Below are 55,147 nucleotides of genomic sequence, written 5' to 3'. Positions count from 1 at the left end.
GGCGATACGCGGGCGCTCGCCGAATATCTGAAGTCGCAATTCGCGCCGCTCGGCGCCGAGGTCGACATCTTCGTCGCTCCGAACGGCAAGGCGGCGCATTTCATCGCCCGTCTGCGCGGCGACGGCTCGAAGAAACCGGTGCTGCTCGCCGCACATGCCGACGTCGTTCCGGTCGAGCGCGAAAAATGGACCGTCGAGCCGTTCGCCGGCGTCGAGAAGGACGGTTTCATCTACGGGCGCGGTGCGATGGACTTCAAGGGCGGGCTTGCCGTCTTCGCCAGGGCGGTGATGCGGCTTGCCGAGGAGAAGACGCCGCTGTCGCGCGATGTGATCTTCCTGGCCGAGGCCGACGAGGAGCAGGGGCAGTACAGCACGGTGTGGCTGGCGAAGAACCATTGGGACAAGATCGACGCGGAATTCGCGCTGAACGAAGGCGGCTACGTCCTGCAGGAGCGCGACAGCACGGTTCGTCAGATCAATGTCACGACGGCGGAGAAACTCTCAGCAACGTTTGCGTTGAAAGCGACCGGTCCCTCCGGCCATTCCTCGCGGCCGTTCCCGGCCGGGGCGATGGCCAACGACCGCCTGATTGCGGCACTCGCCAAGCTCGCGCTGCATGACCCGGCCGTCAAGCTGGTGCCGGCGACCGAGGCTTATTTCAAGGCATTGCTTCCGATCAGTTCGGAGCAGACGGCGGCCGATATCAAGCAGTTGCTGGCGGCAAAGGACCAGACCGATCTCGATAAGGCCGGACAGAAGCTGGTCGCCGACAATCCCAAGGACAGCCTGCTGCTGCACGCGCTGCTGCGCGACACCATGGTGGTCACCATGATCGATGCCGGCATCAAGCCCAACGTCATCCCGGGTGACGCCAAGGCGGTCGTGAATACGCGGCTATTGCCGGGCACGACGACGGACCAGATGATTGCCGAGATCAAGCGTGTGATCGGCGATCCTGGCATTGAGGTCAGCATCGTCACCGCGTTGACGCAGCAGGAGGCGCGGGACGCCTATCTGATGCGGAGCAAGATGCCCGGATCGCCGGTCGAGACCGAGCTTTATGCCGCGCTGGAGCGCAACGCAAAGCGGGTCTGGAAGGATGCCGTGCTGGTGCCGACCATGTTCGAGGCCGGGACCGATGCCACCGCCTGGCGCGAGCGCAACGTGCCGGTCTATGGCATCTATCCCTATCCGCTCGACGACGACATCCTGAGCCGGATGCATGGCAACGACGAAAGAATCGGCGTCGAGGCCATCAAGCAGGGTGAGGAATGGATCTACAACACGCTGCGTGAGGTCGCGAAGAAGTAACGATCAGTTCGACAGGTAGTTGCCGAGGAAATCACGCTTGCCGAGCGGCACGCCGCGATGGCGCAGGATCGCGTAGGCCGTCGCGACGTGGAAGAACAGGCTCGGCAGCGCGAAGCCGTAGAGATAGCGCGCCGCCGACATTGGCGGGACACCGAACGGCAAGGTGATGATGCGGTCCGCCGCGCGCGCGAAGGTCTGGACCGGAACAGTGTCGATATAGTCGAGCGTTCGCGAGATGCGGGCGTGGGCCTCGGCCAGGCTTCGTTCGTCGTCGACAAACGTCGGCGGCTCGAGGCCGGCGAGCCGCCCGGCGGCGCCCTTGGCGTGATCGCTTGCCCGTTGCACCTGGCCGACAAGCGTCAGCATGTCGGGCGCCAGCCGGGCCGCGAGCATGGCGTCGGGGTCCAGACCGCGTTCGCGGGCATGGGCCTCGCCCTTGCGCAGCAGATCGGCAAGCGATTCGAGCATCTGGCGAAACACCGGAACGGATGCATCGTAAAACGGTGCGGTCATGGAATCCTCCCCAGTTCAAGCGGCCGGCTCGCGCGGTAGCCACAACGACAGCCAGCCGCCGAGCGCCAGCAGCGCGACGTTGCAGCCGAGTGCGATCGTGAAGGCGTGTGCGTAGTCTCCGGCCTGCGGATGCGGGCCGAGCAGGCTGTAGAACACGCCGCCGATGACGGCGACGCCGAGTGCGGCGCCGATCTGGAAGGTCGAGATCATCATGCCCGATGCCAGCCCGGCATGGCGTGGATCGATGCTGCCGATCACGGCCTTGATCACCGACGGCATCACAGTGCCGAAGCCGAGCCCGCCGCAGATCAGGCCGAACTCGAGGCTTTGCGGCAGCGCGCCGTTGACCGACAGCATCACGACCCCGAAGCCGATCACCTGGAGCGCGAAGCCCAGCGTCAGCGTGCGCGCGCCGAGCCATTGCATCACCAGGGATGACACCAGCGAACTGACGAAGAAGCCGGTGGCAAAGGGCAGGGTGGCGAGGCCGGCCGCGAGCGGCGAAAAATGCAGTCCGCTTTGCAGGTAGACGGCGAAGGTCAAATAGAACGACGACAGCATGTAGAAGGCGAGGGCCATCACCAGCCCGATCACGAAGTCACTGTTGCGCAGCAGATGCAGCGCGACCAGTGGGTCGCCGCCGCGTGCCGACAGGCGGGCCTCGAAGCGGACGAAAGCGGCCAGCATCAGCGGAGACGCCAGCAGCATCGCGATAATCCAGATCGGCCAGCCGGATTCCCGGCCCTCGATCAGCGGATAGACGAGGAAGCCGAGCGTGAGCGACAGCAGGATGACGCCGCCGATGTCGAGCCGCTGGGCATGCTCGGCGCGCGAGTCTGTCAGGAACAGCAGCCCGCCGATGAATGCGGCGAGGCCGATCGGCAGGTTGATCAGGAAGATCGCCTGCCACGCCAGTCCGAACGGATGGGCCGACACCAGGACGCCGCCGAGCACCTGGCCGCAGATGTTCGCCAGACCGAACGTCGCTCCATAAAGGCCGAGCGCGCGGCCTTGTTCGGACGCCGGAAACAGCACGCGGATCGAAGCGAGCACCTGTGGCGCCATCACGGTGGCGGTGAGACCCTGCAGGATTCGTCCGGCGACCAGCATGGCCGGCGACCATGCGATGCCGCACAGCACCGACGCGATCGTGAAGCCGGCAACGCCGGCCAGGAACATCCGGCGGCGGCCGAGCAGATCGCCGAGCCGGCCGCCCGTGATCAGGAACACCGCGTAGGTTGCGGCATAGGCCGAGATCACGAACTGCACCTGGCTCGGGCTCGCGCCGAGACTGTCGCGAATGGCTGGGAGTGCGAGGTTGACGACGTTGAAATCGAGGATCGGCAGGAAGGCGCCGGTAAGCAGCACCGGCAGCGCCAGCCATCGTCGCGGATCGGCTGCCGCCGGCCGCGTGTCGTGGAATCGGAATGTCTCGGTGGTCTCGCTGGTCACCTGCCTGCTCCTCTGGGCAATCGGCGGCGTGTTGCGCCTGTCGATCGAACCCGGAAGATGGCCTGTCTGTTTGTGATAAGGTATTATCCAGATATGCCAAACGAGTTTGCAAAAATGCACAGCCCTCTCGACTGGAATGATCTCCGCCTCGTCCTCGCGGTCGCACGCGAGGGCAGCCTGTCGGGCGCGGCGCGTAGATTGGGCGTCACGCATTCGACGGTGTTTCGTCGCCTCGGCACGATCGAGACCGCGATCGGGACGCGGCTGTTCGAGCGCTTCCGCGATGGTTATGCGCCGACGCCGGCCGGCGAGACCGCAGCGGCGTCGGCGGCCCGGCTCGAGGACGAGGTGCTCGCGCTCGAACGCAAGCTGGCCGGGCAGGATCTCAGGCCATCAGGCACGGTCCGGATCACGACGACCGATACGCTCGGCGCGATGCTGATGCGGCATCTGCCCGCGATGCGCACCGCGCATCCGGAGATCCAGCCGGAGATCATCATCTCGAATGCGATGGCGAACCTGACGCGCCGCGAGGCCGAGATCGCGATCCGACCGACGCCGGCTCCGTCCGAGTTGCTGATCGGACGGCGCGTCGCCGATATCACCCATGCGATCTACGGATCACGCGGCTATCTCGCCCGGCGCAGCGACGAGGATCTGTCTGCGCACGACTGGATCGGGCTCGATGACACGCTGGCGGGAACCGTGATCGCCGGATGGATGCGGGAGAAGCTTCACGCGGTGCGGATCACCTGCCGGGTCGATGCAATACCGGCGCTGCGCGATGCCGCGGCGGCTGGAATGGGGCTTGCCTTGCTGCCCTGCTATGTCGGCGATCTCGCGCCCGCGCTGCGTCGGCTGACACCAAAAGCACTCGCCGAGCCGCACTCGGCGCTGTGGCTATTGACCCATGACGATCTCAGGCACACCGCGCGGATCCGCGCCACGCTCGATTTCCTCGCCAAGGCGCTGGCGTCGGAGCGCGCACTGTTCGAGGGCAAGCGCGCCGACAGCGCGCGGCGCTAGCCGGTCGTGCAGTTGTTCACATCTGAAGAACCTTTGCCGGGACATTGCTGGCTGTCCGATCCGCTGGCGGCCGATGATGGTCCCGAAAGGCACTGACGATCGTTTTCAGTATCCCGCGGGATCTTGCGTCGGACAATGCCGACAGCAGCACGATCTCGGACGGGGCCAGTGCGGGGAGGCCGAATTTCTCGCCGACCTCGATCGTGCCGGGAGGCGCCATCCGGCGCGAGAACACCGAAATCGCCAGGCCGGCTGAAACGGCCTCTGCAACGGCAAAGGCGCCGCAACCAAGGAAGGTCTCGGTCCACGGCAGGCCCGCTGCGTCGAGTGCATGCGTGGCGGTGTTGAGGATGCCGCAGGACGGTGAGGAGGCTGCCAGTCGAAACGGCTCGCCGGCGCGATGGACAAAGCCGGGCGTGGCAAACCAGCCGAAATGATCCGGTCCCAGCACGTCGCCGTCGCGGCGGTCGTCCTCGCGAAACACGATCACGGCGTCGATTGTCCCACGATCGAAGGCATCGATCAGGTCACGGGCATCATCGAGCCGGACCTCGATCGTGAGTGCCGGGTCATGCGCGCCCAGCCGCGCCAGCACCGTGGGGAGCTCGGGTGCTCCGACGTGGGTGGCAATCCCGAGCGAGAAACGGCGGCGCGCCGACGAAAGACCTGCGACGGCGCGGTCGTGCGCGGCAAGGAAGGCGCGCGCGGGCTCGAGAAACGCTGCGCCCTGTGCAGACAGCCGCACCAGTCGTGGCGTTCGCTCGACGAGCTTCTGTCCGATCCGGCCTTCCAGCCGTTTCAATTTCACGCTGATCGCGCCCTGTGTGGTGCCGAGCACGTCGGCAGCGCGGGTGAAGCTCTTGAGATCGGCGATCGTCACGAACGCCTTGACGGCATCGACATCGAGGGTGGTCATGTCATTCATCCGGAATTGTTGTCTCTGAAATATCTAGTCATCCAATTCAACAATGCTCAAGCGGTGACTAGCTTTGCGTTGTGATGCGCTGCGGCCACCCGATTCCTGCCGCTGCTGCCTCAATACATCGTGAGTCGATCGACCGACGCTGCTGCCAGCACCCTGGCAACAGCGCGCGGTATGCCGTTGGCTCGTCACAACAAAAGGCCCGATCATGTCAACTGAACTGAGCCGCCGCGGCGCTATTGTGCTGTCAGCCGTCTGCCTTGCCTGCCTGATGTTTGGATTGGAGATCTCCAGTATCCCCGCGATCCTGCCGACGCTGGAGCGGGTGCTGCACGCCGATTTCAAGGCGCTGCAATGGATCATGAATGCCTACACCATCGCGGTGACCACGGTGCTGATGGCGATCGGGACGGTGGCGGATCGTTACGGGCGCAAGCGCGTCTTCCTGGTCGCGATCGCCGCCTTCGGCATCACCTCGCTGATCTGCGGCGTCGCCTCGAGCGTCGAGATGCTGATCGTCGCCCGGTTCCTGCAAGGCCTGAGCGGCGGCGCGCTGTTGATCTGCCAGATCGCCGTGCTGTCGCACGAATTCCAGGGTGGCCGCCTGCGCGCCGTCGCCTGGGGTTGGTGGGGTGTGATCTTCGGCATCGGCCTCGGCTTCGGGCCGATCATCGGCGGCGCCGTGGTCGCGGTGCTGAGCTGGGAGTGGGTGTTCCTGGTTCACGTGCTGTTCGCGGCGGTCGCCTTCGTGCTCACGATCGGCGGCGTTCACGAGTCGAAGGACCCGAAGGCGAGCAGCCTCGACATCGCCGGCATCGTGACGATGTCGCTCGCGGTGTTCTGCCTCGCCTTCTACATCACGCAGGGGCCGGATCTCGGCTTCGTCAGCCCGAAGGGTCTCGCGATCCTCGGCGTGTCGGCCGTGAGCTTCACAGCGTTCCTGGTTGCCGAGAAGGTCAGCCGGCGGCCGATGTTCGACTTCTCCGTGTTCCGGATTCCAGCCTTCTCCGGCTCGATCATCGGCTCGGCCGCGATGAACCTGAGCTACTGGCCGTTCATGATCTATCTGCCGATCTGGTTTCACGCCGGCCTCGGCTATGACAGCGTGTCGGCGGGGCTTGCACTGCTCGCCTACACGCTGCCGACATTGGTGATGCCGCCGTTCGCCGAGCGGCTGTCGCTGCGCTATCAGCCGGGCCTGATCATCCCGGCGGGGCTGTTCATCATCGGCACCGGATTCATGCTGATGAAGTTCGGCAGTGCCGCTGCGCAACCGGACTGGCTGACGATGCTGCCGGGCTGTCTGCTCGCCGGAATTGGCCTCGGTATCACCAACACGCCGGTGACCAACACGACGACCGGCTCGGTCTCTAGCGACCGCGCCGGCATGGCCTCCGGCATCGACATGAGCGCGCGGATGGTCTCGCTGTCGGTCAACATCGCGCTGATGGGGTTTATCCTGGCGAGCGGTGTGCTGGCGCATCTGAAGGCCGTGCTGCCGTCGATGGACGGCGCGCAGCTTCGTGCAATCGCCGAGCGGATCGCGGCCGGTGATGCCGCGTCTGCGCCGGAGCTGACCGGGCCGATCGTGCACCAGGCGCTCGCGAGCGGGTTTGGTTGGGTGATGCTCTATGGCGGCATCGGCGTCTGGATCATGGCCGCGATCAGCTTCCTGATCTTCAATGCGCGGCAGGTCGCGCAGGCCGAAGCTCAGGGCACGAAGTGACTTGATGCCGCCGCGCCCGCCCCAGGATGAGAAGCGCGCGGGAGCGGGCAGGCGGGATCGGTCACTTCACCAGGGTCAGCAGCGGCTTGTCTTTCTCGACGATATAGGTCGCAAGCTCGCTCGCGGTCACGTTGCCGACGTTCTTTGCCGCATGGATGGTGCCTGCGGGGATGAACAACACGTCGCCCGCCTTCAACGTCGCCGGTGGCTTGCCCTCGACGTCGTATTCGAGCGTCCCGGCCAGCACATAGATGATCTCCTCGCCGGGATGGGTGTGCTGGCCGAACGCTTTGCCGGGCGCGATGTCGACGCGCACCTGGACGGCTTCACGTCCGGGCGCGCTGAGGTCGTGGCGCTGCAGGTCAGTTCGGGCGATGCCGGCCGGCAGCTCGGCCTGCGCGCTCGGGATCGTCAGGAGGCTTGCAGCGAACAAGGCCGTCCTTGCGAGGAGGCGGGTCGCCTTCAACAGCTTGCTGGTCATCTTGAGCTCCGGGTTTGTCTTCTCGATCTGTCCGACCGCGAACCGGCGAGGGGCCGGTCCGCGTCGGAGGTCGTCATGCATGCGTTTCAGACGAGGGTGGTCGTGACGTCGATGTTGCCGTGGACCGCCTTGGAGTAGGGGCAGATGCCGTGTGCGGCCTCGATCAGCTGCTGCGCGACTTCGCGCTCGACGCCGGGAACGTGGACGTTGAGGCGTGCGCTCAGGAAGAAGGCACTGCCGGCCTGGTTCAGATCGATCTCGGCGTCGACCTCGGGCTCGCTCGTGAGCTTGACCTTGCGCTGTCCGGCGGCGAGCTGGAGTGCGCCGATGTAGCAGGCCGACCAGGCGGCGGCGAACAGGTTTTCGGCAGCCGGATGCGGCTGCGGCAGCTTGACGTCGAGGAAGCCGTCGCGCGAACGGGCGGCGCCGTTCGGGCCGGCGGTGACGTGGGTCTTTCCGGTCACGAGAACCTTGGCATTGGCGGTCATGGTGAACTCCTTTGGTTGAATTTAGATCGTATCCGATCTAATCGGATACGATGTGAAATAAACCCGGCATTCGGGTGTGTCAAGCACTTCCGATTTAATCGGATGCGATTTATATTGACGCGGACTTCACAAACTCCGGAGCCGCCCGTGACCCGCCTCGCCAAGGCCGAGACCAAAGGCCGAAAACTTTCGAATTTTCTGTGCTTTGCGGTCTATTCGGCCAACCTGGCCTTCGGCCGCGCCTACAAGCCGATCCTGGACGCGGTCGGCCTGACCTATACCCAGTACATCGCCATGATCGCGCTGTCGGAGGCCGACGACCAGACAGTCAGCGCGCTCGGCGAGAAGCTGTTCCTGGAATCCAACACGCTGACGCCGATCCTCAAGAAGCTCGAGCAGAGCGGCTATATCAGCCGCACCCGCGATCCTGCCGACGAGCGGCAGGTGCGGGTGAGCCTGACGACAGCCGGCCGGCGGCTGCTCGACAAGGAGATCAACGCGTCGCTGGTCGAGGCCACCGGGCTCGGCGATGAGTTTCCGATCGTGCAGAAGAGCGTGGTCAGGCTGCGCGACAACCTGCTGCATCACACGCGCGGCGATTCGAAGAAGGGCTGACCGTTCGTAGCGAATTGTAACGCGCTGTATCCGCACTGCGGGCTTCCGCATTTTTGCCACGGCCTAACCGGCAACTCCGCTCCGCATTGCGACGACGCGGAGGAGAGACTGGTTTGCGCAGAGAGTTGCGATCGATCTGCGGGATGATCTCAGCGATCAGCCTGGCTTGCATGGCAGCGCCGTTTGCGGCCGCGCAACCGGCTTCACCGGATCAGGCGCAGCCGTCGCCTCGTGCGGGCGGAGATCGTTCGCCGGCGACCACGGCCGAAATCTGGGACGGCAATCATGACGGCGTCTACACCTGCGACGAGTGGAAGGCTTATCTCGGCCGCCTGTTCGATCGCGCCGACCGCAATCACGACGGCATGCTGACGCCTGCGGAGTTCGACGGCGTGCGTCGTGCCGGCAGCGCGCTCGCCGATGCGGATTTCGGCTATTTCGACGAGAACCAGGACGGCAAGATCACCCGCCGCGAGTTCGTCGAGAAGCCAAACGAGTTCATCCTGCAATTCGACAAGAACGGCGACTGCCGCGTCACGCCGGACGAGCTGAAGGATTCCGGAACCGGCCAGAAGCCGCCGGGCGGCCGGGGCAAGCGATCCTGAAGGCGCTCCAGGAAGCTCACTTTGGTTAGCCCGACACGAGCTCGCGCGGTGCGGGGCGAGGCAGGCTCGTTTCGGCTCGATCCGATCCAAGATGCACCGCTCCCGGCAGCGCGATGCGGACCAGTAGACCGTGTGGTTCGTTGTCGTGCAGGGACAACTCGCCGCCATGCCCGGCTACCATCGCCTGCGCGATCGAAAGACCGAGCCCGAAGCCGCTCTTCTCGTCCATGGTGCGGGCCTCATCGCCGCGGACGAAGGGCTTCAGCATCTCGGCCCGGCGATGCTCCGGAATCCCCGGACCGTCGTCGGAGACGTCGATGGTGGTCCGATCGGCGGATGCGGACAGCCGGATATCGACCTCGCTGCCGAACCGCAGCGCGTTTTCCACCAAGTTGGTCACGGTGCGGCCGATCTCGCTCGGGCGGATCATGAGGGATGCCCTGTTCGGGCCGTGGTAACGCACGACATGACCGCAATCGGAGAATTGCTCGCAGACCGTCTGCAACAGCGCGGCCACGTTCACCAGCGTCGGCTTCGCCGCGCTGCCGCCGCTCAGGAACGAGAGCACGGATTCCAGCATGGCCTGCATCTGGTCGAGATCGTGCAGGGTCTCCGCGCGCTGGGCGTCGTTCTCGATGTACTCGGACCTGAGCCGCAACCGTGTGATCGGCGTCCGCAAGTCATGACTGATGGCTGCGAGCATGCGCGTGCGGTCATTCATCAGGGTGGTGATGCGTTCGCGCATCCGATTGAGTGCGACGGCGGCAGCGCGGATTTCCTCCGGGCCGGTCTCCGGAAGCGGTGCGGCCGCCTGGCTGATGCTGAAATTCTCGGCGGCTCGGGCAAAGGCGGAGAGCGGCGCGCTCAGCGCGCGACCGGCCCACACGCCGAGCAGCGTGACGCTAACGAACAGGAACAGGAACGTGCTCACCCAGAATCCGCCGAAGAAGGGCGGGATCTTGGTCGAGCCGATCGTCGCCTTGACCACGGCCCCGTCTGGCAGCCGCACCCTGGCCGGTGCCTTCGCGGAGGGCTCCGGATCGACGGGCGTCGCGGACGACACGTCGCCGGAGAGCCCCGGGCTTGCTTCGCGCAGTGCGATGTGAAGGCCGGGGAATGCACGCCTGGCCGCCTGCAGCACCCGCGCGCGATCGGCACCGGGGCTCTCGGCCAGAAGCTTTGCGACCATTTCGAATTGATGGATCGGCCGATCCGGAAACGTCCTCGGTTTCTGGCCGACGAAATAAAGCCCGATCAGCGCGTGGATCAACACCAGCGAGAACAGGATCAGGGCTGCGATCTGGCCGCTGATCCGCCGGAAGCTGAACAGCGCGGCGATCCTGCGGGTCCAGCTCATGCGTCCTCCACATGCGGCGTGAAGATGTATCCACCGGTGCGCACCGTCCTGATCACGGACGATCCTTCGCTGATATCGAGCTTGCGGCGAAGCCGGCTGACCAGCACGTCGATGCTGCGCCCGAACGGACTGGCCGGCCGGCTGCGCGTCATGGTCAGGAGGCCGTCGCGCGTCAGTATCCGGCCGGGCCGTTCGCAGAACACCTGCAGCAGGTCGAACTCGGCGCTGGTCAGCGTGACCTGGGCACCGTCGGGATCGCGCAGTTCGCGCAAGCGCAGATCGATGGTCCAATCCTGGAAGCGCAGGCGGGTGGCGCTCTGGCCGGAGCGCCCGGCAAGGTCGGCCTGCGCCTGGCGGCGCAGCACGGCGTTGATCCGCGCCAGCAGCTCGCGCGGATTGAACGGCTTGGCGAGATAATCGTCCGCTCCCATCTCGAGCCCGAGGATCCGGTCGAGGTCCTCGCCCTTCGCTGTCAGCATGATGATCGGGATTGTCGAGTCGCCGCGCAGGCGGCGGCACAGGGTCAATCCGTCCTCTCCCGGCAGCATCAGATCGAGCACGACGAGATCGAGCGAGTGCCCGGCAAGGTAACGATCCATTTCCCGGCCGTTCGAGGCCGTGGCGACCAGACAGGATTGATCGCGCAGGTAGCGGGCAATCAGGTCTCTGGTTGGCAGATCGTCCTCGACGACCAGGATCTTTGGCGTATGTGCAAGCATGGTCCGCGACTGGGCCTCTTCCTAAGGGTATTTTCGCGCGCGTTGCGGCGCGCTCAGCCACCCATCGACCAGCATAGGCGTCGCTTGTGGGCGGCATTACGCCTTTTCGTAAGCATAGTGTTTCTGAACTGTGAGCGGCGCCCGCAGGCGGAAACAAACCGGGCCGGTAGCTGCGCCGCGTTGCGCTCACAGTCCCAAATCACTGGAAATAATCCCGCAATCCTGCAGCCACATCGCAGCCATCAGCATCCCGTCACAACGGGTGACTTGTTCGCGAGGTGTGGAATGAAGACGTGGCGGAGCCTTGTCGCGGCGATCGTGCTTACCGGCTTTTCGATCCCGGGCACGTCGGTGACATCGCTGGTGACTTGGCCGTTGGTGGCACCGGTGGCGGCCCAATCGGTTGATGCGATCACGATCGAAGGCAACCGGCGGGTCGAGGCGGAGACCGTCCGCTCCTATTTCAGGCCCGGGCCCGGCGGACATCTCGATCAGGCGGCCATCGACGACGCGCTCAAGGAGCTGGTCGGCACCGGCCTGTTCCAGGACGTCAAGATCAATCGCGTCGGCGGCCGGATCGTGGTCTCGGTGGTCGAGAACCCGGTGATCGACCGTGTCGCGTTCGAGGGCAACAAGAAGGTCAAGGACGAGCAGCTGTCGGCCGAGGTGCAGTCGAAGCCGCGGGGCACGCTGTCACGGCCGATGGTGCAGTCGGATGCGCTGCGGATCGCGGAGATCTACCGCCACTCCGGCCGCTACGATGTGCGCGTCACGCCCGAGATCATCGAGCGCTCGAACAACCGTGTCGATCTCGTCTTCACCGTCGACGAGGGCGCCAAGACCGGCATCAAGACCATCGAGTTCATGGGGAACAACGCCTTCTCCACGGCGCGCCTGAAGGACGTGATCAAGACCCACGAGACCAACTTCCTGAGCTTCCTCGGCAACGCCAACATCTACGATCCCGACCGTGTCGAGGCCGACCGCGACCTGATCCGGCGCTTCTATCTGAAGCACGGCTATGCGGACGTGCAGGTGGTGGCTGCGCTCGCCGAATACGACCCGGAGCACAAGGGCTTTCAGGTGACATTCAAGATCGAGGAGGGGCAGCAGTACCGTGTTGGCACCGTGAGCTTCCAGTCCGCCATTGCGGGCTTCGATCCGAACAGCCTGCGGTCGCTCTCGCGCGTCAGCGTCGGTTCGCTCTACAACGCCGAGGCAATCGAGAAGTCGGTGGAGGAGATGCAGATCGAGACCTCGCGCCGTGGCTATTCGTTCGCGGTGGTCCGTCCGGACGGCAACCGGAATTTCGAGTCCCATACGGTAGGGATCGTGTTCCATGTAGACGAGGGGCCGCACACCTATATCGAGCGGATCGACATCCGCGGCAACGGCCGCACCCGCGACTACGTGATCCGGCGCGAGTTCGACCTTTCGGAGGGCGATGCCTATAATCGCGCGCTGGTCGATCGTGCCGAGCGGCGGCTGAAGAATCTCGACTACTTCAAGACGGTCAAGATCACCACCGAGCCCGGCTCATCGAGCGATCGCGTGATCCTGGTCGTCGATCTGGAGGAGAAGTCGACCGGCGACTTCTCCGTCTCGGGCGGCTATTCCACGACCGACGGTCCGCTCGCCGAGGTCAGCATCTCCGAACGCAATCTGCTCGGCCGTGGCCTGTTTGCGAAGGCGTCGGTCAGCTATGGCGAATACTCGCGCGGCTTGACGCTGTCCTTTGTCGAACCCTATCTGCTCGACTATCGCATAGCGCTCGGGCTCGACGCCTATTACAAGGAGCAGTTGCCGACGGCCTACACGACCTATGGCGTGAAGACGATCGGGTTCTCGCCGCGGCTCGGCCTTGCCTTACGCGAGGATTTGACGCTCCAGCTGCGCTATTCGCTCTATCAGCAGGAAGTCTCGCTCGCGAGTGCCTATGATAATTGTAACAACAATGCCGCCAACTCCTTGCTCGCGTTCAATCCAACGCCCGCCTACATCCAGAGTGTGCTCCACGGCGTCGATCCCACGAATTCGGTCTCATCGGGGCTCTATGGGTATGGTTGCTACGGCGACGGCGAAGCCACTTTGCCCGTGCGTGAGGAGCTGGCTCAGGGCGCAACCTGGACCTCGGCGGTCGGCTATACGTTGAGCTATAACACGCTCGACAACAACAAGAACCCGACCGACGGCTTGCTGATCGACTTCAAGCAGGATTTCGCCGGCGTCGGCGGCGACGTGACCTATCTGAAGAGCGCGGTCGACGCCAAATATTACACGCCGTTGGTGTCCGACCTGATCGGTCTGATCCATCTGCAGGGCGGCCTGCTCAGCAAGGTTGGAAACAATGATCTGCGCATGCTCGACAATTTCCAGATGGGGCCGAACCTGGTGCGCGGCTTTGCCACCGGCGGTATCGGACCGCGCGACATCACCTATGCGGGCTTTGGCGCGGTCGGCGATGCGCTCGGCGGCACCAAATATTGGGGCGCGTCGATGGAGCTGCAGATGCCGTTCTGGTTCCTGCCTTCCGAGGTCGGGCTGAAGGGTGCGGTCTATGCGGACGCCGGCTCGCTGTGGGACTACCAGGGCCCGACCTCGTGGGCCGCGACGGGTGAGGTGAATACGGCCGCCTGCAAATGCGGTCTCCAATACGACGACGAGAACGTGGTGCGGACCTCGGTCGGCGTCGGCCTGATCTGGGCCTCGCCATTCGGCCCGCTACGCTTCGATTATGCGGTGCCGATCACCAAGGGCAAATACGACATCGTGCAGGAGTTCAGGTTTGGCGGCGGGACGTCGTTCTAGCAGGCGATGGCTTCGCCTGCACCGTCGCGGGCGGCAGCGATCCGGCGTGATACTTGCCATGCCGTCGGGCGGCTTGCGGTATCGAGCGAAGCGGGGCAGGCTGCATCGGTTCAATTCCGATCCGAGGCAAGATCATGTCACGCGTGTCTATCAAGACCAGGAACGACCTGCCGGGCGAGCTCAGGCCGCTGTGGGACAAGATGACGACCTATGGCGCGTTCGAGAACCAGGCCGGCGTCATGGCCCAGCGTCCGCCAATCTTCAAGCACATGTGGTCGCTGTTGGTCGATCTTGCCGACGAGGCGGTGATTTCGAAGCGGCATCTCGAGCTCGCCCTGGTGACGGTGTCGCTGTTGAACAAATGCGATTACTGCGTGTCGCATCATGCGCCGAAACTCGCGATCCAGGGCGTCTCGGAGGCGGGCGCCGAGCGGTTGCTCGACTATCAGGATCACCCCGAGCTCGACGCGCTCGACAAGCTCGTGGTCGAATATGCGATCGCCGTTACCAACAACTGGAACAGGACCCGCGACGAGGTCTTCGCACGCTTGCGTGAGCATTTCTCGGAAGCGCAGATCGTCGAGCTGACCTGGCGGATCGCGCTGTGCGGCGCCTTCAATCGCTTCAATGACATCCTGCAGCTGGACGTCGAGCAGGGCGTTCCGCATCGCGAGGCCGCGGAGTGACAGCCTGATCAGGCTGTCGATGCGGTGCCGCCGAGCGTCGCCAGCACGAAATCGGCCCGCGCGTACGGCGGTATTTTCGGCAGGACGACGAGATCGTAGTCGAGCGTCGGCAGCGTTTCCATCAGCCGCTGATACTCAGTCGTTGCAGCCTCGAAACCGTGCCGTCGCTCGGCGTCGGTGACGTAAATCTCCGGCCACGGCGGCGTCATGAACACGCGCCGGTGGTAGCGATGGTCGAAGCAGGTCGGGCGCAGCACCCGCTCGCCGGTCAATGCCTCCAGGGCCGACACCGCGTCGACGAGGCCGCGGTCGAAGAACACCCAGCCGGAATGAGCCCTGGCCATCTCCCTGTCCGTCAGGGCGACGTCAACCACGCGCCGCAAGAAAGCTGCAGCATCGATCCAGGGCAGTGCCTTGCCACCGGATGCGAGCTCCTCGGCGACAATGCGGCGGCCGGGCTCTTCGACGATCGGATAGCCGCGCGCGTGCAATTCGGCCAGCAAGGTCGATTTCCCGCCACCAGAGCAGCCGGAAATCAGGACGAAGCGGTTTTGCAAATGGCGTCCTTTCATTGGTCATGACGGATTGTGAGTCGGCACTCAGCGGATGCGGTTGCCCGATTAGACTGAAATCTTGGGAGGAGGGCGCGGAGCAGTCTCGACGCGCGAGGTCAGCATAGCTCCGAATGTGACGCAAATGGGGGCGTGTTTGACGAAATCTTCAGTGCCGCTCCGATAGGATCGATCAAGCACGATTGCATCCTGCTCGAAGGGAAGACGCATATGGCATCACGCTCGATCACCTGGATGTCCTTCGCGCTGTTGGTCTATGGCGCGCTGCTTCAGCCTTCGCGCGCAGCCGAATCCGCCGCACCGATCCGCGTCGGCGCGGTGCTGCCGTTTTCCGGTGGCGTCGAGCTGTACGGGCAGCAGGCCAGGCTTGGGCTCGATCTGGCCGCCAAGGATATCAACGCGGCCGGCGGCATTCTCGGCCGGCCGGTCGAGATCGTCTATGCCGATGACAAGACGCGGCCGGAGGCGGCCACGGAGGCGATGCGCGCACTGGTCGAAAAAGAAGGCGTGCTGGCCGTCGTCGGCCCGATCACATCGCGCAATCTGAATGCGCTGGTGCCGCTGGCCGAGAGTTCGAAGACCCCGCTGCTCTACGCCACCAATTACGAGGGCGGCAAATGCAGCCGTTATCTGTTTTCGTTAGGCGCAGTGCCGAACCAGGAGCTGGGCCAGCTGTTGCCCTACATGACGCAGACCTTCGGCAATACCTACTTCCTGCTCGGCGCCGACCGAGTCTGGCCGCATCAGATGTTCGGCATCGCGCAGCCGCTGATCGAGCAGCTCGGCGGCAAGGTGGTCGAGACGAAGTATACGCTGGGGACCGAGACAGACTTCTCGCCGCTGATCAAGGAGATCGCGGCGAGCAAGGCCAAGGTGCTGCTGTTCGCGTTGAAGGGCGACGGGATGGATTTCATCCGACAGGCCGACGAGGCCGGATTGCTGAAGGACATTACCGTCGCTTTCCTTGGATTGTCGGAGGTCGATCTCGGTATCTTCCGTGGCAAGGGCCAGAATATGGTTACGGTGGTGCCTGCGGTCGCAGCGAGCGAGGACTCCGCCGTCAAGGCGTTTGTCACCAAAGCGCGCGCCGCGGCAGGTCCCGGCGTCGCGGTGTCGAACTACGTGATGACGCATTACAACACACTGATCGCGCTGAAGGCCGCGGCTGAAAAGGCCGGCAAGCTCGACAAGGAGGCCATCATCGACGCGATGGCCGGCCTCACCATTCCGTCTCCGACCGGCCCGGTGACGCTCGCTCAGGATCACCACACGGCGATGAACATGTTCATCGCCAAGACCCAAGGCGCAGAACTGGTGCAGGTCCGCGCGCTCGGCGAGATCGCGCCGCAGCCCGGATGCAGTCTGGCCGGCCGCTGACAGGAGGTGAGGGCGCGTACTCATAATCCGGGACGCCCGCCTTCAGGGGCGAAGCTGACAAGCGACTGGACGTCAGGGATATCGCCGAGTGACCCAAGGCGGTTGTTTGCTCTCCACTCCCTGCAGGAACGGTACTATAGTCGAGCTACGGTAACTCCCTAAGTGAGCAGACACGGGAGGCCAGGCATGCGCCAGGTCGCTGCAATCGCGATACTGATCAGTGTCTTATCATCCGCCTACGCTGCGGAGATTGAAACCAGGGATTTCGCTGCCCGAACCGAGCTGCGGCCCATCCAGACATTGACGCTCACCGACGAGCAATTTCTTAAGGGCGACAACAACGGCAAGCCCACGACACTCGTCGGTCAACTTCGCATCGCCCAAGGAGCAGGCCGCCTGCCGGTCGTCGTGCTCCAGCATGGCTCCGGCGGCTTCGCGCCCAACATCGAGTACTGGTCGCGAGAACTCAACGCGATCGGTATTTCAACCTTTGCTCTCGACGGCCTCTCGGGTCGCGATCTTACCGAGGTGAACAGCAACCAAGCCTTGCTCGGCCGCCTGAATTTCATCCTCGATATCTACCGCGCGCTCGACGTTCTCGCGGTGCATCCTCGCGTCGACCCGCAACGCATCGCTCTGATGGGCTTTTCGCGGGGCGGTCAGGCCACGCTCTATGCCAGCCTGAAGCGGTTTCATCAGATGTGGAATAAGTCCGGTGTCGATCTTGCGGCGTATCTGCCGTTCTACCCGGATTGCATGACGACCTTCGTCGGCGATACTGATGTCGCGGACCGGCCAATCCGTATCTTCGGCGGCACGCTTGATGACTACAATCCGATCTCAGCCTGCAAGAGTTACGTCGAACGGTTGAAGGCATCGGGTCATGACGTGGAACTGACCGAATATCCAAATGCGTCGCATGCTTTCGACAATCCGCTGGGTGCCCAGCCCGCGGCGATTTCACCGACCTACGAGAGCGTGCGCAACTGTAGAATTCTGGAAGGACCCGGCGGAGTTCTTGTCAATGTCGCGACCAAGCAACCATTTACCTACAAGGATGCTTGCGTCGCTCATGGACCACACCTCGGCCACGACCCCGCTGCAACCGAAGCGGCCACCCGCGCCGTCAAGACGTTCTTGAAAGCGACGTTCAAGCTCGATTGACCATACCCGTAGGCTGAAGCGCACAATTCGTACCTTGCGACTTGCAGTTCTGGCCCATGCCGGACAGCCCGTAAGACCATCCGGAACGTCGGCTCTCCGACGTGAACCGGAAGTCCTCTAGCCTCGTCTATCGGCTGCTATTGACCCATCGCAGACATCCGTTGGCGCCAAACCTGAACCCGACCCGATATGTACCAAGGGTAGATGGATTGGTGGTGCAAACGCCATAGGTCCGGTTAAACTGATCGCCATGCCGGAATTTGGCAGCTACCTAACGAAGCGAAATTGACGGCCTTCACGGTTGGCGCGCAGCTTGCCATAAGGGCGGGCCTCTCGGCGGGCCTGTCGCTGGGCTTCGCAACCGCCTTGCATATGAAACATCCGCTCTTCGCGATGATCGCCGCGATCATCGTAACGGATCTGTCTCCCTCGCGTAGTAGACCGGGGGGCTGAACCGATTCAGGCGGCTGAGTTCAGCGGCGGCTTGTCGAGCCATGCCAGCAGTTCGTCAAAGGGGGCCGGCCTGTGCACCGCGTAACCTTGGGCATAATCGCAACCCCATTCTTTCAACAATGCCAGCGTCGTCTCATCTTCAACACCCTCGGCGACGCTCTCGAGATTTAACGACCGTGCCAGTTCCAGAACGGTGCGCACGATCTTCTGGTCGGTCTGATCAGAGGCCAGACCGCGCACAAATGCCTGATCAATCTTGAGTGCACTGACGGGAAGCTTTTTCAAATAGGCCAACGATGAATGGCCCGTGCCAAAATCATCTATCGATACGCGATAACCGAGATCGCGAAGCCTCCGCATAAGGTCGACACAGTAGTCGAAGTCATCCATGACGGCACTTTCCGTGACTTCCAGTTCGACCTGCTGGGGCGCGATAGAATGCTGCGTGACCGTCTCGTGAAGGGTTTTGAGCAGTGAACGTTCATGCAGATTGTGCACGGAAAGATTGATCGCTACGCCAAATGAATGCCCTCGGGCGCGCCATGCCGCTTGATCCGTCAGGGCCGCACCGATCACCCATTTGGTCAGATCGTCGATCAGCGGCGTTTTCTCCGCCTGCGGAATGAAGGCGCCCGGTGGAATGAAGCCGCGTGTCGGGTGGCGCCATCTCAATAGCGCCTCGGTGCCGGCGATTCGACCGGTTGCCAGCCGGAGTTTCGCCTGATGCCACACCGCGAACTCCTTGTTGGCGAGGGCGGTGGAAATCATGCCGAGCAATTCCAGAGTCTCGCGGCTGCTGGCGTCGGCGTGGGTATCATAGAGGACAAAGGGAAGATTTCGCGTTGCCGCGGCGTGCATCGCGATCTTTGATTTTTGCAGAAGCTCATCGAACGTCCTGCCATGAGCGGGAAAGGTGGCCGCGCCGAACGCAAAGTCGACGTAAACGGGCACTTCATCGACTTGATAGGGCGAGCGAATGCTGGCTTCGATCTTCGCGCGCAGCGCTCGTGCTTCCGCAATGGCGTCAAAAGCCACGGCGAGGCGATCGCGCTGAATCAGGCCGATCGCGAGGTTCGCCGGAACGATCCTTCGTGCCCGCGCGTACACCTGCTGAAGCAGTTTCTCGGTGAAGCGAGCGCCGAACGTGTTCTGGATGTCGAGCATGTTCTTGATCTGCGCCACGACCAGCACACGCTCAGGGGGCACGAGCTTGCACTCGATTGCTTGCCGCTGCAGCCTTGCAAAGCCGGCCTGATTGAGCAGACCCGTACTCGGGTCATGTTCTGTGAGCCAGTCGAGCCGGTTCAACTGCCGGCGCAGGGCGCTTGCACCGATGCCGACAATCCCGCCGATCAGGCAGAAGAACGCAGCGCGGAGCAGCCAGTTGACCAGCTGCTGAGCCTCGCCGTCGAGGACGTCCAAAGGCATGAAGGGGCCGAGCAGGAGCCCGGAAACCACGCCGGCAACGAGTCCGCCGGCGGCTCCGAACACCAGCGCGGAGAGGATAATGGGCAGATACATGATGTGCAGGGTGGCGAACTGCGCTCCACCGCTAAAATAGACGAGCCACGTACCGCCTAGAATGCCGAGCGACACAAGGGCGAGGACCAGCATCCGGACCGTCGCGGATGGTGCGCAGAACGCTGCGTGAGCCTGATCGAGGAGCCTCGAATACATCTGCGCTCCGGTGCAATTCTCACCGGGCAAGACTGTGATCCGTTCCGCGTTTGCGCAGGGTTACGAAGGATGGTTACCACCCTTCGTAGGAGATCCTTCAAATTTGACGCGGGAGCGCGCTCCGGCTCGCGCGCGACCAAGCAATTCAGCCTTCCGCGCGCAGGGCCTCCTCGATGCGCTGGATCAGCTGCTGCCGCAGGTCCGGCATGGCCCCGCTGAGCAGCAGGAAGACGCGGACGATCGGCAAATAGGGCTGCATCGCCGCCGTCAGCGCCGCTGGGGTGATGCCGGCCAGCCGCGCATACTCCGCCTGCAGAACCGAATTGACCGTGGCCCGCTCCGGAGCGTCGGCGCATTCCGGGTCAAGCTCGGCAATCAGGACATGGCACTGCGCAATCTCGTAGGCGGCAGGTGCACGAGCCGCGCCGAGCCAGTCGATCAGTCTCGGACCCTGCGCCGTCATGATCACGTTGCCGGGGTGAAGATCGGAATGGCACAGCACGTCATCGGGCGCGAGGTGCTCGATCAGCGCGAGGACGCCGGTGGTGATGCGTTCCGGAAGCACGCTGCCGACGAACCGCAATCTGGCCTCCATCGCCTCACGCAGCGAGAGTGCGTCCGGCGGCGGTCGCGTCTTGTGAACGGCAAGGCAGAGTGTCGCAAGGATTGCGCCGGCTTGTTCGCGCGTGATGGCGCCGGTACGCGTCGCCTGCAACAGGGTCGGCCCATCGAACCGCGGCAGTACGATGCCGAAGCGGCCGTCCAGGGTGACTTCGCCGAGCACCTCCGGCGCTGGGCCGCCGGCGGCGAAGACCGCGCGGGTGATCTGCGTCTCGTGCTGGACGACCCAGTGCGGGATACCTGGCTTGGACAGCTTGACGACCTGACCGGGCGCCCAGGCGTGGACATCAGCGAAGATGTCCGCGCCGATCTTCTCTCCCAACCATCCCCGCATGCCCGTTCTCCGCCGTGCAGAGGAAACACCGGCGGCGAGCAAAAAGGAACCCCTCCGGGTAGCGACCGCGGCCTCTGCCAGGCTTGAAAAAAGTAAGCTATTGCGGTCGTCCGTTGTCGGTTCCAGTCCGGTCCGTTCGTCTTCCAGCCAGAGCGGACGGCATGGGAGTTCCGGAATGAGCAACTCGACCTATCGCTGGGTGATCGTCGCGGCGGGGGGCCTGCTTGGCTGTGTCGCGATCGGCGGCATGTTCTCGCTGCCGGTATTCCTGCAGCCGATGGCGCGGGAGACCGGCTGGTCGGTGACCGGGATCTCCAGCGCGATGACGATCGGTTTCCTCGCGATGGCCTTCACCAGCATGATCTGGGGAACGCTGTCGGACCGGTTTGGGCCGCTCCCGGTGGTGCTGACCGGATCGATCGTGCTGGCGGCAAGCCTTGCGCTGGCAAGCCAGGCGACTTCGCTGCTGGCCTTTCAGTTCGTGTTCGGCGGGCTGGTCGGCGCGGCCACGGCGGCGATCTTCGCCCCGATGATGGCCAGTGTCACCGGCTGGTTCGACACCCACCGCAGTCTTGCCGTGTCGCTGGTGTCGGCCGGCATGGGCATGGCGCCGATGACGATGTCGCCGCTCGCGGCCTGGCTGATCTCCCACCACGACTGGCGGACTGCGATGCTGATCGTCTCGGGCGTGGTCGGTGCCATCATGATCCCGGTGTCGTTGCTGGTGCGGCGGCCGCCGGCGCTGCAAGGCGACGCGCCCGAAGCGGTCTCCGTGAACGGCGAGCCGCCGATGTCTTTGGCGCAGGCGCTGCGCTCGCCGCAATTCCTGATCCTGATCACGACCAATTTCTTCTGCTGCGCCACCCATTCGGGACCGATCATCCACACGGTGAGTTACGCGGTCACCTGCGGCATTCCGCTGGTCGCTGCAGTCACGATCTACAGCGTCGAAGGGCTCGCCGGCATGGGCGGCCGCATCGCCTTCGGCCTGCTCGGTGACCGTTTCGGCGCCAAGCGCGTGCTGGTGCTCGGCCTGCTGGCGCAGGCATTCGGCGCGCTCGGCTATGTCTTCGTGCGCGAGCTAGCCGCGTTCTACGCGGTCGCAGCGATCTTCGGTTTCATCTATGCCGGCACCATGCCGCTGTATTCGGTGCTGATCCGCGAGAATTTTCCGTTGCGCATGATGGGCACCGTGATCGGCGGCACCGCGATGGCCGGCAGCCTCGGCATGGCCACCGGACCGCTCGCCGGCGGCCTGATCTACGACACCTTTGCGAGCTATACGTGGCTCTATGTCGGCTCCTGGGCCACCGGCCTCGGCGCATTCCTGATCATGATGACCTTCCGGCCGATGGCATCGGCGCGGCCCACCGCGGTGCCCGCGCCAGCGTGAGTTTCACTGCGCGTGCAGCGATTGATCGCTTCACGCGCGGCTGCGCTTCGGCCGTCGGATGGCGCGCACCTTGTTGTTGGTCGAGCCGCTGCCGCAGAAGAAGCGGTCCTTGCCGTCGGATTCGAGCCCGGAGACGAATGTGCCCTTCGGCATCTCCAGCCGCTCCATGACTTCACCGGTCTTTGGATCGATCCGTCTGACGTCGCTCTGATCCTCCTCCCAGGTGCCGTGCCAGAGTTCGCCATCGACCCAGGAGACGCCGGTGACGAAGCGGTTGCTTTCGATGGTGCGCATGACCTTGCCGGTGTCCGGATCGACCTGAACGATGGTGCGGTCGCGATACTGGCCGACCCACAGCGAGCCTTCCGCCCAGGCGAGGCCGGAGTCGCGGCCGCCGCCGGGCGCGGGGATGGTGGAGATCACGCGTCCGCTGCTCGGCTCGATCTTCAGGATGCGGTCTTCGGCGATCTGATAGAGATGCTTGCCGTCGAAGGCGGTGCCGGCATGGGCCGCGATGTCGAGGGTGCGGGTGGTGTTGCCGCTGTCGGGATCGAACGCGACCAGCCGGCCACCGGCCGCGAACCAGACCTGCTCGCCGTCGAAGCTGACGCCGCCGACGCTCTCGACGCCCTCGAAGGCATATTCCCGGATGATCTCGGCTTCGGACTTCTTCATGCTCGACTCCTGTAATCTCAGCCCGATGCTAGCCGTTCGGCAGCGGGGCAGGGAGTAACAACGTCGTCGTGAATCCCGGCACCGGAGGCGTCATCCAGCGCCGGGCCCGGGCGCGGCCGACCGACTGCACCTTGCCGGTGGCGGCCAACGCGTCGAGCGCGCGCTGCACGGTGCGCTGGCTGGCGCCGAGCGCGACCGACAGCGCCGAACTCGACCAGGCCTCGCCGTCGGCGAGGAAGGCCAGGACCGCCGCGTGCTCCTCCTCGACCGGCAGCGCCAGCACGCTGACCTCGCGGCGGCCGCGCGGCTCCAGCACGAAGCCGTCGGGCGTGGCGCTGAGATCGGCAAGCGGCCGCAGCGCCCGGCGCAGCCGCCCGATCTCGACCCGCAGCCGCGCCCGGTGCGATTCATCGGCGTGCTTGCCGCGAAAGGCGCGCGCGATCAGCGCGCTGCGCGACACGTCCTGCGGCCAGGCTTCGCCCAGTGCGCGGGCGAGCGCGAACAGCACCGGCCGCCGGTTCAGAGAGATAGTCGTGCTGATATCACGCACCGCAAAGCGGCAGGCATCGACGACAAGCGCCTTCGACGCCATCAACGCTTCGACTTCCTCGAGCAGCAGCGGCCGCTCGCTGCCGCGTGCAATCAAACGTGCCGCCGGCGTGGCGAGCAGACGCGCGGTGCTTTCGACCTCGGCCGCAAGCTCTGCGATGCCGGCGCGGCGCGCGGCGTCCCTGGCCCGTGCCAGCGCTTCGCGTGCCGGTTTGGTGCGTAGCCGCCGCATCGCGATCCCGGCGACGACCAGCTCATGGCCGACGCGCAGCGCCGGCGGGAAGGGCGCCGGATCGAGGTCGCCAAGCATCCGCTCGGCAGCATCGAGGCTCCCGATCAGGAGCAGGCGACGGATTTCGAGATAGCCGGCGTGCGCGGCGTTGAGCGCATCGCCGCGCGCCGCGAGCGTCGCGCGTGCCGTGGCGAGGCTCTTTGAGGTAAAGGAGAGGTCGCGCGACACCAGCGCGATCTCAGCCTCGGCCACCACGCAACGCGCCCGCGCGATGGCTTCCCGTGGACCGAAGGCACGGCCGGCGCGCCGCAGCAGCTCCTTGGCGCGGGCGAAATCGCCGAGCCTTGCCATTGCGATGCCGCGCAGTGCCAGCGCCGGCGCATCGTCGCGCAAGGCCACCCGTTTCAGTGCGCCGAGGGGATCACCGGCCGCAAGCGCGCGCGCCGCAGCTGTAATCAGCGAGTCCATTCGAATCCCGACACACTTGTCACTCTCGCCCTCCGAGGCCCGGTCCTAACCTAGCACATGACGACATGGATCATCTCCAGAGAGATCGAATGATGAGCGGTATCGAAACACGTGACGATTGGTTGAAGGGCAGGCTGGGCGGGCGTGGTTCGACGGTGGCGCGCTGGCTGTCGCTGGCTGCGGCGCCGACCTTCGCGGTGATGGCGCTCGCCGCCGCGCTGGCGCCGGCCGACATGATCTGCGGCGCCATGCAGGGGCCGTTGTCATTGCAGGGGATGGTCCCGATGTATGCGCTGATGAGCGCATTCCATCTGTCGCCTTGGCTGCGGCTGTTCCGATGACCGGCTCACCCCTCCAGCAGAGTGAAGACCGCGCAGGGCCGCGCGATGCCGCGCAGCTCATGGGTGCCGAGCGCGACCAGCGGCGTCTCGGTCTCGGCCGCAACGGCCTCCGAGACCAGCACACTCTGCTCCAGCGGTTTGCACAGGCCCTCCAGCCGGCTGACCAGATTGACTGCTGCGCCGATCGCGGTGAAGTCAAGCCGGTCGGCCGCGCCGATATTGCCCCAGTGCACCTCGCCGAGATGCAGCGCCGCGCCGAACGGCAGCGGCGGCAAACCCTGCTTGCGCCGCTCGATGTCGAGATGCGCCATGCCGACGCGCGCTGCCGCCACGGCGCGCAATGCCGCCTCGCATGCGCTGCGTGCGCTGGCGGTGACCGGAAAGATCGCGAGCAGGCCGTCGCCGATGAATTTCAGCACTTCGCCGCCGAAGGCGTGGATCGCGCCGGCGATGCGGTCGAACCAGGCATCGAGTGCCGCGATCACCTCGGCAGGCGGATGGCTTTCGGAGAGCGCGGTGAAGCCGCGCAGATCGGCAAACAGCAGCGCGGCGCGGATGGTTTCGCCGGTGTTGCGCCGCAAGGGCGAAGCCAGCACGCGCGCCGCGCTGCGCCGGCCGAGATAGGCCTCCAGCGCCGCCGTCAAGGTCGCGCGCGCCGCGAGCGCGGCGAGCGGTGCGGCCATGAAGCGCGCCGCCTCGCGCAACCGATCCGCCTCGGCGGGCGTGAAGGGATGTGTCCCGATCCAGCTCAGCGTCGGACCATCCGGTCGCGTTCCGATCGTGTCCTCGTGGATCGGGCCGGGCGCGAGACCATTGAGCCAGCGCCGGCCGGCATCGCCGGACCCCACCATCTCGGGCATCGCGAAGGGTTGTTCCGGCGCAAACCCGAGCGCCTCGATGACCTCGCCATTCTCGGCGCGCCACAGCCAGGTGCGCCGTGCGATCAGCGGGTGCGGAACTTCGAGCGTCAGCGCGCCGCCGGCAAGCGGCAGGCCATCCGTGATAAGGTGGCTTCCGAGGTCCGCCAGCAACCGATTGGCGCCTGCGGTCTCGGCTGCGGCGTCGACCAGCCAGCTCAGTGTCGAGGACAATTGCATCACCCCATCATGGGGTTGACGCACCACCCTTGTCACGAATTATCCCGAAACCTGACTGCCCATGGAGGATAGACCGATGACCGAAGCCTTCATCGTCCAACGCGAGATGCAGATCGCAGCCCCGCCCGCAACCGTGTTCGCGTTCCTGACCGATCCGCAGAAGATCGTGAGCTGGATGGGGCTCGAGGCCGAGACCGAATTGCACCCCGGCGGACTCTATTTGCTCAAGGGTCTCGGCGACGACCGCGGCCGCGCCGCGCGCGGTGCGTTCCGCGAGGTGGTGCCTGTGCATCGTCTTGCCTACAGCTTCGGCTGGGAGGGCGGCGCGGAAGTGCCGCCGGGATCCAGCCTGATCGAGATCGACCTGATCGACAAGGACAGCGGCACGCTGCTTCGGATGACCCACAGCGGCCTGCCGAACGCTGAGCAGTGCGCGGCCCATGACAAGGGCTGGGCCCACTACATGGGACGGCTCTCGCTCGCGGCCGCCGGCCGGGATCCCGGGCCCGACCGCGGTCCGCACGCCTGAGGTCGCTTGACCTCATGTCGGCCATTTCGAACCGAGGATGATCGAGCAGAAGTTCGTCCTGACATAGTTCATGTCCTTCAGCGCCAGCACGTCGGCCTTGACGTTGCCGAAGGTGGTGTGCGGCTTCTTGATGGTGCCGCCTGCGAAATGATCGATGATGTTCTCCTTGAAGTTCGCTTCGCGCGGATGGTGCGCGCAGACATGGTCGCGGTGCTCATGCGAGAAATCGTCATAGGCGATGCCGAGCACGTCCATCTCGACGCCGGCGGTGACCAGCGCGACGGTCGGACGCATATGCTCGGGAATGCCGGGCGTGGTGTGCAGGGCGATCGAAGCCCAGACGTCCTCGATGTCGCGTTCGGCGACGCCGTAGCCCCTGAGGAAGTCGCGCGCGGCATTGGCGCCGTCGACCTCGAAGCGCAGATCCGGGCTCGCATGCGCTGACGTGAGGCCCATGTCGTGAAACATGGCGCCGATATAGAGCAGCTCCGGATCGAACTTCAGCTTGCGGCGGTTGCCGGTCAGGGCGCCCCAGAAGAACACGCGGCGGCTGTGATTGTAGAGCAAATCGTCCTCGGTCTCGCGCACCAGCTGGGTTGCGGCGCGGGCCATGGCGCTGTCGGGCACCCGGATGCCGGCGATGATCTCGGTCATTTCAAGACGCTCCTCGATGTGGCAAGACGAGGCGGTGGCGTGCGATCACGCGGGCGGCGTTCGTCTCTGCGGTGTATGCCGATCGCTTGGTGACGTGATCCGCGGTGTCTTTGTCGCTGGTTTGGGCCCGATCTCGCAACGATCGTGCGCCGCCGGATCGGGCCAACGAGACGTCGTTTCGCGCCAGCGGGCAGGGAGAGGGCATGGCGGTTCAGAAGGTCGCGGTCGCGATTCACGAAGGGGTTCAGGCGCTCGACGTCGCCGGTCCCGTCGACGTGTTCGCGGAGACCAACGGTTTTGTGCCCGCGGGCAGCGGCTATGAGACCGTGCTGGTCGGCGCCAGCCGCGCACCGCTGCGCGCGTCGAACGGCATGAGGATTGCGGCCGACCTCAGCTTCGACGAGGCGAGCGAGCGGTTCGATATTCTGCTGGTCGCCGGAGGGCCCGCATTGCCCGACGCCGATCCCGATCCCGAACTGACGCGTTGGCTGCGCGGGGCGCCGGAGCGTGCCGACTTGTACGGCTCGATCTGCACCGGTGCCTTTGCGCTCGGCCATGCCGGGCTGCTCGACGGCCACAAGGTGACGACGCATTGGCAGAACGCGCAGCTTCTGGCGGCGCGCTTTCCGGCCGCGGACGTCATCCCCGACCGGATCTATATCCGCGACGGCAGGCTGATGACCTCGGCCGGCGTGACCGCGGGAATCGATCTTGGATTGGCGCTGGTCGCCGAGCGTCACGGGCCGGAGGTCGCGGTCGCGGTGGCGAAGCGGCTGGTCGTGGTGGCGCAGCGCCAGGGCGGGCAGTCGCAGTTCAGCCCCTATCTCACCGCGCCGGTCGACGAGGCCTCGCCGATTGCGCGCGCGCAGGCGCATGTCATGCAGCATGTTGGCGAGCGCCATACGCTGCAATCGCTGGCCGAGGCCGTCGGCATGAGCGTGCGCAATTTCGGCCGCGCCTTCGCGCAGGAGACCGGCATCACGCCACACGAATTCGTCGAGCGGGCGCGGGTCGATGCCGCGCGCCGGCTGCTCGAGGGCAGTGATCGGCCACTGAAAGCGGTTGCGTTCGACTGCGGCTTCGGTTCGGCCGACCGGATGCGCATCGTGTTCACCGAGCGGCTCGGCGTCTCGCCGGCGCAGTACCGGTCGAGTTTTCGCAAATTGTGATGCGGTTCATCAACCGCAGGCTGTATCGGAGCTAGCATCACTCCGCCCAACATCTGCCCCGGAGAGGCCGCCATGGACGCGCTAACGCTCTTCATCATCCGTCATGCCGAGAAGCCGGACGACGGCTGGCCGGGGCCTGGCTTCACCGCGGACGGTGTGTCCGATACCGAGTCGCTCGTGCTGCGCGGCTGGCAGCGCGCCGGTGCATGGGCGGCGCTGTTCGGCACCGATCTCACCGGCGGCGACTATGCCAAGCCCGACGCGATCTATGCGGCGACGCCGGGCACCAAGCCCAATCAGCCGCCGTCGAGCCGTCCCGCCGAGACGATCTCGGCACTCGCCGCGCGCTGCCACCTGAAACCAAACGAAGGCTTTGCCAAGGGGCAAGAACCGGCGCTGATGAAGGCCGTGCTGGCGTCGAAGGGTGTCGCGCTGCTGTGCTGGGAGCACAAGACGATCATCTCCGATATCCTGCCGCTGATCCCGGTCAGCAAGGGCACGCCGCCGACCAAATGGGAGGGCAGCCGGTTCGACGTCGTGCTGCGCTTCGAGCGCGCCAGGGGCGATGACAAGTTCGCCTTCAAGGAGCTGTTTCCGAAATTGCTGTCGGGCGATTCCGACAAGCCGCTGGGCAGCAGCTGAACCGCGCGGCGGCCGCGTCGATCAGTCGAAGCCGAGCGCCTTGCGCGACTTCCGCGTCAGCTTCGCGGCGATCAGCGCGTGCGCCTGATCCAGATAGGCCCTGAGCTCGGCGTCGGGCAGGGCGTCATTCCGCACAAGCTGCACCCACGTGGCGCGGGCCAGATACGGCGCGGGCCGAGCCAGGCCCTGCTCGATCAAGAGCTGATAGGCCATGGTCGAGGTCTTGAACATGAAGCCGCCGGTGCTCTCGATGTAGCCGCCGGCCAGCGCGAACATCTTGCCGCCGACCTTGAACACCGACGTGCCTTCCCATTGCACCACCTTGGTGGCGGCGGGCAGGCGCAGGCAATGGGCTTCAAAGGTTTTGGGGCGCATGAGTCGGACAGACTGGAAAGATTTCAAAGCCATAAGCCGGCAGCGCTGCCGTCGACAAGCCCAGGGGTAGGGACATCGACCTCGGCTGCTTGGTTGCGGCTTCGTCCCCGAGGCCTCACGGAAATGTGGGTTGCGGTCTTCCGATCTATAGATATATCGTAAGATATATTTTTAGTAAGGAATGACCAATGAGAAAATCAAGGTTTCATGACCGGGACGGCGACGGCTTCCGGTTCGGGTTCTTCGCCATGGGCCGGCACGGCCGGGGCGGCCATCGCTTTGGCCGCGGCGGTCATGGCTTCTTCGGCCGGGGTGGCGGCGGCGACTTTCCGGGATCGCGGCGGCTCTCGTCGCAGGACCTGCAACTCGTGATCCTGGCGCTGCTCGGCGAGCAGCCGGCCCACGGCTACGAGCTGATCAAGAAAATCGAGGAGCGGTCGGACGGCTTCTACAGCCCGAGTCCGGGCGTGATCTATCCGGCGCTGACCTTCCTCGAGGAGATCGGCCACGCCAGCGTGACCCAGGACGCGGCGCGCAAGCTCTACAGCATCACCGAGCAGGGCAAGGCGCATCTCGCCGAGAACCGCGCCACTGCCGACAGCATTCTCGATGCGCTGTCGCGGATCGGCCGTCGCATGGAGGAGGTGCGCGAAGCCTTCGCCGGCGTCAGCGATCTCGATAGCGAGGCGTCCGACGATATTCACCGCGCCCGTCACGCGCTGAAGAGCGCGCTGCGCCAGAAACGCGGCTGCGATGCCGCCGAGGCGCGACGGATCGCAAAGATCCTCGACCGCGCGGCAGCTGAAATCCTGCAGCAATGACGCAGTCGCAGCAGAGGAAACCCTTCATGTACAATGCTGAACCGCACAGCGCGATCACTGACGCCCGCGTCACGGCCGTCATCGAGCGGCTGCAGGCCACGCGCCGCGCGCCGGTGCGCGGCAACCCGATGCAGAGCGGTAGCCGCGATCCGCACGACTATGCCGAGCAGGGATTCTCGATCCACCCGGAGCAGGGCGAATTGATCTACCTGTTGTGCCGCGGCCTGGGCGCCAAACGTGTCGCCGAGTTCGCGACATCGGTCGGCATGTCGACGCTCTATTTCGCCGCCGCGATGCGCGACAATGGCGGCGGCACGGTGATCGGCTCGGAGATCGTGCCGGCCAAGGTCGCGGCCGCCAAACGCAACCTTGCCGACGCTGGCCTGGCGGATTACGCCGAGATCCGCGAGGGCGATGCACGCAAGACGCTGCGCGATCTCGGTGGTCCTGTCGACTTCATCCTGATCGACGGCTGGCCGGGCGACAAGGGAGCGACGCTGGCGCGCCAGGTGATTGAGATCGTCGCGCCGCAGCTTCGCGTCGGCGGTTATGTCATGAACGACAATGCCGAGGCGGATTTCCTGGAGTTCGTCCGCGATCCCAAGAATGGCTTCGTGTCGATCACGCTGCCGCTGAAGGGCGGCACCGAACTCTGCCTGAAAGTGGCGTAGGGGCCGTCCGGTCCAACGAGAAGAAATCCAGCTGGCGTGATTGTGAGCCGCAGCCACATCACGCCACGCTGGATTTTGTCGGCGCTTCTTGCTCTGCTCCGAAAAAATCAGGAGCGAAGCGCCGCATGTCCGAAGTTCCGCCACGCCATCCGCTTGATCGTCCAATCTGGAGCGCGCTGACCACACGGCAGCGCGACCTGGCGGAAGGCGACACCGACGCCCGGCGCTTCCCGCTCGCGATCGCGCCCTTTGCCGACATGGTCGACATGTCGCCGCAGAGCTTTGCCGCGCTCGGTGCGCTGCTGTCGAGGCCTGACATCGCGGTGCTGTTCACGCCCGATCCGGTCGCCGTGCCATCGGAGTTCAAGGTGCTGCTGGCCGAGACCGGCGAGCAGATGATCGGGATGCCTGCGGACTATTCCGCGCCCGGCGTCGAGATCGTCAGGCTCGGCGAAGCCGACGTTCCCGCGATGATGGCGCTGACGGCACTGACAAAACCCGGACCGTTCAGCACGCGGACGCATGAGCTCGGCAATTTCTTCGGCATTCGCATCGGCGATGAGCTGGTCGCAATGGCCGGGGAACGCATGAAGCCGGGGAACTACACCGAGATGACCGCGGTCTGCGTGCATCCGGATCACCGCGGCCGCGGCTATGCGCAGGCGCTGCTATCGGCGGTCGGCCGCCAGATCGTGGCGCGCGGCGAAATTCCGTTCCTGCATGTCTTCACCAGCAACGTCTCGGCGATCGCGCTCTACCGCCGCCAGGGCATGGCGATCCGCCGCCGTCTGCACATCACGGTGTTGCAGAAGCAGGGCGTGTAACCGGCTCAGGCCAGCCGGTTGCCGGCGAGATGCACCGTGCGCTTGTCGCAGCTCGGATCGATCGCGACGGCATTCGTCGCGATCTTGCCCCGTGCGGCGACGTTGTTGCTGATCTCGATGTTCCGGGCGCGGCCGACGAAGATCGCGCTGGCCGGCTTGATGTGGAAGAAATCGCCGGTCCCGAACGCGTTGCCGCGTACAAAAGTCTGGCCGATCACATTGCCGGCGATCTTGGCACCGTCGGCATTGCTGACGAAGATCGCGTAGATGTAGGAATCGTCGATGTGATTGCCTTCGATGATGACACGCCGGTTCTCGAAATTGGCCTGAAATCCCTTGGCGCCTTCCGGTGCCACCATGCCGACATAGATCGCGCTGAGCGTTCCGCTGCCGCTGGTCAGCTCATTGGCGCCGTTGACGCAGTGGCTGAAGCGGTTGTTGCGGAACACGAGGTTGTCGGCAAATCCGGACTCCGACCAGAAGCCGATATCGCTGCCTGCCTGCAGGGCTACGCCGGTCGAGAAGGTGAACTGGCAGTTCTCGACGATGGCGTTCGGCCCCTTCATCAGCACACGGCCGCAGGCGTGGAAGTTACAGCGCAGCACGGTGGCGCCGGAGCCGATGTGGGTCAGTGAGGTGATGGCATCGCCGGTGTTGAGCGGCAGGTCCTGCTGCAGCACGACCTCATAGACGAGGTCCGGTTGGGTGGTCGGGCTCCGGTTCTTCCAGAGCTGGGCGATCTTCGCTTTCAGCTCCGGCGCGTGGCGCTTGGTCAATTGCGCGACCTTGCCGCGGCCGAGCGAGCGAAAGGTCGCGTGGTCGCAGCTCTCGATGTCGTCGCCGGCCGCAAGGCCGATGTCCCATTTCGGGCTGAGCAGGAACCGTCGCGCTGCGGTCTTCGCCACGACGTAATAGTAGAAGCCGTGCACATTGATGGCATCGTCGGAGGTGTTGGCGAAACTGCAATCCTCCAGGGTCGGACCGCGCGTGACCGCGGTGAAATGCGAGCCGTCGGAGTTGGTCGAGATCAGCCGGTCGGTCGCGGCGCCCTTTGGTCGCGGGCCGGGAACGACCGAAACCTTTTGCAGCATCATCGAGCCGTCGCCGCCGTTCTCGATGATGCCCATGCCTGGCGAGGCCAAGAGCTTCAGGTCGATCAGGCTGGTGGCGACGCTGGAGTCCACGGCGATGGCCTGCGCGCCGCTATTTGCGATGGTGACGACATCGCCGACCGCGATCGGCAGCTGGCTCGGGAAACGATCGTTCGCACTCCAGTGCAGATGCACCTTGATGAGGCCGTCGCTGACGCGCGCGGCATGGGCCGGCGAGAGGAAATCCCTGGCGCCGGTCTTCAGCGACCGGTTGTGGCGGTCCATCACCTTGAAGAAGCCGTCCGTGAAGGTGGCGAGCAGCGCGGCATCATCGGGATAGCCGGGGTCGACCTTCACCGTGATGTCGACCGCCTGCTTGTCGAAGGCAGTGATCGTCCCTTGCGTAAAGGGCAACGGGTCGTAGTCGATGGTGAGATCGCGAACGGTGAGGCGGTTGCAGCTGGAGATCACCAGGGTTCCGCTGCGCGTCGTGTTGATCAGCTGTGCGCCATTGCCATTGAGCTCGAAGCCGTGCAACTGCCGGAACGTGAGCGGCCGCTTGATCCGGTAGCTTGCGTTCTTCTCCAGATTGAGGACGATGTGAGTGGGGCCCGCCTTGCTTGCGTCAGCCGCGGCCTTGGCGATCGCAGCCAGCGCCTTGGCGAAAGCCGCGTCGGCATCGTCGCCGGATGCGGCGGTGAACGTTGCCATGTCGAAGGTCGCGGCTCCGGTGGTCGGAGCCGGTTCGGCACGGCCTTCGGCACGAAGCAGCGGGGTCGCCACAAAGAACGAGGCGAGCGTGAGCGCTCGCCGGCGGCTGATCGGCATGGTGCACGGCTCCTTGCGAGACCGCGATCGGTCGCGCGCATGATCGGTCGACCAAGATGAATTGGAGCCAAACGGCGGGGAGGTGAGGCAGGGGCTCTCGACGTTGTGATGAATATCGTCGCCTCCTTTCCCTCAAGCTGCATCGGACCGGCATCAGGTTCGTCCATCTCGTGGGCCATTGAGGGAAATCCCTCATTCGTGATTTCGCGCATCGTGCTTACCTTTTCCGGACCGCAACACGATGAGAGAGGATATCTCGATGTCCGAGCAATCCCAGGACAAGCGCCCCGTAGCCGATCCGGCGGAGAACAACGCCTTCTTTCCGTCGCCTTACTCGCTTGGGCAATTCACCTCGGCCAAGTCGGATCTCTCCGGCGCGGATTATCCCAACGCCTACAAGGGCGGCCGCTGGAAGATCCTGATGATTGCCGCGGACGAGCGCTATCTGCTGTTGCAGAACGGCACGATGTTCTCGACCGGCAACCATCCGGTCGAAACCTTGTTGCCGATGTATCACCTCGACAAGGCCGGCTTCGAATTCGACATCGCGACCGTGTCGGGCAACCCGGTCAAATTTGAGCTCTGGGCATTCCCGAAGGAGGACGACGCGGTCAAGAGCATCTACCAGAAGTATCTCGGCAGGCTGAAGCAGCCGCTCAAGCTCTCGGACGTGATCGAAACCAAGCTCGGCAAGGATTCCGACTATATCGCGGTGTTCATTCCGGGCGGCCATGGCGCGCTGATCGGCCTTCCCGAAAGCCTCGACGTGAAGGCGACCCTTAAATGGGCGCTCGACAACGACAAGCACATCATCTCGCTCTGCCATGGTCCAGCGGCGCTGTTGGCGTCCGCGGTCGGCGAAGCCAAGGGCGACTATCCCTTCAAGGGCTACAAGATCTGCGCATTCCCCGACGCCATCGATCGGACCACGCCTGATATCGGCTACATGCCGGGCGCGCTGACCTGGGCGTTCGGCGAACAGCTGCAGGCACTCGGCGTCGAGATCCTGAACAAGGACATCACCGGCAAGACGCATCAGGATCGCAAGCTGATCACCGGGGACAGTCCGTTCGCCGCCAACAATGTCGGCAAGGCGGCCGCAAAGGCTTTGCTCGATACGCTCGGCGGGCGTTGAGGACAAAAGGCAGCCAAAGCCCGTGGCAGCGCGGCGAACTCCGCTACGCCGCCTGGCGGCTTGCAGGTCCGTCCGGGTTGGGGGAAACTCCTCAACGCGCCGGGTCACGAACGGCCGGGTCTGCCGAAACTCGATGACATCAGCATGGACCGTTACATCGAAGCCGTGGTTGCGATCGAGGGCAGTGAGAGCTTGGCTGCGATTCAGTCAATTGTGCGGTCGTCGGTCGTGCCACTTGGCTACGACCGGTTCGTGATGTTCTCGGCGTCGCCGGCACGCGAGGACCTGGTTGAGAGCATCTACTGGGTCGAAGGCGACTGGTTCGGCAAGGGCGTGACGGTCGATGCCGAGACCTACGTCCGGCATTGCCCGGTGACGCGCAATTTCCTCAATGTCGATGAGTCATTTTTCTGGACCAAGGTGATGTCGGCGCGCGGCGAGAAATACCGTGTGGTGCGTTCGCCGCGCGGACCGGGTTTCCACGGGCTGCAGGTTCCGGTGTTCGGGCGAACCGGGCTTGAAGGCGCGATGAGCTTCGCCGGGACGCGGATCGACGCGTCGGCGCCGACGCGCGCGGTGCTGACGATGATCGGCACCTCGGCCTTTCGCGCCGCGCGCCGGCTGATGGAAGCGCGTCAGTCGAACGGTGCGTCGAGCCTGTCGCCGCGCGAGCGCGAGGTGCTGCGCTGGATTGCAGCCGGACGGCGGCAAGCCGACATCGCGGCGTCGCTGGGGCTGTCGGAGCGGACGGTCGAGAACCATTTGCGGCGGGCGCGACTTCGGCTGGGTGTTGCCACGACGGCGCAAGCCATCCGGCTCGCGATCCGCAGCGGCGAGATCGAGGATTGAAGCGCTTACGAGCGATCTCCAGCTGGAGCGGGCGGGCAGCGGCTTAGCGTTTCTTTGCGGCCGTCGCCGTGATCTTCGGTGTGTGTTTGCGCGCGGCGATCCGCGTCAGCGCATCCGCAAATGCGCGTGCGGCAGGGCCGAGCGGCTCGTCGAGTCGGTGCGCGAGATAAGCTTCCATCGCGAGTGCCGCGTTGCGGCCGAGCGCGCCGGTTTCAACCCGCACCAGGCGGCGCTCCCTGAGGTCACGCGCCACCTGCCAGAGCGGCAGCCGGCCCCAGCCGAGTCCCGCCAGGATCATGGCGTGCTTGGTGTCCTGATTGTTGACCCTGCAAATCTGCGGCGACAGCACGCCGAAGCTGCGGCCCTCCGACAGCGGCGTCGGATCCGACAGCACGATCTGCAGATGATCGGCGAGGTCGGCGACGCTCTTGCGGCCGCGGCGTGCGAGCGGATGGTTTGCGGAGGCGACCGCGACCATCTGCACGGCGCAGATCGCCTCGAGCGCAACGCGAGGATCGCGAAAGTCTTCGCCGACCGTGACGGCGAGCGCGCTGCGGCGTTCGGTCAGGGCGGCGATCGGGCCGCCCATCGGTTCGACCGCAAGCCGTACGCTGACCGACGGATAGGCCGCCCGCATCTCCGCGAGCGCCGCGCCGATGGCTGCGATCGGAAACAGCGTGTCGACGACCAGCGCGAGCTCCGGCTCGACACCGTCGCCGAGGCCGTGCGCCCGTGCCCGCATCGCATCGACCCGGAGCAGGAGGTCGCGCGCGTTGCCGAGCAGTGCCTTGCCTTCGGCCGTGAGCGCCGGACGATGGGTGGAGCGGTCGAACAGCATGAGGCCGAGCTCGGCCTCGAGATTGGCAACGGCATGGCTGACCGCGGATTGCACCCGCGCCAGTTTGGTCGCCGCCGCGCGAAAGCTGCCGCTCTCGGCGATGGCGACGAAGACCCGGATCTGATCGAGCGTGAGGTTATCGAGCATGATCTATGAAATCGATCAATTGGATGCAAAACATATCACTCCTATCGATGGCCCGGAAACGCTATTTGTCGTGAAGTGAGCAGGGGTGGGTGGACGCATGTCGATCGAGACGGCCGTGGGGCAGCAGGGCGAGGCGAAGCGATGGGCGACGGTCGCGATCGTGATGGGGTGCGGGATCGGCGCCGCCCTGCAGGTCGGCAAGGTGCCGATCGCCGCGTCGATGTTGCAGCAGAGTCTTGGCATTGATCTCGCCGCGGTCGGAACGGTCGCCGGCATCTTTGCGGTGCTGGGACTCGTCGGTAGCGTTCCGGCGGGTGTCGTGATCGCCGCGGTCGGCGCGCGAAGGGTGCTGCTGTGCGGCCTTGCCGCCATCACGCTCGGTGCGGCCTCGGGCGCGCTGGCGCCGCAGCTTGCGGTGCTGTTGGCGTCGCGGCTGGTGGAAGGGCTCGGCTTCCTGCTGGTGATGGTCGCAGCTCCCGCATTGCTCGATCGTGTCGTCGATGTCAGCGCGCGCGACGTCACCATGGCGGTGTGGAGTTGCGTGATGCCGTTCGGGATCGCGCTGGCGCTGGTCGCCGGCCCGATGTTCGGTAGCTGGCGCGCAATCTGGTGGGCCAGTGCCGCCTTTGCCGCCGCGCTGTTCGTCCTCGCCGGTATCTTCGTTCCGGGCGTGGCATCGCGGACTGGTCCGGCGCGGGCGGGGCTGTTGCAGGAGGCGACCGCGCTGGCGCGGCGGCGCACCCCGGCGCTTCTAATGGTGTTGTTTGCGCTCTATAGCCTGATGTTCTTTGCGCTGTTCAGCTTCCTCCCGATCCTCTTGACCGACCGGCTCGGCGTCTCCAGCCAGAGCGCCGGCGGGCTCAGTGCCCTGGCGGCGGCCGGCAACGTCGTCGGCAATCTCACCGCAGGCAAGCTGCTCGCGCGCGGCGTGAACCGCACCTTGCTGATCGCCGTCGCGGCATTGGTGATGGGGGCCTCCGCGCTCGGCATTTTCCTGCCGGTGCTCGGTGGGTGGGGTGCATTCTTCCTGTGCCTGCTGTTCTCCGCGACCGGCGGACTGATCCCGGCGACTTTGCTTGCAACGGCACCTGCGGCGGCGCGTTCGGCAGCAATGGTGCCGGTCATGATGGGTCTGTTGATGACCGGCAGCAATTTTGGTCAGGTGACGGGGCCGATCGCGGTCGGTGCGGTCGTGTCGGCATGGGGCTGGGGCGCGGCCTGCGTCTTGGTGGTTGCGGCGGCGATCCTTGCCGGCCTTGCGGCGTGGTTACTTGCCGGTGGCGATCACAACCGCGTAAGCGAAGCGAGGGACCCGGCTTGACGCCGCGCGTGCGGGGGTCGAAGGAGTGATCAGTCTCTCACGCCAACGACAACAGGAAAGTCTCATGACACGCGTGCGCTGTATCACCGAAATGGGCATGGGCGTCGACGTTCACGGCCGCGACGCCACCAAGGCTGCCAAGCGGGCGGTCTCGGACGCGATCCGCCATTCCAGCCTCGGTTTCTTCCGCATGCTCGGCAAGACCGCCAACGACATGTTCGTCGATGTCACAATCGCCGTTCCGAATCCCGAAGCAGTCGATACCGAAGCCGTCGCCAGGGAACTGCCCTATGGCACCAAGACCGTGAAGGCGATCGCGGGTGGGCTCGAGATTCCGTCCGATCTCGGCAATGACCCGATCCTGATCGCAAACGCCGCTGTCATCGTCAGCTTCGACGACGGGAAGTGACGAACGGGCGGCGGTGACCGGCGTTTATTCGCCGCCCCTGAAATAGTCCGGCTTGCCGGTGGTCCAGGTCTCGCCCCAATGCTGGCCGCCGCCGTCGACGGTCAGCATCTCACCGGTGATGAACTTGCCGGACGGCGCGGCGAGATAGACGGCGGCTTCGGCGATGTCCCAGGGCGTGCCCGGGCGCATCATCGGGTTGGAGCGCGGATAGGCGGCGCGTGCCGCCTCGCTGTAGACGTTCCAGCCCTCGGTCTCGATCGCACCGGGCGCGATGCAATTGATGCGGATGTTCAGCGGCGCCCATTCGACCGCCAGCGCGCGCGACAGCCCGATCACGCCGGAGCGCGCCGCGATCGAGTGCGCGATGCCGTAGAGGCCGTGTGTCGTGACCACGACGATATTGACGATGCTGCCGGGATGCGTGCGGTCGCGCCAGCGCTGCGCCGCGGCCTGCATCATGTACCAGGTGCCGTTGAGGTTGGTGTTGATGACCGCGTTCCAGCCCTTGATCGAGACGTCGATCGCGGCCTGCGGGAACTGGCCGCCGGCGCTGTTGACGAGATGATCGATGCGGCCGTGCTCGGCCCATAGCGCATCGAACATCGCGTTGACCGCATCGGCATCCCTGATGTCGGTGACATGCACGGAGGCCTTCAGGCCGCGATGGCCGAGATGATCGACAAGCGCGTCGAGCTTGTCGGCATTGCGCCCCGCAACAACGACGTGGGCGCCGAGCCGGGCGAACAGCCAGGCGATGGCGCGGCCGATGCCGCCGGCGCCGCCGGACACGACGACCACCTGACCGGCCAGCGCGTCGGCTGCGAACACCGTCGGATGCGTCGCGAGTTCGTCGTCGGAGAGGCCCAGAGGCATTCGTCGTCCGTGTCGGCTGGAGCGCTGTCGCGAGCCAATCTGTCCTATCGGCCGCCGACCGGCAAGGCCGCGCGGACCGCCAATACATTCGCGCGATCTGTGAATCATTTCACAGCTTTCGGTAGCAAATCCATTCAATATCTCGCGGAGCGGGGCGTTGGCGATTGTGCGGACCGGAAGCGCAGCGTCATCGTCGCGCGATCTGATTTGGGTATTCATTGATGCGGCCCCGGCAGACCTGCTGCGGGCTTCGATCTGCTTGATTCTCACAAACCGGATTTGAGGAGGCGTTATGAAAGCCGTTGCGTTCTCCAACAACGACATGGCCGTGGTCGCCTGGACCTTCGGCGGCAAGCTCAAGGATTGCCTCGGCTTCGCCGTGCACCGGATCGACGTCAAGGCGGGAACCGAAACCGTGCTGCCGGCGCTGGCCACGTTCAAGGGCGAGCAGGCGACCGAAGGTCGTACCACCGCCGACGATCCCGTCCAGAAGTTCTTCTGGAAGGATGTCTTCGCCAAACGCGGGGGCACCTACAAATACAAGATCGTGCCAATGACGGGCGCCCCCGGCAAGCTGACGCCCATGCCGTTCGGTCCGCTGGTCTCGAACCAGGTGCAGCTCAATCCGAACTACGGAACGCTGTCGGCATATTTCAATCGTGGCATCCTCGCGACTCAGGCCACCGCCCACAAGCTGACCGACGGATCGCCGGCGGGCGCGATGGTCGACATTCTGAAGGAGCGGATTGTCAAGATCGGCGATCAGTTGCGCGTCGACCTTGCCGGAGACATGATCAAGGCGCTCACCACGTTGCCCGATGAGGCGTTGAACTCAAACGGGGAGTTGCTGCTCGCGCTCTACGAATTCCAGGATCCCGAGCTGATCCAGCATTTTGCGGCGCTGCACAGCCGCGGCAGCCTGATCCTCTCCAACATGCCCAGCGGCAGCAAGAAGACCGGCGATCTCACCAACGACGCCTATGCCGAAGAGCGCCAGCAGATCAAGGCGGCCGGATTGACCGTCATTGACCGGTTCATGCCGAGCAACAGCATCGGCCACAACAAGTTCCAGGTGCTGGTCAACGGGACGCCGCAGGCGGTCCTGTTCGGATCGACCAATTGCACGTCGAACGCGCTGTGCGCGCAGACCAACAACACGATCATCGCGCGCTCGCCGGCGATGGCCCAGGCCTATGCCGACTACTGGAAGCGGCTGAAGCAGGACACCGTGCCGCCCGGCAATAACGGCAAGGCGCAGCAGGGGGCGCCGCTCCGCGGCGCTGACGGCACCAAGCTGCCGACCATCACGCTGGAAGACAACAGCGGCACCGTCGATCTCTGGTTCTCGCCGAACACGCCGCAGCGCCGCGCCAGCAAGCCCGGACCAAACGAGGCGACGCCGCCTGACATGCAGATGGTGTTCGACGCGATCGCCGGCGCCAAGCAGGCGATCGTGTTTCTGGTGTTCGAGCCGGGCTCGCCGAGCATCATCAACAAGATCGCCGACGCGTTGAAGGCGAAGCCTTCGCTGTTCGTGCGTGGCGCGGTCACCGCGCCGCAGGCGTCGGGCGCCTTCGCTGTCGGCATCACCGGCGGCGGCGCGGGGACCAAGCCGGCGAAGCGGCAGAAGGGCGATCCGCCATTGCCCGAGGATTACCGGGTGATCCATACCCGCGGCGTGACCAAGTCGGACGCGTTCGGGCAGTGGGAGGCCGAGCTGAACCAGGCGGGCCACGCCGTGATCCACGACAAGATCGTCGTGATCGATCCGTTCGACGATGATTGCGTCGTCATCACCGGCAGCCACAATCTCGGTTACAAGGCCTCCTACAACAACGACGAGAACATGGCGATCATCCGCGGCCACCGTGCGGTCGCGGAAGCCTATGCCGCACATTGCCTCGACGTCTACGATCACTACGCCTGGCGCTACTGGCTGCAAACCAGCCCCAACACGGCCTGGCATTTCCTCGCAACCGACGACAGCTGGCAGAACAGCTACTTCTCGACCGACAATCAGGTCAAATCCGCCGAGCTGTCGTTCTGGCTGTCGGCGACGCCGGCCGCGGATTCGTTGCCGACGCCGGTCGATCAGACCAGCACGCGCGCCCGCCCGGGCCTCCAAGCGGCGGTAGGTGGCGTCGCGCCGGCCATCGGCCCGCATGCCCGCGCGCCGCGCCGGCAAGGTGGCGCGACCAAGCACAGCTCGGCAGCCGGCCAGCCGAGGGCGGCCGCGGCCGCGCGCAGCAAGGCCGCGAAGACCCGGAAGTCGACAACCAGGACGGCGAAAGCCAAATCAGCCAAGGCCAAATCAGTAAAGACCAAGAAGGCGGCGAAAGCCAAGAAGCGGCGTGTGGCGGCTCGTCCTGCCAAGCGCGCAAAGACGAAACGCGCGAAGAAGTGATCGGTGTTCCGTCGGAGTGAGCCATCGGACGGGCGCTGCGGATCGCGCCCGAGCGCTGGATAATTGCGGAGGGGGCGGGCTTCAATCGGCGCGCCGGATCACCTAGATTGGTTCGGTCTCCCATCGCCCGCCCTCCGAAAGCTCATCCATGCCCGACCTGTCTGCCTTTCCGATCACGAAGCGCTGGCCCGCGCAGCATCCCGACCGCTTGCAGCTCTATTCGCTGCCGACGCCGAACGGCGTGAAGGTCTCGATCATGCTGGAGGAGATCGGGCTGCCCTACGAGGTCCACCTTGTCGACTTCAACAAGGACGACCAGAAGACGCCGGAGTTCCTGTCGCTGAATCCGAACGGCAAGATCCCGGCGATCCTCGATCCCAACGGTCCCGGCGGCAAGCCGCTGCCGTTGTTCGAATCCGGCGCGATCCTGCAATATCTCGCCGAGAAGACCGGCAAGCTGTTGCCGGCGGATGCGGCGCGCCGCTACCAGGCGATCGAGTGGGTGCACTTCCAGATGGGCGGCATCGGGCCGATGTTCGGCCAGGTCGGCTTCTTCCATAAATTCGCCGGCAAGGATTATGAGGACAAGCGGCCGTTGCAGCGCTACGTCGCCGAATCCGCGCGCCTGCTCGGCGTGATGGAGACGCATCTCACCGGACGGCAATGGTTCATGGATGACGAATACACCATCGCCGACATCTCGATGCTCGGCTGGGTGCGCAATCTGATCGGCTTTTACGGCGCGCGCGAGCTGGTCGAGTTCGACCGCTTCACCCACGTCGCGGCCTGGCTGGAGCGTGGTCTCAAGCGTCCGGCCGTGGAACGCGGCTTGAATATTCCGAAGCGTCCCTAGGCCGCCTACTTCAGCAGCTCATAGACGATCGGATTGTCGGCGCAGGCGCCGAAGCCGCATTCGAGCAGGGTGGAGAGCGCGTTCAGCGCCGTCAGCCCGATCACCAGCCACACCGCGCCTTGCGCGAACCGGCCGGGCGAGGCGCCCGGCGCCGCACGGTGATCGAACTGGCGGTCGAACAGCAGCATGGCGGCGAGCAGGACGATCGCCGCGATGAAGCCGATCAGCGCCCACGTATAATAATGATAGCCGAGCAGTGCCGACCCATAGCCGGTGTCGCCGGGCAGGATGTGCAGCAGCACCTGCCGGGTCGAGACAGACGCGCCGACCACCGCGGTCAGCAGCGACAACGCGTAATGGGTCGGCCGCGGTCCGAAGCGGATGTTCAGGATCGGTCCGACCGCCAGCAGCGCAAACAGCGTGCGTTGCAACAAGCACAGCGGGCAGGGCAGCTCGTGCAGCACGAGCTGCGCCGCAAAGGCCGCCGCCAGCAGCAGCGCGAGACCGTAGAGCGCCAGCGCATTCAGGGTCACTGCCTGGGTGTCGGTCATGGCTGGCCTCAGAACGACAGCGTGAGACGGTCGGTGGCGTGATGCAGCAAGGTTGCGATGCACGCAACCAGGATCACCGCGAACAATCCGATCGCGACCGGACGCGGACCACGCCAGGCCACCAGCATGGCGATGGTGATGGCGAGAAACAATGCGGTGAATTCCATCCTCAGCCTCCGGATGCGAGCCGGTCCTAGTCTATGACAGATTCGTGTGCGCGCGCGGCGGCCGCGAATGGCCATTGTCGCTTGCGTGCGGCTCCGCCAAGATGGCATCACCAGTCGAGTTCATTTCCAGCCCGGGGCACCTCATGACCACAGACGCGATCAAGCCCGCCGCCCATCGCACGCATCAGCCCTGGTACAAGATCCTTTACGTCCAGGTGCTGATCGCAATCTTCGCGGGGGTCCTGATCGGGCATTTCTATCCTGATCTCGGCAAGGCGTTGAAGCCGCTCGGCGACGGTTTCATCGCGCTGATCAAGATGATGATCGCGCCGGTGATCTTCTGCACCGTGGTCCACGGCATCTCCTCGATGGGTGATCTCAAGCGTGTCGGCCGCGTCGGGTTGAAGACCCTGATCTATTTCGAGGCGGTGTCCACGGTCGCGCTCGCATTCGGCCTTCTCGTCGGCGAATTGCTGCAACCGGGCCGAGGCTTCAACATCGATCCGTCGACCATCGATCCGAAGTCTGTCGCGACCTATGTCACCCAGGCGAAGGAGCAGGGCATCGTCGCCCATTTGATGGCGATCATCCCGGACAGTTATCTTGGTGCGGTGGCACGCGGCGACCTGTTGCAGGTGCTGCTGATCTCGATCCTGTCAGGGTTTGCCATCGCGCTGATGGGCCCGGCCGGCGAGCCGATCTCGGCGGCGATCGACAAGGCGGCCAAGATGTTCTTTGGCATCATCCGCATCATCGTCCGAGTTGCACCGATCGGCGCGTTCGGCGCGATGGCCTTCACGGTCGGCGCCTACGGCCTCGGTTCGCTCGCCAATTTGGCAGCGTTGATCGCCACGTTCTATCTCACCAGCATCCTGTTCGTGCTGATCGTGCTCGGCGCCATCGCACGGCTGGCGGGATTTTCCATCATCCGCTTCATCGCCTATATCAAGGACGAACTCCTGATCGTGCTCGGCACGTCGTCGTCGGAAACGGTGCTGCCGCAGTTGATCCAGAAGATGGAGCATCTCGGCGCCTCGCGCTCGGTGGTCGGTCTCGTGGTGCCGACCGGCTACAGCTTCAATCTCGACGGCACCAATATCTACATGACGCTGGCGACGCTGTTCCTGGCGCAGGCCACCAACACCCATCTGACGATCTGGCAGGAGCTCGGCATTCTCGGCATCGCGATGATCACCTCGAAGGGCGCCTCCGGCGTCACCGGCGCAGGCTTCATCACGCTCGCCGCGACGCTGTCGATCGTGCCTGACATTCCGATCCAGTCGATTGCGATCCTGGTCGGCATCGACAAGTTCATGAGCGAGTGCCGCGCGCTGACCAATCTGGTCGGCAACGGTGTCGCCTGCGTGGTGATCAGCCTGTCCGAGGGCGAGCTCGACAAGGATGCATTGCACGAAACCATGGCGCATCCGATCCAGCTCGGCGAGGCGCTGGAGCCGGGCGGCACCGGCTAGCGCAAGATGAGATCATGGGGCCGTCGCAGGGGGCGCGGCCAAAAATATCGAAAACAACCCCATGCACAGTAGCCGGCGACGGCCGACGTTCGGCCACGCAACTTGACATGTCGGGCAACTCAAGGATATTATTCTAATATTCCGAAATCGCGCAAGCCTCCGCTCGCCCCGAGGCTTGTCACCCAAGCCATGTCGCACAAAGGCATGTCGCACATGCGCGCCAAGCCTTGCGTGCATGTTGCGCCATCGATGGTCCGTTGCGCGACGGGCTTACCTCTGCGAGTTAGGCCATCCAGCCCAATCCAGGAGCGCTCAACGATGCTCACCGTCTATGGCGAAGGTCGCGGCTTCCGCGTCGTTTGGCTGCTCGAGGAATTGAAATTGGCTTATCGGCTGCGCCCGGTCGATCTGCGTGCAGTCGAGAATGATCGCGGTTTCCTCGCCATCAACCCCGCCGGTTTCATTCCCGTATTGCAGGACGGCGAGACGATCATGGTCGAATCGATCGCGATTCTCGAGTACCTGCTCGCCCGATACGGCTCAGGTGCGCTTGCCGTCGCCCCCGATGATCCCGCCTTCGCGTCCTATCTGCAATTTCTCCACTTGGGCGAAGCGGGGCTCGCCGGGCCGATGAACGCCGTCATTGTCGGTCGCCAGCTGGCGCCCGAAGCCGAGCGAGAGGCCCGGGCGACCCAGTGGGCCCTCGAGACCTTCGAGAGCCGGCTGGGGTTCGTGATCCGCCGCCTCGCGGAATGCCCCTATCTTGCCGGCGACCGATTCACGGCTGCCGACATCTCGGTGAGCTACGCCCTGCTGCTCGGCCTGCGAACCGGCAACTACGTCCCTGGTTCTGCCGAGCGGGACTATCTCGCCCGCACGACGGCACGCCCGGCCTACATCAGGGCGATGGACAACTGCCAGGCTACCAAGGCCTGGGCGGCGAGATCGCCGGGGTTATAGTGCTCGCTTCATCGGAGCGGCCTGCGCTGGAGCAGTGCTGCGCGAGCACGTCAGCAGTTCGAAAATCCAACGATGAAATGTCACGATGCCGCCTGGACGTGCAGTCACTGAGCAGATCTCTCAATGAGGCGCTTCAGTATTTCAAGATTGGCCCGCATGCCCTTCTTGAACAGCGTGTTGGCGAGCGGCGCGAACAACGCAATGGCGCCTGTCAATCCTTCGCCGCTTATCGACCCTGTCAGATGAAGCCGGGTACCACCATCGCTCGGTGACAATCGATAGCAATAGCTGAAAGGCGTTGGTCCGTTGACGCTGGCGATTGTCAAAAGATCAGGCTCGCGAAATTCGGTGACTTCGACGGTGTTGTCGATCGCCTTGCCGCCGATCTCGCGTTTGAACTGAAACCGGCTCCCTTGGCCCGTTGGGCCGGAGGAGATGAGATCGACTGACCGCACCGCCTCATACCAGAGCGAGCAAGCCTCTATATCCTTGAGGTAATCAAAGACAGTTGCGACGGGGCGATCGATTTGAATGTCGATATCGAACATGGTGAACCTCAACTTTGCTATTCGGCCAATTGCGGTCATCCGGGCGTATGTCTTGGCGAAAACGCCAAGGCCTCCGTTCGCTCGCCGTTCCGACTAGCTCGTCGCCACCGCCAACTGCCGGTTGGCAAGGCGCTCGGCCGACTCCGGATCATGCGTCGGCAAATAGATGGTCGGGCGGCTTTGCGCGAACGCCTTGATGGCATTGAGCGTTGCTATTGAGAGCTCCCGATCGCTGCCGACGCCGTCCGGAGTGGCTGACAGCATGAGCGCCTGATTGTAGGAGGTGTCGCCGGCGAGGAATATCGCGGTGTCGCCATCCAGGACGATCACGGACATGTGGTCTGGCGTGTGCCCCGGCGTCGCCACCGCAACAACATCGCCGGCTTTCGTAAGGCGCAGACTCCGATCGAACGAGCCGAAATTCTCTTTGGGCAGCTCGATCGGCGTCGGGTCGAACCACTTGGGCCAACGCTGCGGAAGATAGCCTCGAAGCTGGCCAAGCAGTCCGCGCCCCCGCGCATATTCCCCAGCTGTTACAATAATTTCGGTATCGGGGAAATGCGCGATGCCGGCATCATGATCCATGTGCAAATGCGTCAGCACGACTTTCTTCACATCGCGGGCACGGATTCCCAAGGCGCGGAGTTGCGGCCCAATTTCCTGCTCGGGCTCGATCTGGAAGCCGACCTCCCATCGCACATAGGGATGGAGTGAGCGTCCATGCTCCAACAGATAGGTCCCTTGGCCGCTGTCAACGACAATAACGCCTTCAGGATGCTCTATCGCCCACGCGAATGTCGGCACCCAGTCGGTCCAATTCGGATCGCGGAAGATGTCGATGAAGCCGTGGCCTCGGCCCGCAACCTGGGCGGTTTTGATTTTGACGGTGCCGGTTTGGATCGCATGGATGCGCATCTGAAGCCTCCGGTTTGGATGAAAGTGCCGGTAAACCCAAAATGCGCGCTGCCCCGGGTAAATGGAATTGTCGAAGGTTCTTGAGTGGGTATACAAGAATGCATGGACAAGAACCCAGGCTGGGAACTCTACAGGTCATTTCTGGCGGTGCTGCGCGACGGCAGCCTCTCGGGTGCGGCGCGCTCGCTCAACCTCACGCAGCCGACAGTCGGCCGGCACATCCGTGAGCTGGAGGTCATTCTCGGCGTGCCGCTTTTCACGCGCGCCCCGGATGGCTTACGGCCGACCGCGGCGTCCGTCTTTGCACAGCCACACGCGTTGGCGATGGCGGCGGCTGCCGAGACATTGTTGAGGACCATTTCCGGAACAGCGGACCAGCCGCGCACGGTTGTCCGCATCGCCGCCTCGGAGATCGTGGCGGCGGAGATCCTTCCAGCCATTGTCATGACGTTGGAGCGGAGTCTGCCGGGACTGGTCGTCGAGATATCGGCATCGGACCGAACGGAGGACTTGCTGCGGCGAGATTGCGATATTGCTATTCGCATGGCGAGGCCGACACAGTCCAATCTCGTCGCGCGCAAGGTCGGCCAGGCTCGGTTGGGTTTTTATGCGCACCTGAGTTACGTGCAAAAGAACGGCAAACCGTCTGATCTCCAAGAGATGAATCCGCATCGTCTAGTCGGCTTTGATCGCGAGACGGAGGCCGTCCGCGCTTTACACCGGCTTGGACTGCCATTGAAGCGAGACGACTTCACGCTGCGATCCGACAATCACCTCGTTCAGTTGGCTGCTATCAGGGCGGGATTGGGAATTGGAATCTGCCAATGCGCCGTCGCACGTAAGGATTCCGCGCTCGTTCATATCCTGCCCGAGGCGTTCTCACCGCGCCTCGATGTTTGGGTCGCCAAGCATCAAGATCTGCGCAATAGCCGGCCTATGCGATTGATGTTCGATCATCTGGTCGACGCGCTGAAGGCGGCCTATCAGCACGGGTGAAGCCGTAAACATCCGACCTGCAGCTGAATTTGTCACTCTTCCCAATAGCACACGGTCGGGGGCGGGTGAATCATGGGCAACGAACTCAATGACGAGGAGTTGGCTGCCGTCAAGCCTATGCTGCTGAACAAGGGCGATCCGAGCGTCAGCTATGCACGTTGATGTGCATGAACGCGTAGTTGTCCGGAAATGCGTGTTCCATTCGTATCGTGCTACGACCGAATCCGGGTCGGTTTTCTCACTCAGCACGGGACGCTCCGGCCCAAGCTCGCCGCCGGTCGTCTCCGCTACGGAGGCGACCGGCGCGGGTGGATGGCGGTCGGCGCTGCTACTTGTGCTCCATCTGCCAGGAGCCGTCCCAATCGGCGGGCGGCGGGCTAGATCGAAATTGGTCGATGCGCTTCAACAAGAGTAACGATGGGCCGTCTTCCGGAAAATCCTTCAGGACTTCCCTGAAGTTAGATTCCGCTTCGTCCCAGCGGCAACCTCTGTAGGCGGCCAGGCCGTTCTTATAGTGGGACCGCAGCAATTCTTGCTGCTTGGTAATTTCTCCACGTTTTGCCATCACTTCGAAGACGGCCTGTGGGACGCTCTGTCCGACCACTGCCAGGTAATCGATCTCTCGCAGCTCAAGCGCGTTTCCGAGGGCCGCGGCAGTGGCTTGGGAGATCAGGATTCGGCATCCATAGACCTTGTTGACGGCCTCGAGCCGCGAAGCAAGATTCACGGTATCGCCCATGACGGTGAAGCTCATCATCAGATCCGAGCCGATGCTTCCCGCCAAGACTTCGCCGGTCGCAATGCCTATGCGGATGTCGCACTCGGCAGGGATGACTCGAACGCCCAGGAGTTCCGGCAGTTCCTGCCTCAAGGTCGGCACGCGCTCAACCATGTCGGCAGCAGCGAGGCATGCGAGCCGCGCCTGATCGCCCTCCTCAATGAAAGGGGCGCCCCAGTATGCCATGATGGCATCGCCAATATACTTGTCGATCACGCCTCGATGTTCCCGCACCGGCTCCGACATCATGGTCAGATAGCAGTTCATGACCTTGACGAGCCCCTGAGGGGTCATACCCTCACTCATCGAGGTGAAGCCCTTCATGTCGCAGAACATCACGGTCATGATCCGGCGTTGGCCCTCAGTCTCTTCGCGTCGATCGATCAGTCCTTCTGCAATCCTTGGATCGATATATCGACCGAATGTCTCCCGGATACGCGCGTTTCGACGAAGTTGTTCAACCATCCGATTGAAGGCGGCCGATAGTTGGCCTATTTCATCCTTCGTGGAAACGCGGATCAATTGATCAAGTCGTCCAGCTTCGATTTCTCTCGTTCCGTCCAGCAATTGTCGCACCGGCCGCGTGATGCCGCTCGCGACGAGAAGTGCCAAGCCGAGGCCAAGTATCGCCGCGAGAGCCGTGACAATGGCGGATATGGTGATTGTCTGCTGCTGATTTCGAATGACGGTGGAAATGCTGGCAGACACCTGGGATCGCATGTCGACGCGAATCGCGTCGATTTTCTGGGTAAATTGATCGCGTAGTGCATCCACTTTCGTCAGAACCGCGCGCGCCTCCGGGAATTCCTTGGCGTCGAGATGTTTCAATAGCTTCGCGTCTTCCTCATCGAGGCGCTGGCGAAGCTCCGTCATCGCATTTTCGATTCGGTTTTCGATGCGAGCCAAACCCGCATTGTCCGACGGCGTACGGGTGTCGTCTATGATTGCGTTGATCAATTTGCGCGCGGACACCGTCTCTTGCTCGACCTCACTATCTTTCTCCTGGAACGCACGCAGCCTTGCGGCATACCCCTGATCGTCCGGGGGGACTTGCATCCTTGCGATCACCATTCGGCGCAGCGCAAGCGCCCGTTCCAACGACAGGATATTGGCTCGCGCCAGGTGGCTGTAAGCGGGAATGTACCGGTCCGTCAGTTCCTGGAGCAGATACCCGACTTGTGCGGACATCACCATCGACAACACGGACGTGATCACCATCAGGACAATTAGTCCAAGGGCGATCCCGACGATCTTTCGCCTGATCGACGCAAACATCGACGACAGACCTAACTGACGTCGAGTCTGACTAGCGAGTTCGGTCGTCGTGCTGGTCATGACACCGTGTTCCACGGTTGCGCTACTAGCTAAAGGACCGAACCCGGTCGATGGCGAGGTTGCAGGACATTGCTCTGGGGATTGACCGCGCATGGCGGCCGGCATTCCAACCTCGAGCGTCGTGGTGTTTTGCCGGTCCCCACCGCAGAACGGGCCGTGTTGTGGACCCCAGATTCGCGTCTTACGCGGACGTCAGCTTGACGTAGATCAATGGCACGACTGGACGTTGGCCGGGTGCATTTGATCGTTGCGTCCTCAGAGCGCCGTCAGTCCGGGACGCCGGCAGCCTTGAGGGTCTCGCGGTAGGTCGCGGACATCGATTGCACCGGGAATGGGATCCGGGACAGGAAGCCGGAGATCGTGAACTCCGGATCGACCTTGAGCAGTTCGCGCGCGATCTGGGTCGCGCGCTCGCGCTCGCCGGTCTTGACCAGCGCCACGATCAGGACGCGCAGGGCGACCGCGAAGCGGCGGTTCTGCGCCAGTGCCTTGTCGGCCCACATGACCGCCTCGGCAAAATTCTGGTCGAGCACGGCGCAGATCGCCAGCGCCGCGGAGGCGAACCAGCCGCGGGGGTCGCGCGGGTTCAGCCGTTGCGCGCGCTCGACCATGGCGCGGCCATCCTTCTGGTTACCGCGCATCGCCTCGATCCAGCCGCCGAGCACCAGCGCCATCGCCGAGTTCGGGTTGATCGCGAGCGAGCGCTCGAACAATTCGCGCGCGGGCTCGATCTCGTCGGCCATGTTCCAGATCGCGAACGCCGCCATCCACAGCACCTGCGGATCACCGGGCGTCAGCTCGACCGCGCGCCAGGCCTGCGCGACTGCGCGCTCCCGATAGGCGTCGTTCGGCTTCAGCCAGCCCTGGACATGGCGCATCGCATGGCAATAGGCCGATGCCGCCAGCGCCGGCGCGTAATTCGGATCGAGCGCCAGCGCCTGGTCGAGGCAATCGAGCGCGGCTGCCATGCTCTCGGGCGTGAATTCGTAGCGCAGACTGTAGGCGCGCAGCAGCAGATCGTAGGCGTCGAGCTTGCCGGGCGGGGCCGCCCGCACCCGCTCGGCCTCGGCGACCAGCATGGTTGGCTCGATCGCGCCGACCACGTTCTCGGTGATGCGGTCCTGCAAGTCGAACACATCAGTCGCGGCGCCGTCGAACCGGTCGGCCCACAGATGCGCGCCGGAGGTGGCGTCGATCAGCTGCCCGGTGATGCGCAAGCGATCGCCGCCGCGGCGGACGCTGCCCTCGAGCACATAGCCGACGCCGAGCTCGCGCCCAACCTGGCGGATATCGACCGCCTTGCCCTTGTAGGTGAAGGCGGAGTTGCGCGCGATCACGGTGAGGCGGCTGCACCGCGCCAGCGCGGTGGTGATGTCCTCGGCGATCCCGTCGGCGAAATAATCCTGCTCGGGGTCGCCGCTCATGTTGGTGAAGGGCAGCACCGCGATCGACGGGCCCTCGCTCGGCCGCGTGCTGGCGTTGTTCGCGACCGGATGAGCGGTCGCGCTGTCCTCCCTGACATCGCCGACGAAGCGGAGACCTTTGCGGGGCAGGGTGCGGATCAGCCGCTGCGCCTCGCCATTGTCGCCGATCGCGGTCCGCGCCGCGTTGACCCGGCTGCTCAGCGTCGCCTCCGAGACGATCCGGCCGTGCCAGACCGCGGCCAGCACCTCGTCGCGGCTGACCACGCGGTCGCGGGCGCGGATCAGGAATTCCAGGAGGTCGAAGACCTGCGGCTCGACCGCCACCAGGGCAGCGCCGCGGCGCAGTTCCCTGCGCTCGGAATCGAGGGTCAAGTCGTTGAAATGGTAGGTCAAATCCGATAGTCCGGCGGCCGGCGGCTGAATCCGGGGCGGAACCTAGCACAGGCCGCCCGGAGCCAAAATCACGACGGTCTGAAGGACAAATCCACGTCCTCTGAAAGCGGACGGGGGCGGTCTCTGCAATATTCAATCCCGACACCAGAGTTAAGGAGATCGCCATGTCCCAATCCATCAATCAACAACGCCGCAACTTCCTCGGCATCGCCGGCGGGATCCTCGCCGCGTCCGGGTTCGGCTTGATCGGATCGGCCAGCGCGCAGTCCAAGGCGGCGGCGCCCGCGGTCAAGGCCGGCGGCCACACCACGATCGGCCCGGTGAAGCAGATCAATGCCGGCGTGCTCGATACCGGCTATGTCGAGATGGGTCCGGCGTCAGGTCCCGCTGTCATCCTGCTGCACGGCTGGCCCTACGACATCCACAGCTATGCCGACGTCGCACCGGCGCTGGCCGATGCCGGCTATCGCGTGATCGTGCCGCATCTGCGTGGCTACGGCACCACGCGCTTCCTCTCCAGCGATACCAAGCGCAGCGGCCAGCCGGTCGCGGTGGCCGCCGACATCATCGCGCTGATGGACGCCCTGAAGATCGAGAAGGCGGTGCTCGGCGGCTATGATTGGGGTGCGCGCACCGCCAACATCATGGCGGTGCTCTGGCCCGAGCGCTGCAAGGCCATGGTGTCGGTGAGCGGCTACCTGATCGGCAGCCAGGCGGCCGGCAAGATGCCGCTGCCGCCGAAGGCCGAGCTGCAATGGTGGTACCAGTTCTATTTCGCGACCGAGCGCGGCCGCGAGGGCTATGCCAAGAACCGGCACGACTTCAACAGACTGATCTGGCAGCTCGCCTCGCCGCAGTGGAAGTTCAACGACGCCACCTATGACCGCAGCGCAGCCGCGTTCGAGAACCCGGACCATGTCGAGATCGTGATCCACAATTACCGCTGGCGGCTCGGCATCGCCGAGGGCGAGGCGAAGTACGACGCCTTCGAGAAGATGCTGGCGCAGGCGCCTGTGATCGCGATCCCGACCATCACGATGGAGGGCGATGCCAACGGCGCGCCGCATCCGGAGCCTGCCGCCTACGCCAAGAAGTTCTCCGGGCATTACGAGCATCGGCAGCTCGCCGGCGGCATCGGCCACAATCTGCCGCAGGAAGCGCCGCAGGCCTTCGTGCAGGCGATCGTCGACGTCAGCAAGGCCTAGAGCGTTTTCGAGCGAAGTGGATGCCGGCTCGCGTGAAGAGAACGCGTCAAACGAGAATCGAGAGCGCGGATAGATATCATGAGACAGGTTGTGAAATGGGCAGCTGCCGCGATCGCGGCAGCCTGCATCAGCGCGTCAGTGCCGTTTGCCGTCGGGCATGCCGATGACGCGGCACTGGCATCGCCGATCTTCGGCGTGAAAATTCCCGACGGCTATCGCGATTGGAAGCTGATCGCGGTCGGCGAGGAGACCGGGTTCGACGAGCTGCGCAGCGTGCTCGGCAACGCGACCGCGGTGAAGGCCTATCAGGACGGCGCCGCGCGTTTCCCCGACGGCACCGTGCTGGTGAAGCTCGCCTGGAAGCGCAAGCCGGTTGCGGGCCTCAACGGCGCCTTCGTCACGGGGCCTGCGACCACGGTCCAGGTCATGGTCAAGGACAGCGCCAAATATGCCGCGACCGGCGGCTGGGGCTTTGGCCGCTTCATCGACGGCAAGCCGGTCGATGCCGCCCAGCACGAGACGTGTTTCGCCTGCCATGAGGCCCACGCCAGCGATCACGATTTCGTCTTCACGCACTACGCACGCTGAGCACCGGCAAGATCGATGTGGAGATCGGCGCGGCGCGATCTGGCGCGGCGATGGCTGCGGGGCTAGTTTCCCCGCAGCAATCGCATCCGGGGAACGGCTTTGACCATCACCATCTACGGCATCAAGAACTGCGACACCATGAAGAAGGCGCGCGCCTGGCTCGACGAGCACGGCGTCGCCTACGACTTCCACGACTACAAGACCGCAGGGATCGCCAAGGACAAGCTCAAGCAGTGGAGCGAGGAGGTCGGCTGGGAGACGCTGCTCAACCGTGCCGGCACCACCTTCAAGAAGCTGCCCGATGCCGACAAGGAAGGCCTGAACGAACGCAAGGCGCTGGCGCTGATGGCCGAGCAGCCGTCGATGATCAAGCGGCCGGTGCTCGATCTCGGGCCGAAGCGCGTCGTCGGCTTCAAGCCGGATATCTATGCCAAGGAAGTGCCGGCGAAGGCGCGCAAGAAGGGCTGATGCGTTCGGCGTGAGCCAGGCTTATTGATAAGCACCAGCAGTCCGATGTCCGTTTCCGGAGAACAAGCTGAGTGATCAGTTTCTACTGAAATTTGGTCACGTCACCTTCAGCAATCGTTATCCAATTCAAGAGCCCAGCGCGGGCTTCGCAATGCCCGCAAGTCCGGCAATGGACCCAAGCGGACTTTGACTTCTGGCAATCTTAACTCTTGTCGGCTATCTACGCACCCTAGCGTTGGATTTGAGAAAACTCTCGCGCTGTGCTGATGCGCTTGAGAATCTTTGTTGGGAGACCGTTGATGGCTCAAGAAAGTTCGAGGCCGCGCATCGGCGAAGGGCGCATCGGCAGTTCTCTCTGCGCCGCGATCGGCGTGCTCAGCGTCGCCGCGGTGCTGTGCCTGCGCTACCCCGCCTTTCTCACGACGCCTGAGCTGCGCGTCCATTACGACGTCGAGCTGCTCCGCCTCACCCTCGCGATCGCCATGGTCGTCGGTGCCTGGCTCGGCGTCATCGGGATCGTGCTTGGCGGCCCGCGGGTGCCCGCTGCGATCGGCCTCAGCGCGCTTTTCCTCGCCACGCTGCTTGGCGGGCCCTACGTGCCGACACCGGATTTTCTGCAGCCGCGCTTCTATCTCGGCCTCGACTGGCTGGTGCTCGATCTATTCTTCACCGGCGCAGCATTCGTGTTGCTCGAGTGGGTCTTCCCACGGGTGCGGCCGGAGCAAGGGCCGCTCAGCCCCGGCTGGAGGCTCGATCTCGCGTATTTCGGCGTCAACCACCTGCTGATTGGCATCTTCCTGGTGGTCTCGACACATTTTGCCCATGACTATTTCGCCTGGGCGATCAGCCCGTGGCTGCAGGCGCATGTCGTGGCCCTGCCGGCGATCGTCCGTTTCGTGCTGATGATCCTGGCGGCCGATGCAGTCGAATACATCTCCCACCGCGCCTATCACGAGGTGCCGTGGTTGTGGCGAATCCATGCGGTCCATCATTCGCCCGAACACATGGACTGGCTCTCGGGATCGCGCCTCCATTTCTTCGAGCCATTGGCAACGCGCGCCCTGGTGCTGGTGCCGATCGTCCTGCTCGGCTTCCCGCAGGACACGATCTTCGCCTATCTCATTTTCATCTCTGTGCAATCGGTGCTGATCCATTCAAACATCAAGATGGATGTTGGCTGGCTGCGCTACCTAATCGTCACGCCGCAATTCCATCACTGGCACCACGCGTCGGACGCCGAGGCCATCGACAA

Annotated in this window: 54 protein-coding genes (2 of these 54 only partly in view); 30 read left to right on the top strand and 24 right to left on the bottom strand. The window is 64.4% G+C overall.

Going from position 1 to position 55,147, the window contains the following annotated elements:
• A protein-coding gene (locus tag JQ616_RS11955) for a M20/M25/M40 family metallo-hydrolase (protein WP_349629984.1) crosses the window boundary here: on the top strand, positions 1 to 1,311 show its 3' portion. 153 nt of this gene lie to the left of the window's left edge; the window shows 1,311 of its 1,464 coding nt (coding positions 154-1,464); the start codon falls outside the window, past its left edge; the stop codon is at positions 1,309 to 1,311.
• Between the two features lie 3 nt (positions 1,312 to 1,314).
• Here JQ616_RS11955 and JQ616_RS11950 read toward each other — a convergent pair whose 3' ends face one another.
• Together JQ616_RS11950 and JQ616_RS11945 are read right to left on the bottom strand one after the other, a co-directional pair.
• Positions 1,315 to 1,824 (bottom strand): DUF1993 domain-containing protein, encoded by a 510-nt coding sequence (locus JQ616_RS11950; RefSeq protein ID WP_212014531.1) that lies wholly within the window; start codon positions 1,822 to 1,824, stop codon positions 1,315 to 1,317.
• Positions 1,825 to 1,839: 15 nt separating this feature from the next.
• The gene (locus tag JQ616_RS11945; RefSeq protein ID WP_349629983.1) at positions 1,840 to 3,276 is read right to left on the bottom strand and encodes an MFS transporter; all 1,437 of its coding nucleotides are present in this window, start codon (positions 3,274 to 3,276) and stop codon (positions 1,840 to 1,842) included.
• A 114-nt stretch (positions 3,277 to 3,390) separates the two neighbouring features.
• Here JQ616_RS11945 and JQ616_RS11940 point away from each other — a divergent pair, with 114 nt between their 5' ends.
• On the top strand, positions 3,391 to 4,302 hold the full coding sequence (locus tag JQ616_RS11940; protein WP_212014529.1) for a LysR family transcriptional regulator: 912 nt from the start codon (positions 3,391 to 3,393) through the stop codon (positions 4,300 to 4,302).
• A 16-nt stretch (positions 4,303 to 4,318) separates the two neighbouring features.
• On the opposite strand, the gene JQ616_RS11935 is transcribed toward JQ616_RS11940, so the two are convergent.
• Entirely contained in the window at positions 4,319 to 5,218 is a 900-nt protein-coding gene (locus JQ616_RS11935) for a LysR family transcriptional regulator (RefSeq protein WP_212014527.1), read from the bottom strand.
• A gap of 214 nt (positions 5,219 to 5,432) precedes the next feature.
• Here JQ616_RS11935 and JQ616_RS11930 point away from each other — a divergent pair, with 214 nt between their 5' ends.
• Positions 5,433 to 6,950: an MFS transporter gene (locus tag JQ616_RS11930; protein ID WP_212014525.1), complete on the top strand. Its 1,518-nt coding sequence runs from the start codon at positions 5,433 to 5,435 to the stop codon at positions 6,948 to 6,950.
• A gap of 61 nt (positions 6,951 to 7,011) precedes the next feature.
• Here the strand turns inward: JQ616_RS11930 and JQ616_RS11925 are convergent, their stop codons facing one another.
• A complete protein-coding gene (locus tag JQ616_RS11925) occupies positions 7,012 to 7,431 on the bottom strand; it encodes a cupin domain-containing protein (RefSeq protein WP_212014523.1) in 420 nt (139 codons plus the stop codon).
• A gap of 86 nt (positions 7,432 to 7,517) precedes the next feature.
• Positions 7,518 to 7,919 carry an Ohr family peroxiredoxin gene (locus tag JQ616_RS11920; RefSeq protein WP_212014520.1) on the bottom strand — a complete coding sequence of 134 codons (402 nt, stop codon included), beginning with the start codon at positions 7,917 to 7,919 and terminating at the stop codon, positions 7,518 to 7,520.
• A 147-nt stretch (positions 7,920 to 8,066) separates the two neighbouring features.
• Here JQ616_RS11920 and JQ616_RS11915 point away from each other — a divergent pair, with 147 nt between their 5' ends.
• Both JQ616_RS11915 and JQ616_RS11910 read left to right on the top strand, forming a co-directional pair.
• Complete coding sequence (locus JQ616_RS11915) at positions 8,067 to 8,534, top strand: MarR family winged helix-turn-helix transcriptional regulator (protein ID WP_349629982.1); 468 nt, start codon at positions 8,067 to 8,069, stop codon at positions 8,532 to 8,534.
• A 143-nt stretch (positions 8,535 to 8,677) separates the two neighbouring features.
• On the top strand, positions 8,678 to 9,139 hold the full coding sequence (locus JQ616_RS11910; RefSeq protein ID WP_212014517.1) for an EF-hand domain-containing protein: 462 nt from the start codon (positions 8,678 to 8,680) through the stop codon (positions 9,137 to 9,139).
• Between the two features lie 25 nt (positions 9,140 to 9,164).
• On the opposite strand, the gene JQ616_RS11905 is transcribed toward JQ616_RS11910, so the two are convergent.
• Positions 9,165 to 10,496: an ATP-binding protein gene (locus JQ616_RS11905; RefSeq protein ID WP_212014515.1), complete on the bottom strand. Its 1,332-nt coding sequence runs from the start codon at positions 10,494 to 10,496 to the stop codon at positions 9,165 to 9,167.
• Positions 10,493 to 11,215, bottom strand: a complete 723-nt coding sequence (locus JQ616_RS11900) for a response regulator (RefSeq protein WP_212014513.1) — start codon at positions 11,213 to 11,215, stop codon at positions 10,493 to 10,495. Before JQ616_RS11900 ends, JQ616_RS11905 begins: the two co-directional genes overlap by 4 nt.
• 285 nt (positions 11,216 to 11,500) lie before the next feature.
• On the opposite strand from JQ616_RS11900, the gene bamA reads away from it, so the two are divergent.
• The gene (gene bamA / locus JQ616_RS11895; protein WP_212014511.1) at positions 11,501 to 14,023 is read left to right on the top strand and encodes an outer membrane protein assembly factor BamA; all 2,523 of its coding nucleotides are present in this window, start codon (positions 11,501 to 11,503) and stop codon (positions 14,021 to 14,023) included.
• Positions 14,024 to 14,157: 134 nt separating this feature from the next.
• A complete protein-coding gene (locus tag JQ616_RS11890) occupies positions 14,158 to 14,709 on the top strand; it encodes a carboxymuconolactone decarboxylase family protein (protein ID WP_212014509.1) in 552 nt (183 codons plus the stop codon).
• Between the two features lie 8 nt (positions 14,710 to 14,717).
• Here the strand turns inward: JQ616_RS11890 and JQ616_RS11885 are convergent, their stop codons facing one another.
• Positions 14,718 to 15,281, bottom strand: a complete 564-nt coding sequence (locus JQ616_RS11885; protein WP_212014507.1) for an AAA family ATPase — start codon at positions 15,279 to 15,281, stop codon at positions 14,718 to 14,720.
• Positions 15,282 to 15,491: 210 nt separating this feature from the next.
• Between JQ616_RS11885 and JQ616_RS11880 the strand changes: the two genes are divergently transcribed.
• Positions 15,492 to 16,658: a substrate-binding protein gene (locus JQ616_RS11880; RefSeq protein WP_212014505.1), complete on the top strand. Its 1,167-nt coding sequence runs from the start codon at positions 15,492 to 15,494 to the stop codon at positions 16,656 to 16,658.
• A gap of 186 nt (positions 16,659 to 16,844) precedes the next feature.
• On the top strand, positions 16,845 to 17,822 hold the full coding sequence (locus JQ616_RS11875) for a dienelactone hydrolase family protein (RefSeq protein ID WP_212014503.1): 978 nt from the start codon (positions 16,845 to 16,847) through the stop codon (positions 17,820 to 17,822).
• Positions 17,823 to 18,281: 459 nt separating this feature from the next.
• Here JQ616_RS11875 and JQ616_RS11870 read toward each other — a convergent pair whose 3' ends face one another.
• The gene (locus tag JQ616_RS11870) at positions 18,282 to 19,952 is read right to left on the bottom strand and encodes a putative bifunctional diguanylate cyclase/phosphodiesterase (RefSeq protein ID WP_212014502.1); all 1,671 of its coding nucleotides are present in this window, start codon (positions 19,950 to 19,952) and stop codon (positions 18,282 to 18,284) included.
• A gap of 145 nt (positions 19,953 to 20,097) precedes the next feature.
• Positions 20,098 to 20,895, bottom strand: a complete 798-nt coding sequence (locus JQ616_RS11865) for an aminoglycoside phosphotransferase family protein (protein WP_249136625.1) — start codon at positions 20,893 to 20,895, stop codon at positions 20,098 to 20,100.
• Between the two features lie 187 nt (positions 20,896 to 21,082).
• On the opposite strand from JQ616_RS11865, the gene JQ616_RS11860 reads away from it, so the two are divergent.
• Positions 21,083 to 22,300: an MFS transporter gene (locus JQ616_RS11860; protein WP_212014501.1), complete on the top strand. Its 1,218-nt coding sequence runs from the start codon at positions 21,083 to 21,085 to the stop codon at positions 22,298 to 22,300.
• A 30-nt stretch (positions 22,301 to 22,330) separates the two neighbouring features.
• Here JQ616_RS11860 and JQ616_RS11855 read toward each other — a convergent pair whose 3' ends face one another.
• Positions 22,331 to 22,975, bottom strand: coding sequence for a Vgb family protein (locus JQ616_RS11855; RefSeq protein ID WP_212014500.1), 645 nt, complete (start codon positions 22,973 to 22,975; stop codon positions 22,331 to 22,333).
• Positions 22,976 to 23,003: 28 nt separating this feature from the next.
• The gene (locus JQ616_RS11850; protein ID WP_212014499.1) at positions 23,004 to 24,224 is read right to left on the bottom strand and encodes a helix-turn-helix domain-containing protein; all 1,221 of its coding nucleotides are present in this window, start codon (positions 24,222 to 24,224) and stop codon (positions 23,004 to 23,006) included.
• A gap of 89 nt (positions 24,225 to 24,313) precedes the next feature.
• Here JQ616_RS11850 and JQ616_RS11845 point away from each other — a divergent pair, with 89 nt between their 5' ends.
• Positions 24,314 to 24,565 carry a hypothetical protein gene (locus tag JQ616_RS11845; RefSeq protein ID WP_212014498.1) on the top strand — a complete coding sequence of 84 codons (252 nt, stop codon included), beginning with the start codon at positions 24,314 to 24,316 and terminating at the stop codon, positions 24,563 to 24,565.
• 5 nt (positions 24,566 to 24,570) lie between these two features.
• Here JQ616_RS11845 and JQ616_RS11840 read toward each other — a convergent pair whose 3' ends face one another.
• Positions 24,571 to 25,662, bottom strand: coding sequence for an adenylate/guanylate cyclase domain-containing protein (locus JQ616_RS11840; RefSeq protein ID WP_212014497.1), 1,092 nt, complete (start codon positions 25,660 to 25,662; stop codon positions 24,571 to 24,573).
• A 76-nt stretch (positions 25,663 to 25,738) separates the two neighbouring features.
• Between JQ616_RS11840 and JQ616_RS11835 the strand changes: the two genes are divergently transcribed.
• Positions 25,739 to 26,191 carry an SRPBCC family protein gene (locus JQ616_RS11835; protein WP_212014495.1) on the top strand — a complete coding sequence of 151 codons (453 nt, stop codon included), beginning with the start codon at positions 25,739 to 25,741 and terminating at the stop codon, positions 26,189 to 26,191.
• Positions 26,192 to 26,203: 12 nt separating this feature from the next.
• Here the strand turns inward: JQ616_RS11835 and JQ616_RS11830 are convergent, their stop codons facing one another.
• The gene (locus tag JQ616_RS11830; RefSeq protein ID WP_212014493.1) at positions 26,204 to 26,845 is read right to left on the bottom strand and encodes an HD domain-containing protein; all 642 of its coding nucleotides are present in this window, start codon (positions 26,843 to 26,845) and stop codon (positions 26,204 to 26,206) included.
• A 203-nt stretch (positions 26,846 to 27,048) separates the two neighbouring features.
• Here JQ616_RS11830 and JQ616_RS11825 point away from each other — a divergent pair, with 203 nt between their 5' ends.
• Both JQ616_RS11825 and JQ616_RS11820 read left to right on the top strand, forming a co-directional pair.
• The gene (locus JQ616_RS11825) at positions 27,049 to 28,014 is read left to right on the top strand and encodes a GlxA family transcriptional regulator (RefSeq protein ID WP_212014491.1); all 966 of its coding nucleotides are present in this window, start codon (positions 27,049 to 27,051) and stop codon (positions 28,012 to 28,014) included.
• Positions 28,015 to 28,086: 72 nt separating this feature from the next.
• A complete protein-coding gene (locus tag JQ616_RS11820) occupies positions 28,087 to 28,656 on the top strand; it encodes a histidine phosphatase family protein (RefSeq protein ID WP_212014489.1) in 570 nt (189 codons plus the stop codon).
• A gap of 21 nt (positions 28,657 to 28,677) precedes the next feature.
• Here the strand turns inward: JQ616_RS11820 and JQ616_RS11815 are convergent, their stop codons facing one another.
• The gene (locus JQ616_RS11815) at positions 28,678 to 29,031 is read right to left on the bottom strand and encodes an MmcQ/YjbR family DNA-binding protein (RefSeq protein WP_212014487.1); all 354 of its coding nucleotides are present in this window, start codon (positions 29,029 to 29,031) and stop codon (positions 28,678 to 28,680) included.
• Positions 29,032 to 29,219: 188 nt separating this feature from the next.
• Here JQ616_RS11815 and JQ616_RS11810 point away from each other — a divergent pair, with 188 nt between their 5' ends.
• The 3 genes from JQ616_RS11810 to JQ616_RS11800 all read left to right on the top strand — a co-directional run bounded on the left by JQ616_RS11810 (position 29,220) and on the right by JQ616_RS11800 (position 31,347).
• Complete coding sequence (locus JQ616_RS11810; RefSeq protein WP_212014485.1) at positions 29,220 to 29,852, top strand: PadR family transcriptional regulator; 633 nt, start codon at positions 29,220 to 29,222, stop codon at positions 29,850 to 29,852.
• 26 nt (positions 29,853 to 29,878) lie between these two features.
• A complete protein-coding gene (locus JQ616_RS11805) occupies positions 29,879 to 30,523 on the top strand; it encodes an O-methyltransferase (protein ID WP_212014483.1) in 645 nt (214 codons plus the stop codon).
• Between the two features lie 125 nt (positions 30,524 to 30,648).
• Positions 30,649 to 31,347 carry a GNAT family N-acetyltransferase gene (locus JQ616_RS11800; protein ID WP_212014481.1) on the top strand — a complete coding sequence of 233 codons (699 nt, stop codon included), beginning with the start codon at positions 30,649 to 30,651 and terminating at the stop codon, positions 31,345 to 31,347.
• 5 nt (positions 31,348 to 31,352) lie between these two features.
• On the opposite strand, the gene JQ616_RS11795 is transcribed toward JQ616_RS11800, so the two are convergent.
• Positions 31,353 to 33,266, bottom strand: a complete 1,914-nt coding sequence (locus JQ616_RS11795; protein ID WP_212014479.1) for a right-handed parallel beta-helix repeat-containing protein — start codon at positions 33,264 to 33,266, stop codon at positions 31,353 to 31,355.
• A gap of 259 nt (positions 33,267 to 33,525) precedes the next feature.
• Here JQ616_RS11795 and hchA point away from each other — a divergent pair, with 259 nt between their 5' ends.
• Positions 33,526 to 34,401 (top strand): glyoxalase III HchA, encoded by an 876-nt coding sequence (hchA, locus tag JQ616_RS11790; RefSeq protein WP_212014477.1) that lies wholly within the window; start codon positions 33,526 to 33,528, stop codon positions 34,399 to 34,401.
• Between the two features lie 144 nt (positions 34,402 to 34,545).
• Entirely contained in the window at positions 34,546 to 35,250 is a 705-nt protein-coding gene (locus tag JQ616_RS11785) for a PA1136 family autoinducer-binding transcriptional regulator (protein WP_212014475.1), read from the top strand.
• Between the two features lie 43 nt (positions 35,251 to 35,293).
• Here the strand turns inward: JQ616_RS11785 and JQ616_RS11780 are convergent, their stop codons facing one another.
• Positions 35,294 to 36,235: a LysR family transcriptional regulator gene (locus JQ616_RS11780; RefSeq protein WP_212014473.1), complete on the bottom strand. Its 942-nt coding sequence runs from the start codon at positions 36,233 to 36,235 to the stop codon at positions 35,294 to 35,296.
• Positions 36,236 to 36,332: 97 nt separating this feature from the next.
• On the opposite strand from JQ616_RS11780, the gene JQ616_RS11775 reads away from it, so the two are divergent.
• Both JQ616_RS11775 and JQ616_RS11770 read left to right on the top strand, forming a co-directional pair.
• A complete protein-coding gene (locus tag JQ616_RS11775; RefSeq protein WP_212014471.1) occupies positions 36,333 to 37,556 on the top strand; it encodes an MFS transporter in 1,224 nt (407 codons plus the stop codon).
• 64 nt (positions 37,557 to 37,620) lie between these two features.
• On the top strand, positions 37,621 to 37,965 hold the full coding sequence (locus JQ616_RS11770) for a Lin0512 family protein (protein ID WP_212014469.1): 345 nt from the start codon (positions 37,621 to 37,623) through the stop codon (positions 37,963 to 37,965).
• A gap of 24 nt (positions 37,966 to 37,989) precedes the next feature.
• Here the strand turns inward: JQ616_RS11770 and JQ616_RS11765 are convergent, their stop codons facing one another.
• Complete coding sequence (locus JQ616_RS11765; protein ID WP_212014467.1) at positions 37,990 to 38,838, bottom strand: SDR family oxidoreductase; 849 nt, start codon at positions 38,836 to 38,838, stop codon at positions 37,990 to 37,992.
• A gap of 292 nt (positions 38,839 to 39,130) precedes the next feature.
• Here JQ616_RS11765 and JQ616_RS11760 point away from each other — a divergent pair, with 292 nt between their 5' ends.
• Both JQ616_RS11760 and JQ616_RS11755 read left to right on the top strand, forming a co-directional pair.
• Positions 39,131 to 41,242, top strand: coding sequence for a phospholipase D-like domain-containing protein (locus tag JQ616_RS11760; protein WP_212014464.1), 2,112 nt, complete (start codon positions 39,131 to 39,133; stop codon positions 41,240 to 41,242).
• A 148-nt stretch (positions 41,243 to 41,390) separates the two neighbouring features.
• Positions 41,391 to 42,095: a glutathione S-transferase family protein gene (locus tag JQ616_RS11755; protein ID WP_212014462.1), complete on the top strand. Its 705-nt coding sequence runs from the start codon at positions 41,391 to 41,393 to the stop codon at positions 42,093 to 42,095.
• Positions 42,096 to 42,100: 5 nt separating this feature from the next.
• On the opposite strand, the gene JQ616_RS11750 is transcribed toward JQ616_RS11755, so the two are convergent.
• Positions 42,101 to 42,646, bottom strand: a complete 546-nt coding sequence (locus JQ616_RS11750) for a disulfide bond formation protein B (protein ID WP_212014460.1) — start codon at positions 42,644 to 42,646, stop codon at positions 42,101 to 42,103.
• An 8-nt stretch (positions 42,647 to 42,654) separates the two neighbouring features.
• The gene (locus JQ616_RS11745; RefSeq protein WP_212014459.1) at positions 42,655 to 42,813 is read right to left on the bottom strand and encodes a DUF5993 family protein; all 159 of its coding nucleotides are present in this window, start codon (positions 42,811 to 42,813) and stop codon (positions 42,655 to 42,657) included.
• Positions 42,814 to 42,956: 143 nt separating this feature from the next.
• Between JQ616_RS11745 and JQ616_RS11740 the strand changes: the two genes are divergently transcribed.
• Both JQ616_RS11740 and JQ616_RS11735 read left to right on the top strand, forming a co-directional pair.
• On the top strand, positions 42,957 to 44,285 hold the full coding sequence (locus JQ616_RS11740) for a dicarboxylate/amino acid:cation symporter (RefSeq protein WP_212014458.1): 1,329 nt from the start codon (positions 42,957 to 42,959) through the stop codon (positions 44,283 to 44,285).
• A 318-nt stretch (positions 44,286 to 44,603) separates the two neighbouring features.
• Positions 44,604 to 45,245 (top strand): glutathione S-transferase family protein, encoded by a 642-nt coding sequence (locus JQ616_RS11735; protein ID WP_212014457.1) that lies wholly within the window; start codon positions 44,604 to 44,606, stop codon positions 45,243 to 45,245.
• A 104-nt stretch (positions 45,246 to 45,349) separates the two neighbouring features.
• Here JQ616_RS11735 and JQ616_RS11730 read toward each other — a convergent pair whose 3' ends face one another.
• Together JQ616_RS11730 and JQ616_RS11725 are read right to left on the bottom strand one after the other, a co-directional pair.
• A complete protein-coding gene (locus tag JQ616_RS11730; RefSeq protein ID WP_212014456.1) occupies positions 45,350 to 45,793 on the bottom strand; it encodes an SRPBCC family protein in 444 nt (147 codons plus the stop codon).
• Positions 45,794 to 45,886: 93 nt separating this feature from the next.
• Positions 45,887 to 46,708 (bottom strand): N-acyl homoserine lactonase family protein, encoded by an 822-nt coding sequence (locus tag JQ616_RS11725; RefSeq protein WP_212014455.1) that lies wholly within the window; start codon positions 46,706 to 46,708, stop codon positions 45,887 to 45,889.
• A gap of 102 nt (positions 46,709 to 46,810) precedes the next feature.
• Between JQ616_RS11725 and JQ616_RS11720 the strand changes: the two genes are divergently transcribed.
• On the top strand, positions 46,811 to 47,704 hold the full coding sequence (locus JQ616_RS11720; RefSeq protein WP_212014454.1) for a LysR family transcriptional regulator: 894 nt from the start codon (positions 46,811 to 46,813) through the stop codon (positions 47,702 to 47,704).
• Between the two features lie 328 nt (positions 47,705 to 48,032).
• Here the strand turns inward: JQ616_RS11720 and JQ616_RS11715 are convergent, their stop codons facing one another.
• Together JQ616_RS11715 and JQ616_RS11710 are read right to left on the bottom strand one after the other, a co-directional pair.
• The gene (locus tag JQ616_RS11715; RefSeq protein ID WP_212014825.1) at positions 48,033 to 49,757 is read right to left on the bottom strand and encodes an adenylate/guanylate cyclase domain-containing protein; all 1,725 of its coding nucleotides are present in this window, start codon (positions 49,755 to 49,757) and stop codon (positions 48,033 to 48,035) included.
• 326 nt (positions 49,758 to 50,083) lie between these two features.
• A complete protein-coding gene (locus JQ616_RS11710) occupies positions 50,084 to 51,634 on the bottom strand; it encodes a winged helix-turn-helix domain-containing protein (RefSeq protein WP_212014453.1) in 1,551 nt (516 codons plus the stop codon).
• A gap of 164 nt (positions 51,635 to 51,798) precedes the next feature.
• Here JQ616_RS11710 and JQ616_RS11705 point away from each other — a divergent pair, with 164 nt between their 5' ends.
• The 4 genes from JQ616_RS11705 to JQ616_RS11690 all read left to right on the top strand — a co-directional run.
• On the top strand, positions 51,799 to 52,839 hold the full coding sequence (locus JQ616_RS11705; RefSeq protein ID WP_212014452.1) for an alpha/beta fold hydrolase: 1,041 nt from the start codon (positions 51,799 to 51,801) through the stop codon (positions 52,837 to 52,839).
• 78 nt (positions 52,840 to 52,917) lie between these two features.
• Positions 52,918 to 53,427 (top strand): cytochrome P460 family protein, encoded by a 510-nt coding sequence (locus JQ616_RS11700; protein ID WP_212014451.1) that lies wholly within the window; start codon positions 52,918 to 52,920, stop codon positions 53,425 to 53,427.
• A 99-nt stretch (positions 53,428 to 53,526) separates the two neighbouring features.
• A complete protein-coding gene (locus JQ616_RS11695) occupies positions 53,527 to 53,895 on the top strand; it encodes an ArsC family reductase (RefSeq protein ID WP_212014450.1) in 369 nt (122 codons plus the stop codon).
• A 299-nt stretch (positions 53,896 to 54,194) separates the two neighbouring features.
• Positions 54,195 to 55,147: the 5' portion of a sterol desaturase family protein gene (locus tag JQ616_RS11690; RefSeq protein ID WP_212014449.1), read on the top strand. The gene runs 178 nt beyond the window's last position; the window shows 953 of its 1,131 coding nt (coding positions 1-953); its start codon is at positions 54,195 to 54,197; its stop codon lies beyond the right edge, outside the window.

The sequence above is a fragment of the Bradyrhizobium tropiciagri genome, assembly GCF_018130545.1.
In the GTDB taxonomy this organism is placed as follows: Bacteria; Pseudomonadota; Alphaproteobacteria; order Rhizobiales; family Xanthobacteraceae; genus Bradyrhizobium; species Bradyrhizobium tropiciagri_A.
This window is presented reverse-complemented; position numbering and strand designations above follow the sequence as displayed.

Bases quoted from the DNA above. Each gene is read 5' to 3' on its own strand.
- JQ616_RS11825 (WP_212014491.1), top strand. From the start codon at position 27,049: ATGGCGGTTCAGAAGGTCGCGGTCGCGATTCACGAAGGGGTTCAGGCG.
- JQ616_RS11830 (WP_212014493.1), bottom strand. From the start codon at position 26,845: ATGACCGAGATCATCGCCGGCATCCGGGTGCCCGACAGCGCCATGGCC.
- JQ616_RS11735 (WP_212014457.1), top strand. From the start codon at position 44,604: ATGCTCACCGTCTATGGCGAAGGTCGCGGCTTCCGCGTCGTTTGGCTG.
- JQ616_RS11775 (WP_212014471.1), top strand. From the start codon at position 36,333: ATGTCGATCGAGACGGCCGTGGGGCAGCAGGGCGAGGCGAAGCGATGG.
- JQ616_RS11920 (WP_212014520.1), bottom strand. From the start codon at position 7,919: ATGACCGCCAATGCCAAGGTTCTCGTGACCGGAAAGACCCACGTCACC.
- bamA (WP_212014511.1), top strand. From the start codon at position 11,501: ATGAAGACGTGGCGGAGCCTTGTCGCGGCGATCGTGCTTACCGGCTTT.
- JQ616_RS11850 (WP_212014499.1), bottom strand. From the start codon at position 24,224: ATGGACTCGCTGATTACAGCTGCGGCGCGCGCGCTTGCGGCCGGTGAT.
- JQ616_RS11845 (WP_212014498.1), top strand. From the start codon at position 24,314: ATGATGAGCGGTATCGAAACACGTGACGATTGGTTGAAGGGCAGGCTG.
- JQ616_RS11840 (WP_212014497.1), bottom strand. From the start codon at position 25,662: ATGCAATTGTCCTCGACACTGAGCTGGCTGGTCGACGCCGCAGCCGAG.
- JQ616_RS11930 (WP_212014525.1), top strand. From the start codon at position 5,433: ATGTCAACTGAACTGAGCCGCCGCGGCGCTATTGTGCTGTCAGCCGTC.
- JQ616_RS11810 (WP_212014485.1), top strand. From the start codon at position 29,220: ATGAGAAAATCAAGGTTTCATGACCGGGACGGCGACGGCTTCCGGTTC.
- hchA (WP_212014477.1), top strand. From the start codon at position 33,526: ATGTCCGAGCAATCCCAGGACAAGCGCCCCGTAGCCGATCCGGCGGAG.
- JQ616_RS11820 (WP_212014489.1), top strand. From the start codon at position 28,087: ATGGACGCGCTAACGCTCTTCATCATCCGTCATGCCGAGAAGCCGGAC.
- JQ616_RS11745 (WP_212014459.1), bottom strand. From the start codon at position 42,813: ATGGAATTCACCGCATTGTTTCTCGCCATCACCATCGCCATGCTGGTG.
- JQ616_RS11890 (WP_212014509.1), top strand. From the start codon at position 14,158: ATGTCACGCGTGTCTATCAAGACCAGGAACGACCTGCCGGGCGAGCTC.
- JQ616_RS11750 (WP_212014460.1), bottom strand. From the start codon at position 42,646: ATGACCGACACCCAGGCAGTGACCCTGAATGCGCTGGCGCTCTACGGT.
- JQ616_RS11805 (WP_212014483.1), top strand. From the start codon at position 29,879: ATGTACAATGCTGAACCGCACAGCGCGATCACTGACGCCCGCGTCACG.
- JQ616_RS11700 (WP_212014451.1), top strand. From the start codon at position 52,918: ATGAGACAGGTTGTGAAATGGGCAGCTGCCGCGATCGCGGCAGCCTGC.
- JQ616_RS11940 (WP_212014529.1), top strand. From the start codon at position 3,391: ATGCACAGCCCTCTCGACTGGAATGATCTCCGCCTCGTCCTCGCGGTC.
- JQ616_RS11935 (WP_212014527.1), bottom strand. From the start codon at position 5,218: ATGACCACCCTCGATGTCGATGCCGTCAAGGCGTTCGTGACGATCGCC.
- JQ616_RS11795 (WP_212014479.1), bottom strand. From the start codon at position 33,266: ATGCCGATCAGCCGCCGGCGAGCGCTCACGCTCGCCTCGTTCTTTGTG.
- JQ616_RS11860 (WP_212014501.1), top strand. From the start codon at position 21,083: ATGAGCAACTCGACCTATCGCTGGGTGATCGTCGCGGCGGGGGGCCTG.
- JQ616_RS11885 (WP_212014507.1), bottom strand. From the start codon at position 15,281: ATGAAAGGACGCCATTTGCAAAACCGCTTCGTCCTGATTTCCGGCTGC.
- JQ616_RS11870 (WP_212014502.1), bottom strand. From the start codon at position 19,952: ATGTATTCGAGGCTCCTCGATCAGGCTCACGCAGCGTTCTGCGCACCA.
- JQ616_RS11785 (WP_212014475.1), top strand. From the start codon at position 34,546: ATGGACCGTTACATCGAAGCCGTGGTTGCGATCGAGGGCAGTGAGAGC.
- JQ616_RS11730 (WP_212014456.1), bottom strand. From the start codon at position 45,793: ATGTTCGATATCGACATTCAAATCGATCGCCCCGTCGCAACTGTCTTT.
- JQ616_RS11740 (WP_212014458.1), top strand. From the start codon at position 42,957: ATGACCACAGACGCGATCAAGCCCGCCGCCCATCGCACGCATCAGCCC.
- JQ616_RS11910 (WP_212014517.1), top strand. From the start codon at position 8,678: ATGATCTCAGCGATCAGCCTGGCTTGCATGGCAGCGCCGTTTGCGGCC.
- JQ616_RS11760 (WP_212014464.1), top strand. From the start codon at position 39,131: ATGAAAGCCGTTGCGTTCTCCAACAACGACATGGCCGTGGTCGCCTGG.
- JQ616_RS11770 (WP_212014469.1), top strand. From the start codon at position 37,621: ATGACACGCGTGCGCTGTATCACCGAAATGGGCATGGGCGTCGACGTT.
- JQ616_RS11715 (WP_212014825.1), bottom strand. From the start codon at position 49,757: ATGTTTGCGTCGATCAGGCGAAAGATCGTCGGGATCGCCCTTGGACTA.
- JQ616_RS11925 (WP_212014523.1), bottom strand. From the start codon at position 7,431: ATGACCAGCAAGCTGTTGAAGGCGACCCGCCTCCTCGCAAGGACGGCC.
- JQ616_RS11800 (WP_212014481.1), top strand. From the start codon at position 30,649: ATGTCCGAAGTTCCGCCACGCCATCCGCTTGATCGTCCAATCTGGAGC.
- JQ616_RS11780 (WP_212014473.1), bottom strand. From the start codon at position 36,235: ATGCTCGATAACCTCACGCTCGATCAGATCCGGGTCTTCGTCGCCATC.
- JQ616_RS11835 (WP_212014495.1), top strand. From the start codon at position 25,739: ATGACCGAAGCCTTCATCGTCCAACGCGAGATGCAGATCGCAGCCCCG.
- JQ616_RS11905 (WP_212014515.1), bottom strand. From the start codon at position 10,496: ATGAGCTGGACCCGCAGGATCGCCGCGCTGTTCAGCTTCCGGCGGATC.
- JQ616_RS11875 (WP_212014503.1), top strand. From the start codon at position 16,845: ATGCGCCAGGTCGCTGCAATCGCGATACTGATCAGTGTCTTATCATCC.
- JQ616_RS11765 (WP_212014467.1), bottom strand. From the start codon at position 38,838: ATGCCTCTGGGCCTCTCCGACGACGAACTCGCGACGCATCCGACGGTG.
- JQ616_RS11880 (WP_212014505.1), top strand. From the start codon at position 15,492: ATGGCATCACGCTCGATCACCTGGATGTCCTTCGCGCTGTTGGTCTAT.
- JQ616_RS11720 (WP_212014454.1), top strand. From the start codon at position 46,811: ATGGACAAGAACCCAGGCTGGGAACTCTACAGGTCATTTCTGGCGGTG.
- JQ616_RS11755 (WP_212014462.1), top strand. From the start codon at position 41,391: ATGCCCGACCTGTCTGCCTTTCCGATCACGAAGCGCTGGCCCGCGCAG.
- JQ616_RS11855 (WP_212014500.1), bottom strand. From the start codon at position 22,975: ATGAAGAAGTCCGAAGCCGAGATCATCCGGGAATATGCCTTCGAGGGC.
- JQ616_RS11900 (WP_212014513.1), bottom strand. From the start codon at position 11,215: ATGCTTGCACATACGCCAAAGATCCTGGTCGTCGAGGACGATCTGCCA.
- JQ616_RS11705 (WP_212014452.1), top strand. From the start codon at position 51,799: ATGTCCCAATCCATCAATCAACAACGCCGCAACTTCCTCGGCATCGCC.
- JQ616_RS11950 (WP_212014531.1), bottom strand. From the start codon at position 1,824: ATGACCGCACCGTTTTACGATGCATCCGTTCCGGTGTTTCGCCAGATG.
- JQ616_RS11725 (WP_212014455.1), bottom strand. From the start codon at position 46,708: ATGCGCATCCATGCGATCCAAACCGGCACCGTCAAAATCAAAACCGCC.
- JQ616_RS11815 (WP_212014487.1), bottom strand. From the start codon at position 29,031: ATGCGCCCCAAAACCTTTGAAGCCCATTGCCTGCGCCTGCCCGCCGCC.